Source organism: Actinosynnema sp. NPDC037264 (assembly GCF_055603705.1).
The window spans coordinates 26186-83856 of record NZ_JBVJVK010000025.1; the positions used below are offsets into that span (position 1 = coordinate 26186).

Annotated in this window: 19 protein-coding genes (1 of these 19 cut by a window edge); 8 read left to right on the plus strand and 11 right to left on the minus strand. The window is 73.8% G+C overall.

What is annotated here, in order from left to right; all coding sequences use genetic code 11:
• The coding region (locus ACZ7GX_RS25335) for an SDR family NAD(P)-dependent oxidoreductase (protein ID WP_498780074.1) at positions 1-17132 on the minus strand (17132 nt) is incomplete at its 3' end.
• A gap of 6 nt (positions 17133-17138) precedes the next feature.
• Positions 17139-39431, minus strand: coding sequence for an SDR family NAD(P)-dependent oxidoreductase (locus ACZ7GX_RS25340; protein WP_498780075.1), 22293 nt, complete (start codon positions 39429-39431; stop codon positions 17139-17141).
• 482 nt (positions 39432-39913) lie between these two features.
• Here ACZ7GX_RS25340 and ACZ7GX_RS25345 point away from each other — a divergent pair, with 482 nt between their 5' ends.
• The 3 genes from ACZ7GX_RS25345 (at position 39914) to ACZ7GX_RS25355 (ending at position 41976) form a co-directional block, all read left to right on the plus strand.
• Positions 39914-40822 carry a hypothetical protein gene (locus ACZ7GX_RS25345; protein ID WP_498780076.1) on the plus strand — a complete coding sequence of 303 codons (909 nt, stop codon included), beginning with the start codon at positions 39914-39916 and terminating at the stop codon, positions 40820-40822.
• 78 nt (positions 40823-40900) lie between these two features.
• On the plus strand, positions 40901-41302 hold the full coding sequence (locus ACZ7GX_RS25350) for a hypothetical protein (protein WP_498780078.1): 402 nt from the start codon (positions 40901-40903) through the stop codon (positions 41300-41302).
• Between the two features lie 125 nt (positions 41303-41427).
• Positions 41428-41976, plus strand: a complete 549-nt coding sequence (locus ACZ7GX_RS25355; protein WP_498780080.1) for a carboxymuconolactone decarboxylase family protein — start codon at positions 41428-41430, stop codon at positions 41974-41976.
• Here the strand turns inward: ACZ7GX_RS25355 and ACZ7GX_RS25360 are convergent.
• From ACZ7GX_RS25360 to ACZ7GX_RS25385, 6 genes are all read right to left on the minus strand, one after another.
• Positions 41958-43361 carry an amino acid permease gene (locus ACZ7GX_RS25360; RefSeq protein ID WP_498780081.1) on the minus strand — a complete coding sequence of 468 codons (1404 nt, stop codon included), beginning with the start codon at positions 43359-43361 and terminating at the stop codon, positions 41958-41960. The two genes, ACZ7GX_RS25355 and ACZ7GX_RS25360, sit on opposite strands and share 19 nt — an antisense overlap.
• 105 nt (positions 43362-43466) lie before the next feature.
• Positions 43467-44387: a hypothetical protein gene (locus ACZ7GX_RS25365; RefSeq protein WP_498780083.1), complete on the minus strand. Its 921-nt coding sequence runs from the start codon at positions 44385-44387 to the stop codon at positions 43467-43469.
• 32 nt (positions 44388-44419) lie between these two features.
• Entirely contained in the window at positions 44420-45571 is a 1152-nt protein-coding gene (locus ACZ7GX_RS25370) for an NAD(P)/FAD-dependent oxidoreductase (protein ID WP_498780085.1), read from the minus strand.
• Between the two features lie 84 nt (positions 45572-45655).
• Positions 45656-46117, minus strand: a complete 462-nt coding sequence (locus ACZ7GX_RS25375; protein ID WP_498780086.1) for an LIC_13387 family protein — start codon at positions 46115-46117, stop codon at positions 45656-45658.
• A gap of 111 nt (positions 46118-46228) precedes the next feature.
• On the minus strand, positions 46229-47248 hold the full coding sequence (locus tag ACZ7GX_RS25380) for a S66 peptidase family protein (protein WP_498780132.1): 1020 nt from the start codon (positions 47246-47248) through the stop codon (positions 46229-46231).
• 116 nt (positions 47249-47364) lie between these two features.
• A complete protein-coding gene (locus ACZ7GX_RS25385) occupies positions 47365-47940 on the minus strand; it encodes a TetR/AcrR family transcriptional regulator (protein ID WP_498780088.1) in 576 nt (191 codons plus the stop codon).
• A gap of 126 nt (positions 47941-48066) precedes the next feature.
• On the opposite strand from ACZ7GX_RS25385, the gene ACZ7GX_RS25390 reads away from it, so the two are divergent.
• The 5 genes from ACZ7GX_RS25390 (at position 48067) to ACZ7GX_RS25410 (ending at position 53715) form a co-directional block, all read left to right on the plus strand.
• A complete protein-coding gene (locus ACZ7GX_RS25390) occupies positions 48067-49311 on the plus strand; it encodes a hypothetical protein (RefSeq protein WP_498780090.1) in 1245 nt (414 codons plus the stop codon).
• A 370-nt stretch (positions 49312-49681) separates the two neighbouring features.
• Positions 49682-50842, plus strand: a complete 1161-nt coding sequence (locus ACZ7GX_RS25395) for a glycoside hydrolase family 3 N-terminal domain-containing protein (protein WP_498780134.1) — start codon at positions 49682-49684, stop codon at positions 50840-50842.
• Between the two features lie 59 nt (positions 50843-50901).
• Positions 50902-51663, plus strand: coding sequence for an SGNH/GDSL hydrolase family protein (locus ACZ7GX_RS25400; RefSeq protein ID WP_498780092.1), 762 nt, complete (start codon positions 50902-50904; stop codon positions 51661-51663).
• A gap of 85 nt (positions 51664-51748) precedes the next feature.
• On the plus strand, positions 51749-52951 hold the full coding sequence (locus tag ACZ7GX_RS25405) for a hypothetical protein (RefSeq protein ID WP_498780094.1): 1203 nt from the start codon (positions 51749-51751) through the stop codon (positions 52949-52951).
• A 47-nt stretch (positions 52952-52998) separates the two neighbouring features.
• A complete protein-coding gene (locus tag ACZ7GX_RS25410) occupies positions 52999-53715 on the plus strand; it encodes a gamma carbonic anhydrase family protein (RefSeq protein WP_498780095.1) in 717 nt (238 codons plus the stop codon).
• Positions 53716-53887: 172 nt separating this feature from the next.
• Here the strand turns inward: ACZ7GX_RS25410 and ACZ7GX_RS25415 are convergent, their stop codons facing one another.
• The 3 genes in view from ACZ7GX_RS25415 to ACZ7GX_RS25425 are tightly spaced (each overlapping or abutting the next) and all read right to left on the minus strand, a layout consistent with a single transcriptional unit that may run on beyond the window.
• Entirely contained in the window at positions 53888-54862 is a 975-nt protein-coding gene (locus ACZ7GX_RS25415; RefSeq protein ID WP_498780096.1) for a S1 family peptidase, read from the minus strand.
• On the minus strand, positions 54846-56171 hold the full coding sequence (locus ACZ7GX_RS25420) for a hypothetical protein (RefSeq protein WP_498780097.1): 1326 nt from the start codon (positions 56169-56171) through the stop codon (positions 54846-54848). The genes ACZ7GX_RS25415 and ACZ7GX_RS25420 overlap by 17 nt, the downstream gene beginning before the upstream one ends.
• Positions 56168-57671: the final stretch of a peptidoglycan-binding protein gene (locus ACZ7GX_RS25425; RefSeq protein ID WP_498780099.1), read on the minus strand. Its footprint extends 3641 nt past the window's final position; 1504 of the gene's 5145 nt are visible here — the last part of the coding sequence; its start codon lies off the right edge, out of view — the gene reads right to left on this strand; it ends in the stop codon at positions 56168-56170. The genes ACZ7GX_RS25420 and ACZ7GX_RS25425 overlap by 4 nt, the downstream gene beginning before the upstream one ends.

Consider the following 57671-nt stretch of genomic DNA (forward strand, 5'->3'; position numbering starts at 1 on the left):
CTCGCCACCCGCAGCGACCTGCCTGGCGGACCGCAGGCACCTGGCGGGACGCCGCCGAGGCGGGTGACCCCGCCCCCCCCCCCCCCCAAACCCCCCCCCCCCCCCCCCACGACCGACTCCTGCCCGGACGGTGGGCGCTCGTGCGCGGTGCCGACGTGCAGCACCGGCGCGCCGGTCGGTCCCGGCTCCCACTGCCCGGCCAGGTCGAGGTAGCGGCCCATCGCGACCAGCCGGTCGTCGTCGACGGGGTGGACCTGGTGCTCGGGGTCGAGCACGCCGTCCAGCGGAGGTCGTCCGGTCGGGGTGATCAGCACGAGGGCGGCCGGTGTCACGCCCCGGGCTTCGAGGCGACCGGCGACGGCCCGGGCGAGCCACGCCCCCACCGACCGGCCGACCAGCGCGAACTCGCCCACGGCCGCTTCCGCGACGGCGTCGGTCAGCGCGTCCACCAGGGCTTCGGCGGTGGCGGGCAGCGGGCCGCCGGTGAAGCCGGGCAGCGGCACGGCGGTCACGTCCCGCATCGCCTCCAACGCGGCGGCGAACCGCGCGTACTCCTCCACGCCGGTGAACGCCAGCGCGGACGGCAGGCAGATCAACGCCGGCGGCACGAACCCGGTGGTGAGCTTGGCCGGCGTGACGTCGACCCGGTCGGCGAGCGGGCCGAGCCGCGCCGCGGTGGCCAGCAGCTCGACGCCGTCCCGCGGGCGGTCGACGTCGATGGCCTTGCGCAGCAGGGTTTCCAGCGGGCCCGCGTCCCGGTTGGCGGTGCCGCGCAGCTGCCCGTAGAGGTGGTTGGCCAGCTGGGCGGGTGTCGGGAAGTCGAACACGGCGGTCGCGGACAGCTGCAGGCCGGTGGCCGCGTTGAGCCGGTTGCGCAGCTCGATCGCGGTCAGCGAGTCGACGCCGTGGTCGCGGAACGCCTGCTGCGGGTCGGCGGTGAGCCGCGTGGTGTGGCCGAGGACGGAGGCGCTCTGCGTGTTGATCACGTCCAGCAGCAGGGCGCGCTGCTCGGGTTCGGCCAGTGCGGCGAGCCGGCCGAGCAGGTCGGACGGCGTGACCGCGGGCGCCTTCGCCCGCCGGGACCGCGCTTGGTCGCGCAGCAACGGCGTCTTGGCCGTGGCCGGGTCGAGGTGGGCGGGCACCAGCACGGGCACGTCGGCCGCGAGACCGACGTCGAGCAGCGCCAGCGCCCGGTCGGTCGGCAGGGCGAGCAGGCCCGCTCGGGCCAGGCGCAGCCGGTCGGCCTCGCCCAGGTGACCGGTGATGCCGCTCTCCTGCGCCCAGTAGCCCCAGGCCAGCGACACGGCGGGCAGGCCGAGCGCGTGCCGGTGGCGGGCCAGCGCGTCGAGGAACGAGTTGGCCGCCGCGTAGTTGGCCTGCCCGGGACTGCCCAGCACACCCGCCACGGACGAGAACAGCACGAACGCGTCCAGGTCGTGGGTCAGCTCGTGCAGGTGCCACGCCGCGTCCACCTTGGGCCGCAGCACGGCGTCCAGCTGGTCGGGGGTGAGGGAGGCGACCACGCCGTCGTCCACGATCCCGGCGGTGTGCACGACCACGCGCAGGTCGTCGATCGTGGCGAGCAGCCCGGCCAGGGCGTCCCGGTCGGCGACGTCGCAGGCGGCCACCGCGACGGTCGCGCCGAGGTCGGCCAGCGCGGTCCGGAGCTCCTCCGCGCCGGGGGTGGCGACACCACGGCGCCCGGCCAGGACCACGTGCCGCACGCCGTGGTCGGTGACGAGGTGGCGTGCGGTCAGGCCGCCGAGGACCCCGAACCCGCCGGTGATCAGCGCGGTGCCGCGCAGCGGGCGTGGCGTGCCGGCCACGGCGGACTTGGTGAGCCTGGGCGCCGACATCGCGCCGTCGCGCAGCCGCACTTGTGGTTCCGCTTGGGCGAACGCGGTGCGCACGGCGGCCGGGAGCGCCTGTCGGGACGCCTCCGTGTCGTCGTGGTCGACCAGCAGGAACCGGCCTGGGTGCTCGGTCTGCGCGCTGCGCACCAGGCCTTGGGCCGCCGCGAGGGGCAGGTCGTCGCCACTGGTGACGATCACCAGGCGGGTGTCGTCGGCCAGGGCCCGCTGCACGTCGTGGAGCACCTGCCGGGTGAGGGCGTGGGTCCGCTCGACCGGGTCTCCCCCGGTGTGCGCGAGGTCGCGGAGCTGCGCCGGCACGTCCGGCGCCTCGGTGATCGGCAACGGCGTCCAGTCGAGGGTGAACAGGGAGTCCGGGTGGCGGGCGACGGCGAGACCGCCCAGCTCGACGGGGCGCAGCACGAGTGAGTCGACGCCGGCCACCGGCGTGCCCGCGGTGTCGGTGACGTGCACCGCGTAGGTGTCCGGCGCGGTGGGCGACAGCACGACCCGCAGGGTGGCGGCCGTGCCGGTGATCGACACGCCCGTGAACGAGAACGGCAGCCTGGCCAGGCCCTGGCCGGGGCCGTCGACCTCGGCGGTGATGCCGGTGAGCAGGGTGAGCGGCTGGATCGCCGCGTCCAGCAGGGCCGGGTGGATGCCGTAGCCGGTCAGCTGCGCGTGGTCGGCGGGGAACGCGACCTCGGCGTGCAGGTCGTCGCCGTGCCGCCAGATGGCGCGCAGGCCCTGGAACGTCGGCCCGTAGTCGTAGCCCGCGTCGGCGAGCGTGTCGTACAGGGCGGCGATGTCGACCGGGGTGGCGTCGACCGGCGGCCACGTGGCGGGCCCGGTCGGCGGGGTGGCCGGTTCGGGGCGCAGGACGCCGGTGGCGTGGCGGGTCCAGTCGTCCGGCTCGGCGGGGGTGCGCGAGTGCAGCGTGACGGGGCGCCGCCCGTTCTCGTCCGGCGCGCCGACGGTGACCTGGACGTGCGCGGTGTCGTGCAGCGGGAGTGGCGCTTCGAGCACGAGTTCGGCCAGCACCGGGCAGCCGACGTGACCGCCGGCCCGCAACGCCAGCTCCACGAACCCGGTGGCGGGCAGCAGGGCCGTGCCGAGGACGGTGTGCTCGCCCAACCAGGGGTGCGCCGACCGGGCCAGCACGCCGGTCAGCACCACGCCCTGGCCGTCGGGCAGCGTCACCGAGGCCCGCAGCAACGGGTGGTCCAGCGCGTCGAGCCCCGCACCGGCCACGTCCGCGGGGACGCTCGGCACCAGCCAGAACCGTTCGCGTTGGAACGGGTAGGCGGGCAGGTCGAGGTGGACGGGCGGCGCCGGTGGACGCCAGTCCGCCCCCTGCTCCCAGACCCGGCCGAGCGCGGCGAGTACCCGTTCGGGCTCGTCGTGACCCCGCCTCATCACCCCCGTCGACACCAACGTGGGATGCGGCCCGATCTCCAACAACGCCGTCACACCATGGGCACGCAACCACTCCACACCATCGGCAAACCTCACCGACCCCCGCACCTGACGCACCCAATACCCGGCGTCGAACACCGTGCCTGCGGAAGGGTCCCCGCCCACTTCAAACACCGTGCCTGCGGAAGGGTCCCCGCCCAGGGGATCCCTGTTTTCAACGCTACCCGAACGGTCCGACAACACAGTCGACACGATCGGGATCTGTGGATAACCGAACGTCAGCCCATCAACGACCGCCGCGAACTCGGCCAGCATGGGGTCCATGTGAGCGGAGTGGAAAGCGTGGCTCACCTTCAGCCGCCGCGTCTCACGGCCCCGTTCCCGCCACAGCTCGGCGAGCCGCAGCACCGCGTCCTCGTCACCGGAGATCACCACCGCGTCGGGCCCGTTGACGGCCGCGATCTCGACACCCTGAGTCAGCTCGATTTCCGCCTCAGAAGCCCGGATCGACACCATCGCCCCACCCGGCGGCAACTCCTGCATCAAACGACCTCGCGCCGACACCAACGTGCACGCATCGTCCAGGCTCAGCACACCGGCAACATGCGCGGCAGCGATCTCGCCCACCGAATGCCCGATCAGATAATCCGGCTTCAGCCCCAACGACTCCACCAACCGGAACAACGCCACCTCGACCGCGAACAACGCCGGCTGCGCAAACCCCGTCCGATCCACATCGACATCCCACAACGACAACCCCAGCCGCCCACACACATCATCCAACGCCTCCGCGAACACCGGATAGGCGTCATAAAGACCACGACCCATACCCCGCCACTGCGAACCCTGACCCGAGAACACGAACGCCGTCTTGCCGGCCTGGGCGGCGACGACCGGGGCATCGGCCAACGCGTCGAGGTCGGCCAGCAGCGTGGTCGGGTCGGTGAGCGCGGCGCGGTAGGCGAACCGGGTCCGCCCCGCCAGGACCGGACCCACCGCCGGGTCGCCGGCGAAGTCGCGCAGCCGTCGTGCCTGGGCGCGCAGCGCCTCCGGGGTCTTGGCCGACAGCAGCCACGGCACCGGGTCGGCCACCTCGACCGGTTCACCCGGGGGCGCCTGTTCGAGGATCAGGTGGGCGTTGGTGCCGCTGATCCCGAACGCGGAGACACCCGCCCGGCGCGGCCGGTCGGTCTCCGGCCACGGCTGCGCCTCGGTGAGCAACCGGATCTCGCCGCGCTCCCACTCGACGTGCGGGGTCGGCTCGTCCACGTGCAACGTCCGCGGCAACCGACCGTGCCGCAACGCCATCACCATCTTGATCACACCCGCGACACCCGCAGCCGCCTGGGTGTGACCGATGTTCGACTTCACCGAACCCAACCACAACGGCACCGAACGATCCTGACCATAAGTCGCCAACAACGCCTGCGCCTCGATCGGATCACCCAACGTCGTACCAGTCCCATGCGCCTCCACCACGTCCACATCGGACGGAGACAACCCCGCGTTCACCAAAGCCTGGCGGATCACCCGCTCCTGAGACGGACCATTCGGCGCCGTGAGGCCGTTCGACGCACCATCCTGATTCACCGCCGAACCCGCCACCACCGCCAACACCCGATGACCACGCCGACGCGCATCCGACAACCGCTCCAACAACACCAAACCAGCACCCTCGCCCCAACTCGTGCCGTCTGCGGCGGCGGCGAACGACTTCGAGCGGCCGTCGGCGGACAGGCCGTGCTGCCGCGAGAACTCCACGAAACTCGCCGGCGTGGCCATGACCGTCACACCGCCCGCCAACGCCAGGTCGCACTCGCCCGACCGCAGCGCCTGCGCCGCCAGGTGCATCGCCACCAACGACGACGAGCACGCGGTGTCGATCGACAGCGCCGGACCCTCCAAGCCCAGCAGGTACGACACCCGCCCGGACGTCACGCTCGTCGCCGTGCCGGTGGCCACGTAACCCTCGACGTCCCGCGAGACCTGGTCCACACCGCCCGCGTACCCGGACGCCCAGCTACCCGTGAACACCCCGGTCCGACTGCCCTGCAACGAGGTCGGGTCGATCCCCGCGTGCTCGAACGCCTCCCACGCCGTCTCCAGCACCAGGCGCTGCTGCGGGTCCATCGCCAACGCCTCACGCGGCGAGATCCCGAAGAACGCCGCGTCGAAGCCGCCCACGTCGGCCAGGAACCCGCCGGACCTGGTGTAGGTCGTGCCGGGTCCGCCGTCCGGGTCGTACAGCCCGGCCACGTCCCAGCCCCGGTCCGCGGGGAAGTCGCCGATCGCGTCCACGCCCTCGGACACGAGCCGCCACAGGTCCGCCGCCGAACCGACGCCACCGGGGAACCGACAGCCCATGCCGACCACCACGATCGGGTCGTCCGCGACCGCCGCCGCGACCGGCGCGACGGTCCGCCGTGCCGCGCCGAGCAGCACTTCCCGCAGGTAGTCGGCCAGTTTCGCCGGGGTGGGGTGGTCGAACGTCATGGTCGCCGACAACCGGGCGCCGACCGCCGCGGCCAGCCGGTTGCGCAGTTCCACGGCGGTCAGCGAGTCGAACCCGAGGTCTTTGAACGCCCGGTCGGCGGCGACACCGTCCGTGCGCCCGAGCACCGCCGCGCTGTGCGTGGTGATCAGCTCCACCAGGGCCGCGCGCTGCTCGGCTTCGGGCAACGCGCCGAGTTCCCGCGCCACCCCCGACGTCCGCGCGGGACGACGACGGGTCAGCGCACGCAGCACCGGCCGGTCGCCCAACGCGGACACCCGCAGCCCGGCGGCCACCACCGTCGGCTCGGGCGAGGTGAGGGCGGCGTCGAACAGGGCGAGGCCGTGCTCGGTGGACAGCGGCACGACCCCGGATCGCGTCAGGCGCCGCCGGTCGGCGTCGGCCAGCCGCCCGGTCAGACCGCTGTCCTGCGCCCACTGCCCCCACGCCACCGACACCGCGGCCAGGCCCTGCCGGCGGCGGTGTCCGGCCACCGCGTCCAGGTAGGCGTTGGCGGCGGCGTAGTTGCCCTGTCCCGCGCTGCCGAGCACCCCGGCGGCCGAGGAGAACAGCACGAACGCGCTCAGGTCGAGGTGCCGGGTCAGCTCGTGCAGGTGCCGGGCGGCGTCGGCCTTCGCGGCGCGCACGCCGGCGAGCCGTTCGGGGGTCAGCGACTCGATCACGCCGTCGTCCAGCACACCGGCCGCGTGCACCACGGCGGTGAGATCCCCGATCCCGTCCAGCAGCCCGGCCAACGCCTCCCGGTCGCCGACGTCGCACGCGGCCACGGTGACGTCCGCGCCGACGAGGTCGACGGGCGCGCCACCGGACCGGCTCACCAGCACGAGCTTCCGCACGCCGTGCGCGGTGACGAGGTGCCGGGCGACCAGCCGGCCGAGCGTGCCGGTGCCGCCGGTGATGAGCACCGTGCCGTCCGGGTCCAGCGGCGCCGGGACGGTCAGCACGATCTTGCCGACGTGCCCGGCCTGGCTCATGTGCCGGAACGCCTCCCGCGCCCGCCGGACGTCCCACGCGGTGATCGGCGGCACCCGCAGCTCGCCCGCCACGAGCAGCCGCACGACCTCCGCCAGCACCTCGCCGAGCCGCTCGGGGCCCGCTTCGGCCAGGTCGAACGCCCGGTAGCCGGGCACGTCGCGGACGTCGGCCTTGCCCATGTCGACGAACCGGCCGCCGTCGGCCAGCAACCGCAGCGAGGCGTCGGTGAACTCGCCGGCCAACGAGTTCAGCACCACGTCCACCCGCGGGAACCGCTGCTCGAACTCCAACGTCCGCGACGACGCGATGTGGTCGTCGGCCAAGCCCAAGCCGCGCAACACGGCCCACTTGCCGGGGCTCGCCGTCGCGAACACCTCCGCGCCGAGGCGCCGGGCGAGCTGGATCGCGGCCATGCCGACACCACCCGCGCCCGAGTGGACCAGCACCCGGTCCCCCGGGCCGACCCGGCCGAGGTCCACCAAGCCGTACCAGGCGGTCAGGAACGCCACCGGCACCGCCGCGGCCTGCGCGAACGTCCAGTCGGCGGGCATCGGCGCGAGCACCCGGTGGTCGGCGACCGCGCTCGGTCCGAACGCGCCGGAGAGCAGCCCGAGCACCCGGTCGCCGACCCGCACCCCGGTGACGGCCGAACCGACCTCGGTGACCACGCCCGCGCCCTCGCTGCCGAGAGGAGCGGCGGTCGAGCCACCGGCGGGGCCGGCGATCGGACCGTAGACGTTCAGGGCGATCAGGACGTCGCGGAAGTTCATCCCCGCTGCCCGCACGCCGACCCGCACCTCGTGCGGCCGCAACGGGGTCGCCGCGGCCTCGGCGAACACCAGGTCGTCCAGGTTGCCGGTGCCCGGTTCCACCAGCGAGCCCGTGACGGCCGCGTGCGCGGTGGCCCGGACGAGCCGGGGCGCGTGCACCACGCCGCGTCGGACGGCGAGCTGGTCTTCGTCGTCGAGGACGACCGGCGGCGAGTCGTCGGTGTCCACGAGGGTGAAGCGGCCGGGGTGTTCGGCCTGCGCGGCGCGGACCAGGCCCCAGACGGCCGCGCCGTCGAGGTCGTCCACGTGGTCGCCGGGCGCGGCCGCCACCGCGTTGCGGGTGTGCACGACCAACCGCCCGTCGCCGTCCTCGGCGAGGAACGCCTGGAGCAGTGCCAGCGCTTCCTCGACCGAACCCGGCGCCACGACCCGGTCCGGTGCGGCCGCGTCGCCGTCGCGGCGGATCCAGCCCAGCTCGAACAGGGCGTCGTCGGCCTGCCGCGCCATCGGGCGGGTGGTGACCGAGCCGATCGTGACGACCGGCGCGCCGGAGTCGTCGGCGAGCGCGACGGTGTAGCCCCCGGTGGCCGTGCCCGACACCCTGACCCGGGCGGTGGACGCGCCGGTGCGGTGGACCGTGATCCCGGTGAGGGAGAACGGCAACCGCACCTCGCCGGTCTCCCCGGCCAGCAGCGCCAACGGTTGCAGGGCCGCGTCGAGCAGGGCGGGGTGCGTGCCGTAGCGGGCGGCGTCGTCCACGGCGACCTCGGCGAACACCTCGCCGCCCGCGCGCCACACCGCCCGCACGCCTTGGAACGCGGGACCGTGCTCGTACCCCGCGCCCGCCAAGGTGTCGTAGAGGTCCTGCACGTCGACGGGCCGCGCGCCGGCCGGTGGCCAGCTCGACGGGAACGCCGGTGCGGCGACCGGTTCGGCGGCGAGGGTGCCGGTGGCGTGCCGGACCCAGTCGTCCTGCCCCTGGGACCGCACCTCCACGGGGTGGCGGCCCGTGTCGTCCGCCGCGCCGACGACGACCTGCACCCGCACGGCCCCGTCGAGCACCAGGGGCGATTCGAGGACGAGCTCCTCGACCGTCGCGCAGCCGACCACCCCGGCCGCGTGCGCGACCAGTTCCACGAACGCCGTCGCGGGCAGCATCACGGCGCCCAGCACCGCGTGGTCGGCCGCCCACGGGTGGGTGGCCGTGGACACCGCGCCGGTCAGCACCACGGCCCGGTCACCGGGCAGCTCGACGGACGCGCCGAGCAGCGGGTGGTCGACCGGGTCGAGGCCCGCGCCGGACACGTCACCGGAGCCTCGCGGCGCCAGCCAGAAGCGCTCCCGCTGGAACGGGTACGTCGGCAGGCCGGCCGCCGGCGACGGCGCACCCCAGTCGACGTCCACCCCCAGCACGAACAGCCGTGCGGCGGCGGCCAGGAAGTCGGCGCGCCCGCCCCGGTCACGGCGCAGCGTGCCGCACGTCGTGGCGTCCTGCTCCTCCAGCGCGGGCACCAGCACCGGGTGCGGGCTGATCTCCACGAACACCGGCGAGCCCTCGGCCAGCACCGCGCGGGCGGCCTGCTCGAACAGCACCGGCGCGCGCAGGTTGCGGTACCAGTAGTCGGCGTCGAGCCCGGCGGTGTCGATCACCTCGCCGGTGACCGTGGAGTGCAACGGGATCCGGGCGGACGACGGCGTGATGTCGGCGAGGTCGGCCAGCAGCCGGTCCCGGATGGCCTCGACCTGGGCGGAGTGGGCGGCGTAGTCCACCGGCAGGCGACGGGCGCGGACGTCGTCGGCCGCGGCCAGCAGCTCGTCCAGCGCGTCGGTGTCGCCGGACACGACCACCGAGCCGGGCGCGTTGACCACCGCGACGGTCAGCCGCTCGCCCCACCGGGCCAGGTGGGTGGCGGCCCGGTCGGCGGACAGGCCGAGCGACACCATGCCGCCCCGGCCCGAGATCGCGACCAGGGCCTTGCTCCGCAGCGCGACCACCCGGGCGGCGTCCTCCAGCGACAACGCGCCCGCGACGTGCGCGGCGGCGATCTCGCCCTGCGAGTGGCCGATGACGAGGTCCGGCTCGACACCGACCGACTGCCACAGCCGCGCCAGCGCCACCATCACCGCGAACAACGCGGGTTGCACCACGTCGACGCGGTCCAGCCCGCCGCCGTTCAACACCTCGACCAGCGACCAGTCGACGTGCGGGGCCAAGGCCCGCTCGCACTCGTCGACCGCGTCGCGGAACACCGGCTCCGCCGCGTACAACTCGCGGCCCATCCCGACCCACTGCGCGCCCTGGCCCGGGAACACGAACACGGTCCGGTCGGCCGCGCCCGCCACCCCGGACACGACGTCCGAGCCGAGGATCGCCGCCCGGTGCGCGAACCTCGTCCGACCGGCCAGCGCCGGGCCGATGCCCACGTCCGGGTGGTCCGCCGCGAACTCCCGCACCCGCCGGACCTGCTCCCGCAGCGCCGGTTCGCTCTTCGCCGACACCAGCCAGGGCAGTTCGACGTCGGCGGTCGCCCCGGTCGGGTCCGGCGCCTGCTCCAGCACGACGTGCGCGTTGGTGCCGCTGATCCCGAACGACGACACCGCGGCACGCCGGGGACGTCCGCTCTCCGGCCACGCGACCGGTTCGGTGAGCAGCCGGATGTCCCCGGCCTCCCAGTCCACGTGCGGCGTCGGCTCGTCCACGTGCAACGTCCGCGGCAACCGCCCGTGCCGCAACGCCATCACCATCTTGATCACACCCGCGACACCCGCAGCCGCCTGAGTGTGACCGATGTTCGACTTCACCGAACCAAGCCACAGCGGCTCTGACCGGTCCTGACCATAAGTCGCCAGTAGCGCCTGCGCCTCGATCGGATCGCCCAGCGACGTGCCCGTGCCGTGCGCCTCGACCGCGTCCACATCGGACGGTTCCAGGCGCGCGTTCGCCAGGGCCTGCCGGATCACCCGTTCCTGGGACGGCCCGTTCGGCGCGGTGAGGCCGTTCGACGCGCCGTCCTGGTTCACCGCCGTGCCGGCCAGCACCGCCAGCACCTGGTGGCCGTTGCGGCGGGCGTCCGACAGCCTTTCCAGCAACACCAGACCCGCGCCCTCACCCCAACTCGTGCCGTCGGCGGAAGCGGAGAACGGCTTGCAGCGACCGTCGGCCGCCAACCCGCGCTGCCGCGAGAACTCGGTGAAGCCGACCGGCGTCGCGATCACCGTCACGCCGCCGGCCAGCGCCAGGTCGCACTCACCCGTGCGCAGCGCCTGCGCCGCCAGGTGCATCGCCACCAACGACGACGAGCACGCCGTGTCGAGGGAGACCGCGACGCCTTCCAGCCCGAGCAGGTAGGCGATCCGACCGGACACCACGCTGGTCGCCGCGCCGGTGCCGAAGTACCCCTCGACCTCCGTGGGCGCGCCGTACCCGGAGGCCCAGATGCCGGTGAACACCCCGGTCCGGCTGCCGTGCAACGAGGTCGGGTCGATCCCGCCGTGCTCGAACGTCTCCCACGCGGTCTCCAGCAGCACCCGCTGCTGCGGGTCCATCGCCAACGCCTCGCGCGGCGAGATCCCGAAGAAGTCCGCGTCGAACCCCGCCACGTCGGTCAGGAAGCCACCGGAACGGGTGTAGCTGGTGCCTGCGTGATCGGGATCCGGGTGGTAGAGCCGGTCCAGGTCCCAGCCGCGATCGGTCGGGAAGTCCGTGATGGCGTCCACACCGTCCATCACCAACCGCCACAAGTCATCCGGCGACTCCACACCACCGGGCAACCGACACCCCATACCCACGATCACGATCGGGTCGCCGTCCACCGCACGCACCACCGGCGCGACGACCTCCGCACGCGTGCCGACCAGCTCGCCGCGCAGGTAGTCGGCCAGGCGTGCCGGCGTGGGGTGGTCGAACGTGACCGTGGCGGGCAACCGCAGGCCGGTGGCCGTGCCGAGGCGGTTGCGCAGCTCCACGGCGGTCAGCGAGTCGAACCCGAGGTCCTTGAACGGCTGCCGCGTGTCGACGGCGTCCGGCGAGGCGTGCCCGAGCACGGTGGCGGTGTTGGCCGTGACGACGTCGAGCACCACGGCGGTCTGCTCGGCCTCCGGCAGCGACCGCAGCCGGTCGGCCAGCGCACCGCGGTGCACCGGCCGCTTGCCGGGCTTGCGGCCCACCAGCCCGCGCAGGGCGGACGGCAGCAGGGGCGTGCGGGCCAGGGCGGGCAGGTTCAGCGCGACGGGCGCGACGGCGGCCCGGTCGGCGGCCAGCGCCGCGTCGAACAGGTCCAGCGCGTGCTCGGTGGTCAGCGGCACGACGCCGGCGCGGGTCAGGCGCTGCCGGTCGGCGTCGGAGAGGTGCCCGGTCATGCCGGACGCCTCGGCCCAGTACCCCCAGGCCAGCGAGACGGCGGGCAGGCCGAGGGCGCGCCGGTGCACGGCCAGGGCGTCGAGGAAGGTGTTCGCGGCCGCGTAGTTGGCCTGGCCGGGACTGCCCAGCACACCGGACGCGGACGAGAACAGCACGAACGCGGCCAGGTCGAGGTGCCGGGTCAGCTCGTGCAGGTGCCAGGCCGCCCGCGCCTTCGGCGCGAACACGTCGGCCACCTGCTGCGGCGTCAGCGCGGTGACCACGGCGTCGTCCAGCACGCCGGCCGCGTGCACCACGGCCGTCAGATCGGGGATCGACGCCACCAGGTCCGCGACCTGCTCGCGGTCCGACACGTCGCAGGCGACCACCCGCACGTCCGCGTCCAGCTCCGGGGCCTCGCCGCCGTTCCGACCGACCAGCACCAGTCGCCGCACGCCGTGCCGCGCGACCAGGTGCGCGGCCACCGCGCGACCGAGCGTGCCCAAGCCGCCGGTGATCAGCACCGTGCCGTCGAGGGCGGCGGGCAGGGTGAGCACGATCTTGCCGATGTGCCGGGCCTGGCTCATGTGCCGGAACACGGCCACCGCGTCGCGCACGCCCCGCACGTCGAGCGGCAACGGTGTCAGCACGCCGTCGGCGAAGGCCCGCAGCACCTCGTCGAGGATCTCCCCGAGCCGTCGCGGACCGGCGTCGGCGATCTCGAACGCCGTGTAGTCCACGCCGGTGTCGGCGCGGATGTCGGTCTTGCCCATCTCCACGAACCGGCCGCCGGGCGCGAGCAGGCGCAGGGACGCGTCGGTGAACTCGTCGGCCAGCGAGTTGAGCACCACGTCCACCTGCGGGAAGCGCTCCTCGAACTCCACCGTCCGCGACGACGCGATGTGGTCGTCAGCCACGCCCAAACCGCGCAGCACGTCCCACTTGCCGGGGCTCGCGGTGGCGAACACCTCCGCGCCCAGGTGCCGGGCGAGTTGGACGGCCGCCATGCCGACGCCGCCGGTGCCGGCGTGCACGAGCACGCGGTCGCCCGCGCGGAGCCGCCCCAGGTCCACCAGGCCGTGCCAGGCGGTCAGGAACACCACCGGCGTCGAGGCCGCCCGCGCGAACGTCCAGTCGTCCGGCATCCGGGCGAGCACCCGCTGGTCGGCGACCGCGATCGGCCCGAACGCGCCCGGCACCAGGCCGAACACCCGGTCGCCCGGCCGGAACCGGTCGACGTCCGGCCCGACGTCGAGCACGACGCCCGCGCCCTCGCCGCCCATCAACGCCTCGCCGGGGTAGACGTCCAGCGCGATGAGCACGTCGCGGAAGTTCAGCCCGGCGGCACGCAGGGCGATCCGGACCTGGCCCGCCGCCAACGGCCCGGTCAGCTCCGGCCGGGGCACGAGCGCGAGGTCGTCGATGCTGCCGGTGCCGACGTCCTCCAGCCGCCACGGGCCCTCCGGCGTGGTGAGCGCGCGGTCCACCCGGACGAGCCGGGGCGCGAGCAGGACTCCCTTGCGCACCACCAGCTCCGACTCGTCGGCCAGCGCGCCGTCCCACGAGTCGTCCGCGTCGACCAACACGAACCGGCCGGGGTGCTCCGCCTGCGCCGCCCGCACGAGACCCCACACCGCCGTGTGGGCCAGGTCGACCACGTCACCGGGCACGGCGGCGACCGCGTTGCGCGTGACGATCACCACCCGGTCCTGGTGGTCCTGGATGGCGGCCAAGACCTCTTGCACCGCCGCCAAGGCCGCCTCGGGGGCGTCACCGGGGTGGTTCGACACGTGGTGGCGGGTGTCGGCGGTGTCGTTCCCGGTCACCGGCGACCACTCGAGCTGGAACAGGTCGTCCGGGGTGTCGGCGAAGGCCCGGACCGCCAGGGACGCCACCGACGCGACCACGGTGCCGTCGGGGTCGGCGAGCGTGACCGTGTAGCTGTCGGGGCCGCCGGACAGCCGGACGCGCAGCACGGTCGCCTCGGTGGGGCGCAGCACCGCGCCGGAGAACGCGAACGGCAGCTTGGCCGGGCCGTCCGGGTGCAGCAGCGCCAATGGGTGCAACGCGGCGTCGAGCAGCGCCGGGTGGACGGCGAAGCGCTCCCCGGCGGGCACCTCGACCTCGGCGTGCACCTCGTCGCCGACCCGCCACGCCGCCGTGACGCCTTGGAAGGCCGGGCCGTAGTCGTAGCCGAGGGCGGCGAACGCGTCGTAGAGGTGCGTGACGTCGAGCGGTTCGCCGTTCGGCGGCCACGGGGTCGCGCGGGCGGGTTCCGGGGCGTCGCCGAGCGTGCCCGTGGCGTGCCGGACCCAGTCGTCGGCGTGGGAGTGCACGGTGACGGTGCGCAGGCCCGAGTCGTCCGGCGCTCCGACGACGACCTGGAGCCGTACCACGTCCTGGTCGAGGACGAGCGGCGTCTCCAGCACCAGCTCCCGCACCGCGGGCGCGCCGACCTTGCTCGCGGCGAACGCGGCGAGTTCCAGGAACGCCGTGCCGGGCAGCAGCACGGACCCGCGCACGGCGTGGTCGGCCAGCCACGGGTGGGTGGACAGCGACACCTTGCCGGTGAGCGCCGCGCCGCCGTCGGGCAGGTCCACCACGGTGGTGACCAGCGGGTGGTCGCCGGTCTCGGCCGCGGTCGGCCGCAGCCAGAACCGCTGCCGCTGGAACGGGTAGGCGGGCAGGGGCGCGGGGGTGATGCCCGCCGGGATGCGCCAGTCGACCTCGACGCCCCGGACGTGCAGGCGGGCCAGCGCCGCGCGGAACTCGTGCGGCTGGTCCCGGCGCAGGGTGCCGGTGACCAGGACGTCCTGCCGGTCGGCCGTCTCCTCGACCGCCGACGTCACCACCGGGTGCGGGCTGACCTCGACGAACACGCCGTGGCCGTGGTCGAGCAGGGCGCGCGTGGCGTGGTCGAACCGGACCGGCTCGCGCAGGTTGCGGTACCAGTAGTCGGCGTCGAGGTCGGTGGCGGGCGCGCCGGTGACCGTCGAGTACAGCGGGATCGCGGCGGGTCGCGGGGCGATGCCGGCCAGGTCGTGCCGGAGCCGGTCGCGGAGGGCCTCGACCTCGACCGAGTGGGCGGCGTAGTCGACCGGGAGCGCGCGGGCGCGGAGGTCGTCGGCGGCGCAGGCGGCGAGCAGCTCGGTCAGGTCCCGGGTGTTGCCGGAGACGACGACCGCGCCGGGCGCGTTGACGACGGCGACGGTGAGCCTGCCCGCCCACCGTTCGAGGTAGGAGTCGGCACGTTCCGGCGACAGCGCGACCGACACCATGCCGCCGTGGCCGGCCAGCGACACCAGGGCCTTGGCCCGCAGGGCGACGATCTTCGCGGCGTCCTCCAGCGACAGGATGCCCGCGACGTGCGCGGCGGCGATCTCGCCCTGGGAGTGGCCGACGACCGCGTCCGGGACCACGCCGTGCGCGCGCCACAGCCCGGCCAGCGCCACCATCATGGTGAACAGGGCGGGCTGGACCACGTCGACGCGGTCGAGCGCGCCGTCGCGCAGGACGTCGACCAGCGACCAGTCGACGTGCGGCGCGAGGGCTTCGGCGCAGGCGTCGAGGTGGGTGCGGAACACCTCCGACGTCTCGTACAGCTCGCGGCCCATGCCCGGCCACTGCGCGCCCTGGCCGGGGAACACGAACACCGTCTTGCCCGGGACGCCCACCTCGCCGGTGATCAGGCCGGGTGCGCCGACGCCGGCGGCCAACGCGTCCAGCCCCGCGCGGTCCAGCACGACGGCGCGGTGTTCGAAGTGGGTGCGGTTCGCGAGGGCTCGGGCCACGTTCGCGGCGGGGGCGTCGACCGCCTTGAGGCGTTCGGCTTGGACCCTCAGGGCTTGTGGGGTGCGCGCGGACACCGGCCACGGCAGGTCGACGTCCACTGTGGACGGTTCTTCGGCCGGCACGTGCTCGAGGATGACGTGGGCGTTGGTGCCGCTGATGCCGAACGAGGAGACGGCGGCGCGACGGGGGCGGTCGGCCCGCGGCCACGGCGTCGGCTCGGTGAGGAGGGAGACGTTGCCCGCCGTCCAGTCCACGTGGCCGGTGGGCCGGTCGACGTGCAGCGTGCGCGGCAAGGAGCCGTGCCGCATCGCCATGACCATCTTGATCACGCCCGCGATGCCGGCGGCGGCCTGGGTGTGGCCGATGTTCGACTTGATCGAGCCGAGGCGCAGCGGCTCGGACCGGTCCTGGCCGTAGGTGGCCAGCAGGGCCTGTGCCTCGATCGGGTCGCCGAGCGTGGTGCCGGTGCCGTGCGCCTCGACGGCGTCCACGTCCGACGGCTCCAGGAGGGCGTTCGCCAGGGCCTGGCGGATGACGCGTTCCTGGGACGGCCCGTTGGGCGCGGCCAGGCCGTTGGACGCGCCGTCCTGGTTCACCGCGCTGCCGCGCACCACGGCGAGGACGCGGTGGCCGTTGCGGCGCGCGTCGGACAGGCGTTCCAGCAGCACCAGGCCGGCGCCCTCGGACCAGCTGGTGCCGTCGGCGGCGTCGGCGAAGGACTTGATCCGCCCGTCCGGCGCGAGGCCGCGCTGCCGGGCGAACTCCACGAACCCGGCCGGGGTGGCCATGACCGTGACGCCGCCGGCCAGCGCCAGCGTGCACTCCCCGGCGCGCAGCGCCTGCGCGGCCAGGTGGATCGCGACCAGCGACGACGAGCAGGCCGTGTCCACCGACACCGCCGCGCCCTCCAGGCCGAGCAGGTAGGACACGCGGCCGGAGGTGGTGCTGGTGGCGATGCCGGTGGCGAGGAAGCCCTCCAGGTCGGGCGGCGGCTGGGCGGCGTAACCCGAGGACCACACGCCGGTGAACACGGCGGTCCGGCTGCCGCGCAGCGAGGTCGGGTCGATGCCCGCGTGGTCGAACGTCTCCCAGGCCGTCTCCAGCAGCACGCGTTGCTGCGGGTCCATCGCCAACGCCTCGCGCGGCGAGATGCCGAAGAACCCTGCGTCGAACCCGGCGCCGTCGGCGAGGAAGCCGCCGGACCGCGCGTAGGTCGCGCCGGGGGTGTCCGGGTCCGGGTCGTAGGGGACGTCCCAGCCCCGGTCGGTCGGGAAGTCGCCGATCGCGTCCACCCCGTCGGCGACCAGCCGCCACAGGTCGTCCGGCGACTCGACGCCGCCCGGGTAGCGGCAGCCGATGCCGACGATGGCGATCGGCTCGCGGGCGGCCTCCTCCACCTCGGCCAGGCGCTTGCCCATCACCCGCAGGTCGGCCGTGGCGCGCTTGAGGTAACTGCGGAGCTTGTCTTCGTCGGCCATGAACAGCTACTCCCCCGCGGTGCGGTGCTCGCCCGATCGGATGACCTGGGTCCTGCGGTGCTCGTCGTCGAGGATGCTGAACAGCTCGCTGTCGGTGGCGTCGTCCAGGTCGTCCTCGGGCTTGGTGCGTTTGGCGGTCCACGACGCCAGCAGCGCCTCCAGTCGTGCGGCGATGGCGTCGTGGTCGGCGTCCTCGGTCCGGTCCAAAGTGGACTTCAGTTGGTCGAGCTCGGCCAGCAGCGGGTCGGGCGCGCTCGCGGCCAGCCGTTCCCGCAGGTGCTCGGCGAGCCGGGCGGGCGTCGGGTGGTCGAAGGTGAGCGTGGCGGGCAGGCGCAGCCCGGTCGCCGCGTCGAGCTGGTTGCGCAGCTCCACGGCGGTCAGCGAGTCGAACCCGAGGTCCTTGAACGCCCGGTGCGGGCCGACGGCGTCGGTGGACGCGTGGCCGAGCACCTGGGCCGCGGCGCGCCGGACCAGGGCCAGCACGTCGTGCGTCGGCTCGACCCGGGGCGGGGCGGTCGGGCGGGTCCGGACCAGCGACCGGTCCGCCGCGCGGCGGTCGAGTCGGACCGGCGCCAGCACCGGTTCGCCCGCGGTGAGGGCGGCGTCGAACAGGGCCAGGGCCTCGTCGGTCGCCATCGGGAGCACGCCCGCCTTCGCCACCCGGCGCCGGTCGGCGTCGGTGAGCTTGCCCGTCATGCCGCTGGTCCGCGCCCACGGTCCCCAGGCCAGGGACACGGCGGGCAGGCCGTTGGCGTGCCGGTGGGTGGCCAGGGCGTCGAGGAAGGTGTTCGCGGCGGCGTAGTTGGCCTGCCCCGGCCCGCCCAGCACGCCCGCGGCCGAGGAGAACAGGACGAACGCCTCCAGGTCGCCGGCCAGCTCGTGCAGGTGCAGCGCGGCGGCGGCCTTGGGCTCCCAGACCGCGGCGAACCGCTCGGCGTCCAGCGACTGCACGACGGCGTCGTCCAGCACACCGGCCGTGTGCACGACCGACGTGACGGGGTGCTCGGCCAGCAGCCTCGCCACGGCGTCGCGGTCGGCCACGTCGCAGGCGACGACCGTGACGTCGGCCCCGGCGAGGTCCGCGAGCAGGTCGGCGACGCCGGGCGCGGCGGGCCCGCGTCGGCTGACCAGGACCAGCCGCGTGACGCCGTGGGCGGCGACCAGGTGACGGGCGACCGCGGCGCCGAGCACGCCCGTGCCGCCGGTGATCAGCACCGTGCCGTCCGGGCCGAGGGTGGACGGCAGCGGCGCGAACTCCGCGCGTTCCAGGCTGGGCACGTGGACGCGGCCGGCTCGGACGGCCAGCTGCGGCTCGTCGCCGGCCACGACTGCCGGCCCGTCCGTGTCGACCAGCACGAACCGCCCGGGGTGCTCGGAGGCGGCGGAGCGGACCAGGCCCCACACGGCGGCGGCCCGGAGGTCGGTCACGTCCTCGCCCCGCACCGACACCGCGCCGCGCGTCACCACGACGAGCCGGGCCGAGCCGTCGTCGTCGGCGGCGGCGGCCAGGAACTCCTGCACCACACCCAGGGTCTCGACCGGGTCGGTGGCGTGGTGGAGCCGGTCGGTTCGCCCGGCGGGTCCGGCGGCGGCGTCCGTTCCGTGCCAGGCGACCCGGTAGAGGGACTGCCGGCGAGGTGCCGACTGCGGGGCGCGCAGGGTCAGCGACTCGATGGCCGCGATCGGTTCGCCGGCCGGGCCGACCAGGCCGACCCGGTAGGTCTCGGGTCCGGTGGCGGTGAGCTTCACGCGTGCCGAGGTGCGACCGGTCGACCAGACCGTGACGCCGGTGAACGAGAACGGCACCTTGGCGCGGTCGTCGGCGATCGTGACGGCTTGCAGCGCGGCGTCCAGCAGCGCGGGGTGCAGGGTGAACCGGTCGCCGTCGGCGGCGGCGAGCCGGACGTCGGCGTAGAGGTCGTCACCGTGCCGCCGAACGGCGTGCAGGCCCTGGAACGTCGGGCCGTACTCGAAGCCGGCGTCGGCCAGGGTGTCGTAGAAGCCGGTCAGGTCGACCGGTTCGGTGTCCGGCTCCGTCCACGGCACGGGGGCCGCGCCGGCGCCGAGCACACCGGTGGCGTGCCGCAGCCAGTCGCCGTCCGACCTGGAGTGGATCGCGACCGCACGTCGTCCGGCCTCGTCGGGCGCGCCGACCGTGACCCGCACGTCGACCGCCCCGGCGAGCACCAGCGGCGCCTCCAGCGCCAACTCCTCGACCGCCGGGCAGTCGACCTGACCACCCGCCCGCAACGCCAGTTCCACGAACGCGGCACCCGGCAGCAGCGCGGAACCGAGCACGGTGTGCTCCGCGAGCCAGGGCTGGGCGGCCGGGGACAGCTGCCCGGTCACCACCACGCCCTGGTCGTCCGCCAACTCCACCACCGCGCCCAACAACGGGTGGTCGACCGCGGCGAGCCCGGCGCCCGTGACGTCCGTCGACGCCGCGGGCACCAACCAGAACCGCTCGCGCTGGAACGCGTAGGTGGGCAACTCGACGTGCGCGGTCGGCAGGGTCCATTCGGCACCGGCCACCCACAGCTTGCCGAGCGCGGCGAGCACCCGTTCGGGCTCGTCGTGACCCCGCCTCATCACCCCATTCGGCACCAACGTGGGATGCGGCCCGACCTCCAACAACGCCGTCACACCATGGGCACGCAACCACTCCACACCATCGGCAAACCTCACCGACCCCCGCACCTGACGCACCCAATACCCAGCGTCGAACACCGTGCCTGCGGAAGGGTCCCCGCCCACATCAAACACCGTGCCTGCGGAAGGGTCCCCGCCCAGGGGATCCCTGTTTTCAACGCTACCCGAACGGTCCGACAACACAGTCGACACAATCGGGATCTGTGGATAACCGAACGACAACCCCTCCACCACCCGCGCGAACTCCGCCAGCATCGGGTCCATGTGAGCCGAGTGGAACGCGTGGCTCACCGCCAGCCGCCGCGTCTCGTGACCCAAGGTCTCCCACAAGTCCGCGACCTCCAAGACCGCGTCCTCGTCACCCGAGATCACCACCGCCTCGGGCCCGTTGACGGCCGCGATCTCGACACCCTCGGGCAGCGTCTCCGCCACCTCCGCCGCGGCAGCCCGGATCGACACCATCGCCCCACCCGGCGGCAACTCCTGCATCAAACGACCCCGCGCCAACACCAACGTGCACGCATCATCCAAACTCAACACACCCGCAACATGCGCGGCAGCGATCTCACCCACCGAATGCCCGATCAGATAATCAGGCCGCACACCCAACGACTCCACCAACCGGAACAACGCCACCTCGACCGCGAACAACGCCGGCTGCGCAAACCCCGTCTGATCCACATCGACATCCCAGAACGACAACCCCAGCCGCCCACAAACGTCGTCCAACGTCGCCGCGAACACCGGATAGGCGTCATAGAGACGCCGACCCATACCCCGCCACTGCGAACCCTGACCCGAGAACACGAACGCCGTCTTGCCGGGCACGGCCTCACCGATCGGCACGTCGCCTCCGGCGAGCGCGTCGAGATCCGCCGCGAGCGTGGCCGGATCGGTGAGCGCGGCGCGGTAGGGCAGCCGAGCCCGCGTGGCCAGGGCGGCGCCGACCGCCGGGTCCTCCGCGAACCCACGCAGCCGCCGTGCCTGCGCCCGCAACGCCTCCGGCGACCTCGCCGACAACAACCACGGCACGGCCTCCGGCGCCTCGACCGGCTCGGCGGGCACGTGTTCGAGGATCAGGTGCGCGTTCGTCCCGCTGATCCCGAAGGACGACACACCCGCACGACGCGGCCGGTCGACGTCGGGCCAGGGCGTGGCCTCGGTGAGGAGCCGGACGTCACCGGTCTCCCAGTCCACGTGCGTGGTGGGCCGGTCGACGTGCAGCGTCCGGGGCAGCACGCCGTGCCGCATCGCCATGATCATCTTGATCACGCCCGCGATGCCGGCCGCCGCCTGCGTGTGACCGATGTTCGACTTCACCGAACCCAACCACAACGGCACCGAACGATCCTGACCGTAAGTCGCCAGAAGCGCCTGCGCCTCGATCGGATCACCCAACGTCGTACCAGTCCCATGCGCCTCAACAACATCCACATCGGACGCAGACAACCCCGCGTTCACCAACGCCTGCCGAATCACCCGCTCCTGAGACGGACCATTCGGCGCCGTCAACCCATTCGACGCACCATCCTGGTTCACCGCCGAACCCGCCACCACCGCCAACACCTGGTGACCACGCCGACGCGCGTCCGACAACCGCTCCAGCAGCACCAGACCGGCGCCCTCGGACCAGCTCGTGCCGTCGGCCGCGTCCGCGAACGACTTGATCCGCCCGTCCGCCGCCAGACCGCGCTGCCGGGAGAACTCCACGAACCCGGACGGCGTCGCCATCACCGTCACACCACCGGCCAGCGCCAGCGTGCACTCCCCCGACCGCAGCGCCTGCGCGGCCAGGTGCATCGCCACCAGCGACGACGAGCACGCCGTGTCCACCGACACCGCCGGACCTTCCAAGCCCAACAGGTACGACACCCGCCCGGACGTCACGCTCGTCGCCGTGCCGGTCGACAGGTAGCCCTCCAGGTCGGGCGGCTGCGCCCCGGCGCCGTACCCGGACGACCAGATGCCGGTGAACACGCCCGTCCGGCTGCCCCGCAACGACGTCGGGTCGATCCCCGCGTGCTCGAACGCCTCCCACGCCGTCTCCAGCAAGACCCGCTGCTGCGGATCCATCGCCAACGCCTCACGCGGCGAGATCCCGAAGAACCCCGCGTCGAACCCGGCCGCGTCACGGAGGAATCCACCCGAACGCGTGTAGCTGGTGCCGGGCCCGCCCGCCGGGTCGTAGAGCCGGTCGAGGTCCCACCCGCGGTCGCCCGGGAAGTCGCCGATCGCGTCGACGCCGTCGGTGACCAGCCGCCACAGGTCCGCCGCCGAACCGACACCGCCCGGGTACCGGCACGCCATCCCGACCACCACGATCGGGTCATCCGCGGCGGCCACGGCGACGGGCGCGACGGCACGCCGTTCCCGGCCGAGCAGCAGCCCCCGCAGGTGGGTGGCGAGCGCGGACGGCGTCGGGTGGTCGAACGTCAGCGTGGCGGGCAGCTTCACGCCCAGCGCGGCGGCCAGCCGGTTGCGCAGCTCCACCGCCGTCAACGAGTCGAACCCGAGATCCCGGAACGCCCGGTTCGGCGCGACCCCGTCCGTGCGGCCCAGCACCACGGCGGTGTGCGTGCCGACCAGGTCGAGCACGACGGTGTGCTGCTCGGCCTCGGGCAACGACGCGAGCCGCCGCGCCAAGTCGGTGTCGGCGATCCGCCGCGCCCGCCGCGTCAACCCGCGCAACGACGGCGCGGTGAGGTCGAGCCGAGCGGGCACCACCGCGGGCGCGCCGTCGGCCAGCGCCACGTCGAACAGCGCCAACGCGTGCTCGGTCGACATCGGCACGATCCCGGACCGCTCCAGGCGACGCTGATCGGCCTCGGTGAGGTGCCCGGTCAGGCCGCTGGCCTGCTCCCACTGCCCCCACGCCAGCGACACGGCGGGCAGGCCCAGGGCGTGCCGGTGGCCGGCGAGGGCGTCCAGGAACGCGTTGGCGGCGGCGTAGTTGCCCTGCCCCGCGCCGCCGAGCACCCCGGCCGCCGACGAGAACAGCACGAACGCCTTCAGGTCGCGGGTCAGCTCGTGCAGGTGCCACGCGGCGTCCACCTTGGGCCGCAGCACGTCGTGCACGCGTTCGGGGGTCAGCGACGTCACCACGGCGTCGTCCAGCACGCCCGCCGCGTGCACGACCGCGCACAGGTCGGGGATCGTGGCGAGCACGTCGGCGAGCGCGGCCCGATCGGTCACGTCGCACGCGACCACCGACACGTCCGCGCCCTCGATCTCCACCTCACCGCCACGACGGCCGAGCAGCACCAGCCGCCGGGCGCCGTGCCGGGCCACGAGGTGCCTGGCCACCAGGACGCCCAGCGTGCCGGTGCCGCCGGTGATCAGCACCGTGCCGTCCAGGTCGAGCGCGCCCGGTGAGCCCGGCGCCCGGTCGAGCCGGGGCGCGAGCACCGCGTCGCCGCGGACCACCACCTGGAACTCGTCGGCCGGCACCCGGACCTCGCCGTCGTGGTCCACGTCGACCAGGGCGAACCGGCCGGGGTGCTCGGCCTCGGCCGCCCGCACCAAGCCCCAGACCGCGGCGGCGGCGAGGTCGGTCACCTCGCCCGGGCCGGCCGCGCCGCGCGTGACGATCGCGAGCTTCCCGTCCTCCGAGGTGCGCAGGAAGTCCTGCAGGACGGCCACCGTCCCGGCGACCAGGGTGTGCGCGGCCGCCACCGGATCGGCGCCCGGCGCGCTGACCACGTGGTGCACGGCGGTGTCTTCGAACGCGGGCGTGACCGGAACCCAGTCGAGGCGGAACACCCGGTTGTCCCGGGTTTGGAAGTCCGCCGTCATCGGCCGCACGGTCAGCGCGTCCACCACGGCCACCGGCTCACCCGCATCGGTGGTCAGCAGGACCCGGTAGGTGTCGGGAGTGGTCGGCGTGAGGCGCACGCGCGCCGCCGTCACCCCCGTCTTCAGCACGGCGACGCCGGCGAACGAGAACGGCAGCCGACCCGCCGCGACCAGCGTGAGCGGCTGCAACGCGGCGTCCAGCAACGCGGGGTGCAGGCCGAAGCCGTCGCGGGCGTCCAGGGCGACCTCGGCGTACAGCTCGTCGCCGTGCCGCCACACCGCCCGCACGCCCTCGAACGCCGGGCCGTACTCGTAGCCCTGGGCCGCGAGGTCGTCGTAGAAGCCGGTGAGGTCGACTCGTTCGGCGTCCGGCGGCCACTCCAGCGGACGTGCCACGGGTGGGTCGACGTCGAGCGTGCCGGTGGCGTGCCGGACCCACTCGACGCCGCGCCGGGAGTGGATGGCGACCGCCGTGCCGTCGACCACGACCTGGACCGGCACGGCGTCCTGCGCGGGCAGCACCAGTGGGGCTTCCAGCAGCAGTTCGGCCAGCACGGGCCGACCGACCTGGGCGCCCGCGCGGAGAGCGAGTTCCACGAAACCGGTGCCCGGCAGCAGCACCGACCCGTGGATGGCGTGATCGGCCAGCCACGGCTGAGTGGCCGTCGACAACCGCCCGGTGAGCACGACCCCGTGCCCGGCCGCGAGGTCCACGGCCGCGCCGAGCAGCGGGTGGTCGGCAGAGTCGAGACCTGCCGCGGTCACGTCCGCGGACCCTGGCCCCGGAGCCAGCCAGTAGCGGTCGTGCTGGAACGGGTAGGTCGGCAGGTCGACGTGACCGGCGGCGGGCCGGGGCCAGTCGACGTCCACACCGGCGACGAACAGCCGTGCCGCGGCGGTGGTGAAGTCGCCCTGGTCACGGCGCAGGGTGCCGGTGGCGACCGTGACGTCGAGCGCGGGCACCAGCACCGGGTGCGGGCTGACCTCGATGAACACGTCGTGCCCGGCGTCCGTCAACGCCTGGACGGCACGGTCGAACCGCACCGGCTCGCGCAGGTTCCGGTACCAGTAGGCGGCATCGACGGTCCCGACCAGCCCTTCGGTCACGGTCGAGTAGAACGGGATCCGCGCCGGCCGCGGGCCGATGTCCGCGAGGTCGGCGAGCAACCGCTCCCGAACCGCCTCCACCTGTGCCGAGTGCGCCGCGTAGTCCACCGGGAGGGCACGGGCCCGGATGTCGTCGGCCTCGCAGGCCGCCACGAGCTCGGCGAGCGCGGCCGGATCGCCCGACACGACCACGGAGTCCGCCGCGTTGACCACCGCGACCGACAGCCGGTCACCCCACCGCGACAGCAGCTCCGAGTCCGGCGGCAGGGTCACCGACACCATCCCGCCTTGACCGCTGATGGCCACCAAAGCCTTGCTGCGCAACGCAACCACCCGCGCCGCGTCCTCCAACGACAGCGCCCCGGCCACGTACGCCGCCGCGATCTCACCCTGCGAATGCCCCACCACGGCGTCCGGCTCGACGCCGCGAGACCGCCACAACGCCGCCAACGACACCATCACCGCGAACAACGCCGGCTGCACCACGTCCACGCGATCCAACGACCCGCCGCTCAACACCTCGACCAACGACCACTCGACGTGCGGCGCCAACGCCCGCTCACACGCGTCCACCGCCTCGCGGAACACCGGCTCGGACGCGTAGAGGTCACGCCCCATCCCGACCCACTGCGCGCCTTGGCCGGGGAACACGAACACCGACTTGCCCAACACCGACGCCGAGCCCGTCACCAACCCCGGATGCTCCCGACCCTCCGCCAACGCACCCAGACCAGCCGGGTCCGACACCACCGCACGATGATCAAAACGCGCCCGACCGGCCAGCACCCGGGCCACGGCGGACTCGTCGGCCGCGCCGACGGCCCGGGACAACCGGCGGGCCTGGTCGCGCAACGCCCGCTCGGACTTGCCGGTGATCACCCACGGCGTCCGGCCGCCGTCCCCACCCGGCTCCGCGTCGGTCTCGGGCGCCTGCTCGATGATGACGTGGGCGTTCGTGCCGCTCACACCGAACGACGACACACCCGCCCGACGCGGACGACCGACCGCCGGCCACGGCACGGTGTCCGTCAGCAGCCGGATGTCCCCCGCCGTCCAGTCCACGTGCGGGGTCGGCTCGTCCACGTGCAGCGTCCGCGGCAACCGACCGTGCCGCAACGCCATCACCATCTTGATCACACCCGCGACACCCGCAGCCGCCTGGGTGTGACCGATGTTCGACTTCACCGAACCCAACCACAACGGCACCGAACGATCCTGACCGTAAGTCGCCAGAAGCGCCTGCGCCTCGATCGGATCACCCAACGTGGTGCCCGTGCCGTGCGCTTCAACGGCGTCCACTTCGGACGGACGCACGCCGGCATTCGCCAGCGCCTGCCGGATCACCCGTTCCTGGGACGGCCCGTTCGGCGCGGTGAGGCCGTTCGACGCGCCGTCCTGGTTCACCGCCGAACCGGCCAGCACCGCCAGCACGCGGTGACCGTTGCGGCGCGCGTCCGACAAGCGTTCCAACAGCACCAGACCCGCGCCCTCACCCCAACTCGTGCCGTCGGCGGAAGCGGAGAACGGCTTGCACCGACCGTCGGCCGCCAACCCGCGCTGCCGCGAGAACTCGGTGAACCCCAGCGGGTTCACGATCACCGTCACGCCACCGGCCAGCGCCAGGTCGCACTCACCCGACCGCAACGCCTGCGCGGCCAAGTGCATCGCCACCAACGACGACGAGCACGCGGAGTCCACCGACACGGCCTGGCCGCGCAACCCGAGCAGGTAGGCGACGCGACCGGACGTGACGCTCGGTGAGATGCCGGTCGCCAGGTAGCCCTCGGCGTCACGCGGGGCCTGCTCGACCACGCCCCCGTACCCCGAGGACCACAGCCCGGTGAACACCCCCGTCTGGCTGCCCCGCAACGAGGTCGGGTCGATGCCCGCGTGCTCGATGGTCTCCCACGCGGTCTCCAGCAACACCCGCTGCTGCGGGTCCATCGCCAACGCCTCACGCGGCGAGATCCCGAAGAAGTCCGCGTCGAACCCGGCCGCGTCCGTCAGAAATCCACCGGAACGGGTGTAGCTCGTCCCTGGGTGGTCAGGGTCCGGGTGGTAAAGCCGGTCCAAGTCCCAACCACGATCGGTCGGGAAGTCCGTGATGGCGTCCACACCATCCATCACCAACCGCCACAAATCATCCGGCGACTCCACACCACCCGGCAACCGACACCCCATACCCACGATCACGATCGGGTCGCCGTCCACCGCACGCACCACCGGCGCGACGACCTCCGCACGCGCGCCCGACAGCTCCAACCGCAGGTGTTCGACCAGTTCCTCGGGTGTCGGGTGGTCGAAGACGAGGGTCGCGGGCAGGCGGAGGCCGGTCGCCGTGGCGAGCCGGTTGCGCAGCTCCACGGCGGTCAGCGAGTCGAACCCGAGATCGCGGAACGCCAGCCGGGGCTTGACCGCCGACGCGTCGGTGTGCCCGAGCACGGCCGTGGTGTGGGTGGTGACGAGGGACAGCAGGTCGGTGTCGGGCGCGGTGGGAGGCGGGAGCGCGCGAGGTGCCCGGGTCGTCAACTGGGCGGTCGTCACCGCGGGCTGCCCGCCGGCGAGCGCCGCGTCGAACAGCGCCAGCGCGTGCTCCGTCGTCATCGGCGCGATGCCGGCGCGGGCGAAGCGCTCCTTGTCGGTCGCGGTGAGGTGCGCGGTCATGCCGGACGCCTCGGCCCAGTGGCCCCAGGCCATCGAGACGGCCGGCAGGCCGAGGGCGTGCCGGTGCCGGGCCAGGGCGTCCAGGTAGGAGTTGGCGGCGGCGTAGTTGGCCTGTCCGGCCGTGCCCAGGACGCCCGCGGCGGCGGAGAACAGCACGAACGCGTCCAGGTCGCCGGTCAGTTCGTGCAGGTGCCAGGCGCCGTCCACCTTGGGCCGCAGCACGCGGTCCAGCCGTTCGGGGGTGAGACCCTGCACCACCGCGTCGTCCAGCACCCCGGCCGCGTGCACCACGGCGTTCAGGTCGGGAATCGACGCCACCAGCTCCGCGACCTGCTCGCGGTCCGACACGTCACACGCGACCACGCGCACGTCGGCGTCCAGTTCCGGAGCCTCACCACCGCCGCGACTCGCCAACACCAGCCGCCGCACGCCGTGCCGGGTGACCAGGTGCCGTGCCAGCGCCCGCCCGAGCGTCCCCGTGCCGCCGGTGATCAGCACCGTGCCGTCGGCGAGCCGGGGCACGGTGAGCACCAGCTTGCCGACGTGCCCGGCCTGGCTCATCAGCCGGAACACGTCCACCGCGCGCCGGATGTCCCGGCCGGCCACGGGCGGCAACCGGAGCACGCCCGCATCGAACAGCTCCAGCACCGAGGTCAGCACGTCACCCAGGTGGGCGGGATCGGCGTCGTTGAGGTCGAACGCCCGGTAGTCCACGCCGTCGAGGACCCGGACGTCGGTCTTGCCCATCTCCACGAACCGGCCACCGGGCGCGAGCAGGCGCAACGACGCGTCGGTGAACTCGCCGGCCAACGAGTTCAGCACCACGTCCACCCGCGGGAACCGCTGCTCGAACTCCAACGTCCGCGACGACGCGATGTGGTCATCGGCCACACCCAAGCCACGCAACACGTCCCACTTGCCCGGACTCGCCGTCGCGAACACCTCCGCGCCCAGGTGCCGCGCCAGCTGGATCGCGGCCGTGCCGACACCACCCGCGCCGGAGTGGATCAACACCCGATCACCCGGCCGGACGCGACCGAGGTCCACCAGCCCGTGCCACGCGGTCAGGAACGCCACCGGCACCGCTGCGGCCTGCGCGAAGGACCAGCCGTCCGGGACCGGCGCGAGCACCCGCCCGTCGGCGACCGCCCGCGGCCCGAACGTGCCGGACGCGAGACCGAGCACCCGGTCGCCCACCCGCCACCGCGTGACGCCCGGCCCGACTTCGAGGACCGTCCCGGCCGCCTCGCCGCCCAACAGCGCCGGGTCCGGGTACATCCCCAACGCGACGAGCACGTCCCGGAAGTTCACCCCCGCCGCACGCACCCCGAGCCGCACCTGGCCCGGCTCCAACGGCACCTCGGCCACCTCGGCGAACGTGAGGTCGTCCAGGCTGCCGGTACCCGACTCGACCAGCCGCCACGGACCGTCGACCGACGCCGGCCGCGACGTGGACGACACCTGGCGGGGCGCCAGGACCGCGTCACCGCGGATCGCCAGCTCCACCTCGTCGCCCGCCACGGCCGCCGCCTCCGCCGCCCGCGCCACCGTCGCGTCGCCGTCCAGCTCCACCGCCACGAACCGGCCGGGGTGCTCGGCCGCGGCGCTGCGGACCAACCCCCGGACCGCCGCCCCCGCCGGGTCGTCCGCCCGGGTCGGCACCACCAGGCGCGTCCGGTCGTCGGTCGCCAGGAACTCCTGCACCAGGCCGAGCGCCCGTCGGGTGAGGTCGTGCACGGACTCGGGGTCGGCCGAACCGGTGAGCAGCGGCGCGAGGCGGACGGGCACGGGGGCGGACTCCACCACCGGCACCCATTCGGTGCGCAGCAGCGTGGTCGCCGGTGCGGCTGCGGGTCGCACGGTCAGCGCGTCGATCGTGGCCACCGGTGCGCCCGCGAGGTCGGTCACCCTGACCGCGTAGGTGTCGGAGCCGGTGCGGGACAGGTGGACGCGGGCGGCCGAGACGCCCGTCGTGTGCACGGCGATGCCGGTGAACGAGAAGGGCAGGCGGAGGCGGTCGTCCGGGTGCAGCAGGATCACCGGTTGCAGCGCGGCGTCGAGCAGTGCCGGGTGCAGGCCGAACCTGGCGCCGTCCGGCACCTGGACCTCGGCGAACAGCTCGTCGTCACCGCGCCACAACGCCCGCACGCCTCGGAACGCCGGGCCGTACGCGTAACCGAGGTCGGCGAGGTAGTCGTAGAAGCCGTCCGGGTCGACCTGTTCTCCCGTGGGCTCCCACGCCGAAGTGGACGCGGCCTGCGCGCGGTCGAGCGTGCCGGAGGCGTGGCGGACCCACTCGCCGTCGACGCGGGAGTGCACGGTGACCGGTCGGCGATCCGCGTGGTCGGGCGCGCCCACGGACACCTGGACGTGCGCCGGGCGTTCGGTCACGGTGAGCGGCACGTGCAGCACGAGGTCCGCGACGACCGGGCAGCCCAGCGCCCGTCCCGCTTCGCCGGCCAGTTCCGCGAACGCCGTGCCGGGCAGCAGCACCGCCCCGTTGACGGCGTGGTCGGCCAGCCACGGGTGCGTCCGGGTCGAGAGGCGGCCGGTGAGCACCGCGCCCTGGTCGTCCGGCAGGTCCACGGACGCGTCCAGCAAGGGGTGGCCCAGCGTGGGCCCGCCGGTGCCCGGCAGGAGCCAGTAGCGCGTGCGCTGGAACGGGTAGGTCGGCAGCGCGATCCGCCCCGCGGTCGGCTTGGGCAGCGGGTAGCCGTGCACGACCAGGGTGGCCAGGGCGCCGCGGAAGTCGCTGCGGTCGCGCCGGAGCGTGCCGGTGGCGACCCTGACGTCCAACGTGGGCACCAGCACCGGATGCGGGCTCACCTCGATGAACACGTCATGCCCGGCCTGCGTCAGCGCATCGACCGCCCGGTCGAACCGCACCGGTTCACGCAGGTTCCGGTACCAGTAGGCGGCATCGACGGTCTCCACCAAGCCGTCCGCCACCGTGGAGTAGAACGGGATCCGGGCCGGTGCGGGGTCGATGACGGCCAGGTCGGCGAGCAGTCGTTCCCGGACCGCCTCGACCTGGGCCGAGTGCGCCGCGTAGTCCACCGGGATCCGCCGGGCGTGCACGCCCTCCCGCTCGCACAGCTCCAGCAGCTCGTCCAACGCACCGGGCTCGCCCGACACCACCACCGCGGACGCCGAGTTCACCACCGCGACGCTCAGCCTGGCACCCCACCCCGACAACAGCTCCGAGTCCGGCGGCAACGACACCGACACCATCCCGCCCCGACCGCTGATCGCGACCAAAGCCTTGCTGCGCAACGCAACCACCCGCGCCGCGTCCTCCAACGACAGCGCCCCGGCCACGTACGCCGCCGCGATCTCACCCTGCGAATGCCCCACCACCGCATCCGGCTCGACGCCACGAGACCGCCACAACGCCGCCAACGACACCATCATCGCGAACAACGCGGGCTGCACCACGTCCACGCGATCCAACGCACCACCGCTCAACACCTCGACCAACGACCAGTCCACGTGCGGGGCCAACGCCCGCTCACACGCGTCCACCGCCTCCCGGAACACCGGCTCGGACGCGTAGAGGTCACGCCCCATCCCGACCCACTGCGCACCCTGACCCGGGAACACGAACACCGACTTGCCCAACACCGACGCCGAGCCCGTCACCAACCCGGGATGCTCACGACCCTCCGCCAAGGCGCCCAGGGCCGCCGGGTCCGACACCACCGCACGATGATCAAAACGCGCCCGACCAGCCAGGACGCGTCCGATCTCGTCGTGGTCCCCGGGGTGTTCGGCGACGAAGTCCCGCAGCCGCCGAGCCTGGTCGCGCAGCGCGTCCGGCGTCTTGGCCGACAGCAGCCACAGCTGCTCGGCCTCCACCGGCCGCGCGTCCTCCGGAGCCTGCTCGATGATCGTGTGCGCGTTCGTGCCGCTGATGCCGAACGCGGACACCGCCGCCCGCCGAGGGCGTTCGGCGTCGGGCCAGGCGACGGACTCGGTCAGCAGCCGGACGTTCCCGGCCTCCCAGTCCACGTGCGGCGTCGGCTCGTCCACGTGCAGCGTCTTCGGCAGCACGCCGTGCCGCAGAGCCATCACCATCTTGATCAAGCCGGCCGCGCCCGCCGCCGCCTGCGTGTGACCGATGTTCGACTTCACCGACCCCAGCCACAAGGGTTCGGACCGATCCCGGCCGTAGGTCGCCAGGAGCGCCTGCGCCTCGATCGGATCACCCAGCGTGGTGCCCGTGCCGTGCGCTTCCACCGCGTCCACATCGGACGGTGACAGCCCGGCGTTCGCCAAGGCCTGCCGGATCACCTGCTCCTGGGACGGCCCGTTCGGCGCGGTCAACCCGTTCGACGCGCCGTCCTGGTTGACGGCGGTCCCCCGCACGACGGCCAGCACGTGGTGGCCGTTGCGCCGGGCGTCGGACAGTCGTTCCACCAGCAGCAGGCCCGCGCCCTCGGCCCACCCGGCGCCGTCGGCGGCGGCGGCGAAGGACTTGCTGCGGCCGTCCGGCGCGCTCGCGCCCTGCCGGGACATCTCGGTGAACAACGACGGCGTGGCGTTGACCGTGACCCCGCCGGCCAGCGCGAGATCGCACTCGCCCGACCGCAGCGCCTGCGCGGCCAGGTGCAGCGCGACCAGCGACGACGAGCACCCGGTGTCCAGCGACAGCGCCGGGCCGACCAGGCCGAGCAGGTAGGAGAGCCGGCCGGAGCCGATGCTGGTCGCCGTCCCGGTGACCTGGTAGCCCTCCAGGTCGTCCGGGATCGACCCGGCGGCGTACCCGGTGGACCAGATGCCGGTGAACACGCCCGTCCGACTGCCCTGCAACGACGTCGGGTCGATCCCAGCGTGCTCGATGGTCTCCCACGCGGTCTCCAGCAACACCCGCTGCTGCGGGTCCATCGCCAACGCCTCACGCGGCGAGATCCCGAAGAACCCCGCGTCGAACCCGCCCGCGTCGGTCAGGAACCCGCCGTGCCGGGTGGACGACGTGCGCGGCCGGGCCGACGTGGGGTCGAACAGGCCGTCCAGGTCCCAGCCCCGGTTCTCGGGGAACCCGCCGATGGCGTCGACGCCCTCGGACACCAACCGCCACAGGTCGTCCGGCGACTCGACGCCACCGGGGAACCGGCAGCCCATGCCGACGATCGCGATCGGCTCGTCGGTCGCCGCCGCGGCCGTGGTGGCACGAGCCGCGCGCTCACCGCGCAGGTGTGCGGCGAGCCGTTCGGGCGTGGGGTGGTCGAAGACCACGGTGGACGGCAGCCGCCTGCCCAGGGCGGTGGTGAGGCGGTTGCGCAGTTCGACGGCGGTCAGCGAGTCGAAGCCGAGTTCCCGGAACGCCCGCCGGGTGTCGACGGCCTCCGGCGAGGCGTGGCCCAGCACGGCCGCCGTGTGGGTGGTGACCACGTCGAGCACGTCGACGTCGGACGTCACGCCCGGCTCGACCGGTTCCTCCCGGCCCTGGGCCTCGGGCAGGTCGGCGAGCAGCCTGCTCGGCCGCGCGCGGGTGTAGGCGGGGGCGAACTCCGCCCAGTCGACCGGGGTGACCACGGCGTGCGGCACGTCCTGGTCGAGCACGTCGCGCAACGCCGCCAGCGCACGCCCGGACGGCATCTCGCCCAGGCCGAGCAGCCGCCGCTGCCGCTGCACGGACTCCAGCGAGGCCATGCCGCCCTCGGCCCAGATGCCCCAGGCCACCGACGTGGTCGCCCGGCCCTCGGCGCGGTGCCGGGCGGCGAGGGCGTCGAGGAACGCGTTGCCCGCCGCGTAGGCCGCGCCGTGCCCGTCGCCCCAGACGCCGGCCGTCGACGAGAACAGCACGAACGCGTCGAGGTCGGGCAGCAGGTCGGCCAGGTGCGTCGCACCGGCGACCTTGGCGGTGATCACGTCGGCGAAACCGGCCACGTCGTCGTCGGCCAGCCGACCGGACCTGATCACGCCTGCCGCGTGGAACACCGACCGCACGTCGCCGACCTCGTCCAGCAACGCCGCCAGCGCCGCCCGGTCCGCCACGTCGCACGCGGCCACCGTGACCCGCGTGCCGGCGGCGGCCAGCTCGTCGCGCAGCCCGGTCGCGCCGGGGGCGTCCGGCCCGCCGCGGCTGACCAGCACCACGTGCTCGGCGCCCTGGCCGGCGAGCCAGCGGGCCACCTGAGCGCCGAGCGCGCCCGTGCCGCCGGTGATCAGGGTGGTGCCCTCGGGCCGCCACGCCCGGACCGCCGGGGTGGGCCGGGCCCGGCGCAGCCTGCGCGCGAAGACGCCCTCGGCGCGGATCGACACCTGGTCTTCCCGTCCGACGATCGCGGCGAGCAGGCGGCGCACGCCCGACGCGTCCGGGGTCGCCGGGACGTCGACGAGCCCGCCCCACCGGTCGGGGAACTCCAGCGCGGCCGACGTGCCCAGTCCCCACACCAGCGCCTGTCGCGGGCGATCGTCGAACGCGCCGCTCGTCACGCACCACAGCGGGGCGTCGAGGTCCCGCACGGCGGCCAACGTCCGCGCCAGGCCGACCGGCACGGCCGGGTGGTCCGGGTGCGGCGACTCGTCCAGCGCCAGGAACGACAGCACGCCGTCGACCCGCTGCGCCGTCTCGACCACCTCGACGCCGCTGTCCCGCAACGCCTCCACCGCCGCGTCGACCCACGGGTGCCCGCCGTCGGGCCGCAGCACCAGCCACCGCCCGGCCGGAGCCGAGGTGGGCGTGACGGGCGTCCACGTGACCTCGTACCGCCACGGGTCCGCGGTGGGCGCGGTGGACGTGAGCCAGTACGGCTCGTGCTGGAAGGCGTAGGTCGGCACGTCCGCGCGACCGGCCGGCGGCAGCGCGGGAGTCCAGTCGACGTCCACGCCCGCGACGAACAGCCGGCCGGCCGCCGCGAGGAACTCCCCGGGCCCGCCCCGGTCTCGGCGCAGCGTGCCGGTGGCGACCGTGACGTCCAGGGTGGGCACCAGCACCGGGTGCGGGCTGACCTCCACGAACACGTCGTGCCCGGCGTCCGTCAACGCCTGGACGGCACGGTCGAACCGCACCGGCTCCCGCAGGTTCCGGTACCAGTACCCGGCATCGACGGTCCCGACCAGCCCCTCGGTCACCGTGGAGTAGAACGGGATCCGCGCCGGCCGCGGGCCGATGTCCGCGAGGTCGGCGAGCAACCGCTCCCGAACCGCCTCCACCTGTGTCGAGTGCGCCGCGTAGTCCACCGGGATCCGCCGGGCGTGCACGCCCTCCCGTTCACACAGCTCCAGCAGCTCGTCCAACGCGCCCGGTTCACCCGACACGACCACCGTGGACGCCGAGTTCACCACGGCGACCGTCAGCCGATCACCCCAGTGTGACAACAACCCGGAATCCGGCGGCAACGACACCGACACCATGCCGCCGAGACCGGAGATCGCGACCAAAGCCTTGCTGCGCAACGCAACCACCCGCGCCGCGTCCTCCAACGACAGCGCCCCGGCGACCTGCGCCGCCGCGATCTCACCCTGCGAGTGCCCCACCACCGCGGCCGGCTCGACACCGAACGACCGCCACAGCGCGGCCAACGACACCATCACCGCGAACAACGCGGGCTGCACCACATCCACCCGGTCCAGCGCCCCGCCGTTCAACACCTCGACCAACGACCAGTCGACGTGCGGCGCGAGCGCCCTCTCGCACGCGTCGACCGCATCCCGGAACACCGGCTCCGACGCATACAGGTCACGGCCCATGCCGACCCACTGCGCGCCCTGACCCGGGAACACGAACACCAGGTCGCCGGTGGTGGCCGGCGTGGCGGGCGGTGGCGGGGCAGCGAGCAGTTCGGCCCGATCCGCGCCGACCAGCACGGCGCGGTGGCGGAACCGGGCACGGGTGGCCAGCTCACCGGCGATCGCGGCGACCGGCACGTCCGGGTGCGTGAGCGCGTGCTCGCGCAGCCGTTCGACCTGGGCGTGCAGTGCCGCCTCGGTCTTCGCGCTCACCAGCCACGGCACCGTCCGGACTTCGCCGACCCGCGGCACGACGGCGTCCGGCGCCTGCTGGAGCACGAGGTGGGCGTTCGTGCCGCTGATCCCGAACGCCGAGACGGCCGCGCGCCGGGGACGTTCGGTGTCGGGCCAGGTGGCGGACTCGGTGAGGAGCCGGATGTCGCCGGCCGTCCAGTCCACGTGCGGCGTCGGCTCGTCCACGTGCAACGTCCGCGGCAGCACACCGTGCCGCAAGGCCATCACCATCTTGATCACACCCGCGACACCCGCCGCGGCTTGCGTGTGGCCGATGTTCGACTTCACCGAACCCAACCACAACGGCACCGAACGATCCTGACCATAAGTCGCCAGAAGCGCCTGCGCCTCGATCGGATCACCCAACGTCGTACCAGTCCCGTGCGCCTCCACCGCGTCCACATCGGACGGTGCCAGCCCGGCGTTCGCCAGTGCCTGCCGGATCACGCGTTCCTGAGACGGCCCGTTCGGCGCGGTCAACCCGTTCGACGCACCGTCCTGGTTCACCGCCGAACCGGCCACCACCGCCAACACCCGATGACCACGCCGACGCGCGTCCGACAACCGCTCCATCAGCACCAGACCCGCGCCCTCGCCCCAGCTCGTGCCGTCGGCGGAAGCGGAGAACGGCTTGCTGCGGCCGTCCGGCGCGAGCCCGCGCTGCCGCGAGAACTCGGTGAAGATGACCGGCGTCGCCATCACCGTCACGCCACCGGCCAACGCCAGGTCGCACTCGCCGGCCCGCAGCGCCTGCGCCGCCAGGTGGATCGCCACCAGGGACGACGAGCACGCGGTGTCGATCGACAGCGCCGGTCCGCGCAGACCCAGGTGGTAGGCGACGCGGCCGGACGTCACGCTCGTCGCCGTGCCGGTGACCAGGTAGCCCTCGACGTCCTCGGGCACCGGCGCGCCGACCGCGTACCCGGAGGACCAGATGCCGGTGAACACGCCGGTGCGGCTGCCGTGCAACGAGGTCGGGTCGATGCCCGCGTGCTCGAACGTCTCCCACGCCGTCTCCAGCACCAGGCGCTGCTGCGGGTCCATCGCCACGGCCTCGCGCGGCGAGATCCCGAAGAACGCGGCGTCGAACCCGCCCGCGTCGGCCAGGAACCCGCCCTTGGCCACGGCGCTCGTGCCGCCGCTGCGCAGCTCCGGGTCGTGCAGCCGGGCGAGGTCCCAGCCGCGGTCGGCCGGGAAGTCGCCGATCGCGTCCACCTCGGCGGTGACCAGGCGCCACAGGTCGTCCGGCGACGCCACGCCGCCGGGGAACCGGCACCCCATCCCCACGATGACGATCGGGTCGTCGTCCACCGCCGCCACGACGTCCGGCACGTCCGCGACACCGTCACCCAGGTGCGCCACCAGTTCCGCGGGCGTCGGGTAGTCGTAGATCAGGCCGGACGGCAGCCGCAGGCCGAGCGCGCTGTTGATGCGGTCGCGCAGCGCGACACCCATCACGGAGTCGAAACCCAGGTCCTTGAACGTCAGCGTCGGGTCGATCTCGGCCGCGTCGGCGTGCCCGAGGACCGCGGCGATGGCGGCGGTGACCTGGTCGGCCGGATCGGCGGTCGGTCCGGCCGGCGCTTCGGGCGTGACGTCGCCGAGCCAGTGCCGCCGGCGTTGGAACGCGTAGGTCGGCAGGTCGGCAGGCTCCACCCCCGCCGGGAACGCGGGCGTGAAGTCGACGTGCCCGCCCGCCACGAACACCCGGCCCAACGCGGCCAGGAACTCCGCCCGGCCGCCCTCGTCGCGGCGGAGGGTGCCGGTGGCCACCGGGACGTCCAGGGTCGGCGCCAGCACCGGGTGCGGGCTCACCTCGACGAGCACGTCGTGGCCGTCGGCGGCCAGCGCGGCGGTGGCCAGGTCGAAGCGGACCGGCTCGCGCAGGTTGCGGTACCAGTAGTCGGCGTCGAGGCCGGCGGTGTCGAGCGGCCCGCCGGTGACCGCCGAGTAGAACGGCACGTCGCCGCGCCGCGGTCGCACGTCGGCGAGGTCGTCCAGCAGCCGTCGCCGAATGGCGGACACCTGCGCCGAATGGGCGGCGTAATCCACCGGAATGGCGCGCGCCCGAATGCCGGCCGCCTCGCACGCCGCCGACAACTCGGCCAGCGCGGCGGGCGTGCCGGACACCACGACCGAGCCGGGCGCATTTACCACCGCAACTGTCAACTGACCATTCCACCGCGCCACGAATTGCTCGGCCTCATCGACCGGAAGTGTGACGGAAATCATTCCGCCCTGTCCGGCCAATGAGACCAGCGCGCGGCTGCGCAATGCCACGACGCGCGCCGCGTCGGCCAACGACAATGCGCCGGCCACGTGCGCGGCGGCGATTTCGCCTTGGGAATGGCCGACCACCGCGTCCGGTTCCACGCCGTGGGAGCGCCACAGCGCGGCCAGCGACACCATCGCCGAGAAGAGCGCCGGCTGCACCACGTCGACCCGGTCCAGCGCGTCGCCGTGCAGGACGTCCACCAGCGACCAGTCGGTGTGGGGCGCGAGCGCGGCGGCGCAGGCGTCGATGCGCTCGCGGAACACCGGCTCGGTCGCGTACAGCTCGCGGCCCATGCCGACCCACTGCGCGCCCTGACCGGGGAAGACGAACGCGGTCCGGCCCAGGTCGGCGGCCCGGCCGGTGACCAGGTCCGGCGCCGGGCGGCCCTCGGCGAGCGCATTGAGCGGTGCTCGGCCGAGGAGCACGGCGCGGTGCGCGAAATGCGTGCGGGTGGTCGCCAACGCGTGGCCGACCTCGGCGGACGTCAGGTCGGGGTGGGCGGCGAGGTGGTCGCGCAGTCGCCCGGCCTGCGCCCGCAGCGCCTGCTCGGTGCGGCCCGACAGCACCCACGGCACCACGCCCGACGCCGGTCCGGACTCGGCCCGCTCCCGGTCCGGGGGTTGGGCGAGGACCACGTGCGCGTTCGTGCCGCCCATGCCGAAGGCCGACACGCCCGCGATCAACGGCCGGTCGGCGCGCGGCCACGGGGTCAGCTCGGTCTGGACCCGCAGCTTCAGCGCGTCGAACGGGATGTCGGGGTTGGGCGTGACGTGGTTCAGGCTTGCGGGCAGGGCGCGGTGGCGGATGCTCAGCACGGTCTTGAGCAGGCCGACGATGCCCGCCGCCCCCTCCAGGTGGCCGACGTTGGTCTTCGCCGAGCCGACGAGCAGCTCGGTGGTGCGCCCGGCGTGCGCGGCGCCGAGGCCCGCGGCTTCGACCGGGTCGCCGACCGGGGTGCCGGTGCCGTGCAGCTCGACGTACTGCACGTCGTCGGGGCGGACGTCCGCGCCGGCCAGGGCGTCGGCGATGACCTGGGCCTGGGCGTCGGCGCTCGGCGTGGTCAGGCTGCGGGTCGGTCCGTCGTTGTTCACCGCGCTGCCGAGGATCACCGCGTGCACCGGGTCGCCGTCCGCGAGCGCCCTGGCCAGCGGCTTGAGCACGACCACGCCGCCGCCCTCGCCGCGGGCGAACCCGTTGGCGCGGGCGTCGAAGGTGTGGCTGCGACCGTCCGGTGACAGCCCGCCGAACTCGATCCCGCTCGTCTCGCGACCGGCGGCGAGGTTGAGGTTCACCCCGCCCGCCAGGGCGAGCGCCGTCTCGCCGCGCCGCAGGCTCTCGGCCGCCAGGTGCACCGCGACCAGCGCGGACGACTGCGCCGCGTCCACGGTCAGGCTCGGCCCGCGCACGCCGAGGAAGTGCGACACGCGGTTGGCGATGACGCCCCGGTTCGTGCCGGTCATCGTGTGCGGGGTGACGTGGGCCGGGTAGCTCAGCGTGGTGTAGTCGTCCCAGGTCGCGCCGATGAACACGCCCGTGCGGCCACCGGTGAGCGTGCCGGGGACGATCCGCGCGTCCTCCAGGGCTTCCCACGCCAGCTCCAGGGCCAGCCGCTGCTGCGGGTCCATCGCGGCGGCCTCGCGGGGCGAGACGCCGAAGAAGGCCGCGTCGAAGGCGTCGACCCGGTCCAGGAAGCCCGCGGGCAGGTCGCCCGCCCGGCCGGGCGGCGGCGGGGTGATCGCGTCCAGGCCGTCGCGCAGCAGCCGCCAGAACGCCGCGGTGTCCGGCGCGCCGGGCAACCGGCAGGACATTCCGACGATCGCGATCCGGTCGTCCCCACGAGACATTTCCCCACCCATCGGGTCACCCTGTTCCGCTCGCGAGAATTCGAGACGGTTCCCGGACGAAAGCAATGCGGCCCGCGACCACCGCAACGTCGCGCAGTTGTTCCCCGGCGGCGGAGAAAGGACGACCCGAACGTACCTCGGTTCCGCACGGCCCGGCTACCGGCGCATAGCGCTTCCGTCGACCACGCATCGGGTTTCCGATCGTGCCACTGGCACCGGCGACGCGATTCGGCTTCAATGCCGCCGCGCTCGCCGACAAGGCGCGCGCCATCACTCATCCTGGTATCAGCGGTACTGGCATTCGCGATGACCCGGTGGTTCCGCCGGGTGTTTCCCGCCCGCCGGACGGCCCCGTCGCGCCGCGGTCGCCCGCCGCGCGACGGCGGCGCAGGACAGCAGCATGGAAGTTGTCGGACCGGCGCGCGGCCAAGGACATTGAGTCGACCGAAGAGAGCTCCGCCACCGCAGCGAGGTGAACGCCCATGGCCCACCGGCCCGTCATCGGGACCGACCGGATCACCAGACCGGGACGGCTGATCGTCGGCAGCGTCATCGCCGGCGTGCTGCTGTCCGTGCTGTGGTCCTACGAGTTCGTCGACCACGTGATCGGCGCGAACGTCGCCAACGCGCTGCTCGGCGAGGACGCCGCGAGCGCCTCGATCGCGGGCACCGCCGCCGGCCTGGTGTTCGCGTTCGTCTCAGGGCTCGCGGGCACGTTCACCGCGTGCAACATCGCCATGGCGGCGTCGATCGGACCGATGAGCGAAGCCGGCGGGGCCTCCCAGGGCACGCTGCGGTCACTGCTGCGGCCGTTGGGCTTCTTCACCGCGGGCATGGTCGGCGTGTCGGCGGTCTACGGCGCGGTCGGCGTGCTCATCGGGCCGGGCCTGCCGCAGCTGTCGGGCGCGATGATCGGCGACATGCCCGTGCGGCTGGTGCAGTCGGCCGTGGTGTTCGGTCTCGTCGGCCTGGCGATGGCCTACCTCGGGCTCGCCGCCCTCGGCGTGCTGCCCGACGTGTTCCGCGACCGGCCGGTGGCCCGGGTGGTGGTGCTCGGCGCGCTGGTCGGCGCGTTCCTCATCGGCCGGCCCTACCCGATGTTCATCAAGCTGTTCCGCTCCGCCGTCGACTCCGGCAACCCGCTCTTCGGCGCGGGCACGTTCGTGCTCCAGTCCGTCGGCAACGTCCTGCTCGTCACCATCGTGTTCGCGGCGCTCGCCCTCGGCACCAAGGGCCGGTTCCTGCGGTGGTTCGGCTCCAACAGCCGCCGCTCGACCGTGGTCAGCGCGGCGCTGCTCATCTCGCTCGGTGTGTTCCTGCTCGTGTACTGGGACGTCCGCGTCCCGTCGATCTTCGGGATCGGCTGGTTCCCGACCATGCCCTACAACTGACAAAAGGAGCTGATCGTGTCCGCGACAATCGCTGCCTCGACGACCACGAGGTCTGAGTCCCCCATCCGGAACGGGGCGATGGCCGGACTCGCCGGCGGCCTCGTGTTCGGGCTGTTGATGGCCGGTCTGGGCTCCCTGCCGATGGTCGGCATGCTGATCGGCGTCGAGAACGCCTTCGTCGGCTTCATCGTCCACATGGTGATCTCCGCGATCGCCGGCGCCGGCTTCGGCGTCCTGACCCGCAACCTGGGCATGATGCCGCCCGTCTACATCGCGAGCATGCTCTACGGCGCGGTGCTCTGGATCCTCGGCGCCCTGATCATCATGCCGCTGTGGTTGAGCGTGACCGCCGACCCGATGATGAGCGAGATGGTGTTCGTCGTCGAAGGTCCCCAGTGGGTCAGCCTGTTCGGCCACACGGTCGGCTACGGCCTGACGACGGGCGCCGTGCTGCTCGCGCTGCGCGGCCACGCCAAGTAGTGCCACCGCGCCCGGGTCCCGTCGCACCCATCGCGGCGGGCTCGGGCCGTCCACTGCGGGATCACGCAGTGCCGCCGTTCACCGACCGCCCCCCGAGCGGTCGGTGAACGGCTAGCGTGAACACCATGGCGCACATCGATCTCGGCATGGACGAGACCCTGTTCCCCGGCATCCGGGGCCTGATGCGATTCCGCCCCGAGACGGCCAAGCCGCTCAACGAGTTGGCCGAAGTCCTGCTGCGCTCGCCGAACTCGCTGCCCGCCGGCGAGCGCGAGCTGATCGCGGCCTACGTGTCGAGGTTGAACTCGTGCCGGTTCTGCGGTGACTCGCACTCGGCGTTCGCCGCCGCGCAACTCGACGAGGGCATGGCCCTGGTGGAGCAGGTGCGGGACGACCTCGACACCGCGCCGGTGTCGGAGAAGCTGCGGGCGCTGCTGCGGATCGCGGGCGCGACGCAGCAGTCGGGCCTCAAGGTCACCATCGACCTGGTCGACGCGGCCCGGGCGCACGGCGCCACCGACGTGGAGATCCACGACACCGTGCTGATCGCGGCGGCGTTCTGCATGTTCAACCGGTACGTCGACGGCCTCGGCACGCTCGCGCTGGACGACCCGGAGGGGTACGGCGAAGCGGCCCGGCGGATCGTGGCGCACGGCTACATCGACTCGGTGTAGTCCTCGGCCGGTCGGTCGCGGGCCGACCGGCGCCACCGCACCAGCGGGTAGGACAGCAGCACCAGGGCCACGAACGGCACGCCGACCTGCCACGCCGGGCCGAACGCCTCGGTGAACGCCGTCGCCACCACCACCAGCACCACGTACAGCAGGCTCAGCACCGAGGTCACCGGCGCGCCCGGCAACCGGACCGACGCGGGCGGCAGGCCGCGGCGGGCGCGCCGGAACGCCAGGTGGCTCACGAAGATCAGCATCCACGCCACCATGCCGCTGAACAGCGCGATGCCGAGCAGCACCGGGAACGCCGCGTCCGGCGACAGGGCGGCGGCCACCGCCGCGGCGGCCAGGCCGGCGGTCGACGCGAGCACCGCGTTCACCGGGCTGCCCCGATCGGTCACGGCGGCGAGTGCCCTCGGCGCGTAGCGGTCCAGTGCGAGCGAGTGCATCGTCCTCGACGCCAGGTAGAGCGTGGTGTTCGCGGCGGACAGCGCGGCCGTGAGGATGACGAGGTTCATCAGGCCGGCGGCGGCCGGGACGCCGATCGAGGCGAACAGCGCCACGAACGGGCTCTCCGCCACCCCGTCGACCGCCGCCGCCTCCGTCCACGGCACGATCGCCACGATGATCCCGGTGGCCAGCACGTAGAACAACCCCAGCCGCAGCACCACCCGCCGGGCCGCGCGCGGGATGTCACGGACCGGGCTGCGCGACTCGGCGGCCGTCATCGCCACCGACTCCACCCCGCCGTAGCTGAACGTCGCCACGCTGACCGCCAGCAGCACGCCCGTCAGCCCGTTGGGCATGAACCCGCCGTGGTCCGTCCACGCCGACAGCCCGGCCGCGTCCTGCCCCGGCAGCCCGAACACCACGTAGAGCACGCCGAGCACGAGGAAGACGACCAGCGCCGTCACCTTGACCATCGCGAACCAGTACTCGACCTCGCCGAACAGCCGCACGGCCGCGAAGTTGACGCCCAGGATCGCCACCGAGAACAGGCAGACCGACGCCCACAAGGGCACCTGCGGCCACCAGTACCGGACGTAGAGCCCGGCCGCGACCACCTCGCCGCCGACCGTGATCACCTGGGTCGCCCAGTAGCACCACCGCTGGACGTACCCGACCAACGGCCCGGCGTACCGCGCGCCGACCGCGCCGAACCCGCCCGCCTGCGGGTGCACCACGACCATCTCGGCCACCGCGTAAGCCACCGCGACGGCGGCGAGCGCCCCCACCAGGTAGACCAGCACGACCGCCGGGCCGGCCATCGAGATGGCGAGGCTGGAACCGAGGAACAACCCCGTGCCGATGGTGCCGCCGAGTGAGATCATGCCGATCTGGCGGCTGGTCAGCTGCCGGAGCAGCCCGCCGTTCGCGTGGTCCGCCAAGACGTCCTCCGCCGGTCGCACGGTCCGCGGGCAGCGCGACAGTGCCACCGAACCGGAGGCCGCGCCATCGACCGCGGCATCGCCGCTACGGCTGACCGAAGACCCTCAGCGGGTGTGACGTCGTGGCCGGCCGTCGTCGTCCGTGCTGAGCCACGACCCGTCGCCGCGCGGCTCGACGTCGTAGGCGTCGCGGGACGGGGTGTCGAGCGTGCCGCGCACCTCTCCGGTGCGCACGTCCACGAGGTGGTGCCGGTGCCACTCCTCCTCGTCCTCGGTCTCACCGCCGAGGACGACGATCGCGGTGTCCGCGTCGAGGTAGCCGCCGGCCCACTCCACGTACACCTCCTCGGGGTCGTGGCCGAACGACTCCACCGGCACCCGGACGACGACCTCGCCGTCGGGGTGGGTGTGGAAGGCGACGTCCTCCTGCTCGTGGTGGACGGTCATGAAGTGGCCGCCGTCGGGAGCCAGGTCCACCAGGCTGCGGTCGGACCAGGGGTAGGCGGCCACGTCGAGGCCGTCCGGCACGAGACGACCGCGGTACACCTGAGAACCGTCCTGCCCCTCGCCGACGTCGAGCAGCACGTGCACGCCGTCCGGGTGGGCGAACTGGCTCCCGCCGTGCCCGGCGCAGGCAAGCTCCGCCGCGGCGGTCAGGTCACCCGTCGCGGCGGAGAGGACGACCCACCGGTCCGGCCCGCGTCCCGCCATGGCGTCGGGCAGGTAGAGCCACACCTCCGTGCCGTCGGCCGAGAACCGGCAGTTCGCCGCCGACGCGGCCCGCCGCGCGGAACCGGGGCCGAAACCCCACCGCCACAACGCCTTGCCGGCCCGGTCGACGCACACCACCTCGTCACCGGTCGCGTACACCGCGCGGCCCAGGTCCGGCGCCACGTCGTGGCCGTCCGGCTCGACCCCGGTCGGGAGCTCGAACACGGCGACCGAGTCCGCCACCGCGCCATCGGGGAAGTCGAACGCGTGGATGGCGCCGTCCAGGAATCGGGTCACCACATCGGTCATGGTCACGTTGCGGAGCCTAGTCAACGCCGCGCCGGTCCTCACTGGAGGGTGGCGGGCCGTTCGGCGGCAGCGGATCGTTCGGCGGCAGCGGATCGTTCGAACCGGAACGGGGCCAGGGCGTCGTCGCGGTCCTCGCCCAGGACCTCGGCCGCCACCAGGTCGCCCGCGTGCAGGCACAGCGTCGCGCCGCTGTGCGAGACCGCGAAGTGGAAGTTCGGCAGTTCGAGCACCCGGCCCAGCACCGGCAGGCCGTCGAACGGGATGGGCCGCTCCCCTACCCGGACGCTCTCCACGGACGCCGCGCGGACGCCGGGGTAGAGCGCACGGCCCGCCTCTACCACCTCCTCCACCGCCGACGGTTCCACGCTGATCTCGCCGGTGTCGGACGCGCGGGCCGCGTCGTCGACCTCGGGGGTGTGCAGCAAGAGCCGCCCACCGCCGTCCGGGCGCAGGTGGACGTGCGGCGCGTGGACGACCCGTGCCACCGCCACCGCGACCGGCGAGGTGTAGACGAGCACACCGCGGGTGTTGCGCATCGGCAGCGCCAACCCGGCCAGTTCCGCGATCCGCGCGGCTTGCGGCCCGGCGCAGTCCACCACCGCGTCGGCGCGCAGCCGCCGCCCCGAGGCGAGCCCGACCGAGCGCACCGAGTCCGCCACCACCTCCAGGTCCGTCACCGCGTCGTCGCGCACGACCTCCGCGCCGGCGGCCCTCGACAGCAGGTGCCCGATCAGCCGGGTCGGCTCGACCCAGCCCTCGCGCGGGAAGTACGCGATCCCGTCGTCGGGCAGCGCGGCCGGGTCCAGGTCGGGTTCGAGGTCCAACGCCTCGGCCCGGTCGAGCCACCGCGCCTCGTAGCCGTAGTCGAGGACACCGGCGACCTTCCGGCTCAGCTCCGCCCGGTCGGCGGCGGTGGCGGCCCACTCCAGGTTGCCGGTCTCGTGGTACCAGTCGCCGTGCGGCACGTCGGCCGCCAACCGCCGGTGGGCTTGCATGCCCGTCACGCTGAAGTCGTGGTACGAGCGGGGTTGCTTGCCGCAGGAGTTCGTCCACGAGAACGTCGCGCCGGACGTGCCGCCGCCGGGCGCGCCCGCGTCGACCACGGTGACCCGGGCGCCTCTCCTCGTCAGCGAGGCGGCCACCGCCGCGCCGTAGACACCCGCGCCGACGACGACCACGTGCGCGACCATGACGTCCTGCCTCCCGTGCTCAGCCGGAGCTGTTCCCCTTGTGGCACTTCAGGTATAGCACGCGGTCGCGACGCGTTCGGGTGGTCATGCGGGCCGCGCGGAAACTTCCGGCCGGGCCGTGGCGAGGACTCGGCCGAACGCCGCGCAGGCGATCGCGAACAGGACGATGGGCGGCGCGGGCAGCAGCCACGCGGACAGGCCGAGCACGACCAGGGACGCCGCCAGGCACAGGCCGCTCAGCGATCGCGACCGCGTGACCAGGTCCGGCGCCGACCGCGCGACGAGCACGCACACCAGGCCACCGAAGACCAGCGCGGCGGCCATGACGAGCGACATGCCCCGGTCGAGGTCGAGCAGGCTGCGCCGGACACCGGCGATCTCCGTGCCGTACTCGCGCATCGCCACGAGGGCGGAACTCGCGGCGGGGTCCTCGGGGCGTGACGCCAGCAGCGCCGCGGTGGCCAGGTGGCCCACACCCGTGACGACCCACGCCCACGCGCCGATCCGGAACACCTTCAACGCCCGGTGCGCCATGGCTCCGACCACCCTCCCCGTTGTCCATACACGACTGTATGTTTTATCCATACAGTCCTGTATGTCAATAGACCACAGCGCGAGTCGGGCCCCGGGGGTGGTCGGTTCACCGCTCCGCAGCGCTCAGCCGACCAGTCCCGTCGTCGCGTGCGGCCCTACCGCCGGTTCGAGCAGCGACAACGTCCGCTGCCGCGCGTCGAGACCGACGCGGATGCCGACCGGCATCGGCAGGTTCGGGCCGGCATGCCCGAACTCGACGTTGCCCAGGACCGGGATGTCACGGTCGCCGAGGACGTCGAGGACTATCTCGGGCAGGGTCGGTGACGCGCCGGGTTCCAGTCCGCTGATCTCGCGCGGAACCCCGATGACCATGCCGGAGATCCGATCGAGGATGCCGCAGTGTCGCATCACCTGCAGGTAGCTCCAGACATGCGAGGCCAGGCCGCCCATCTCCTCCCAGAACAGCACCGCGCCCTCGAACCACTCGAGCGGCAGCGCGAAACGCGTCGCCTGCGCCAGCACGATGCGATTGATCACCCCGCCGATCAGCCGACCTTCGGCACGGCCAGGACGCCAGCACTCCCACGACGGGCTCGCGGGCAGCGCACCGATCGCCGCGGTACCGGTCAGCAACCTGGAGTAGAGCTCCTCCAGCTCTGCTCGGCGCGCCACGGGCGCGGACTGCCAGTGCCCGCCGAAGCCGGGGACCGCCATGTCGGCGTGGAACCCGACCAGACCCGTGCGCGCGTAGAGCACCAGGTGCAGCAGCGAGAGGTCGCTGTAGCCCAGGATCGGCTTGGGGTCGGCCCTGATCGCCTCGACGTCGATCAGGTCGAGGTAGCCGAGCGCCGTCTGGCCACCGTCACTCGCGATGATCGCGCGCACCTCGGGATCACGCAGAAGCCCGTTGAGCTCCCCGGCGATCTCCGCCGGCGTGGCCGCGCTCCACCAATGGCGCCGCCCTGCTTCGAGCAGAGGTGCCCGGCGCACGCGGAATCCCATCCGTTCGAGCACGACCACCGTCCGCTCGACGTTGGGCTCGTGAGCGGCCGGCAGCGGACCGGACAGCGATGCGATGACCACGAGATCCCCGGGCCTCAGGGCACGCGGTCGAAGCAGTCGGGGCAGTGCGGAACCGGTCATGGCGTGAGTGTCACCAGTGCCCTTGGGACGGTCACGCGATTTTCGCGGGCCGGTAGCGCACCGGGCCTGTACTGCCGCGGTGAGCACCCACCCGGTGAACCATCCCGCTCAGAGCACTAGCGGACGGCGGCCAGCCGGTCGATGAGGTGCTTCAGGCCCGCCCGCCCGCGCGGACCTTCCACCGCGACCTCGGGCACCACCCCGGCGGCGACGCGGCGCAGCTCCGCCCAGCCGAGGTACGCCGCGTAGGCCAGGACCGCCTGTCGACGTGCCACCGCGGGCGTGAGGCCGAGTTCGGCGTAGATCTCGGCGAGGAACGCGATCCGCCGCTCGATCACCCTGGTCAGCACCGGCGCGATCACGGGGTCGTCGGCGTGCGCCACGAGCGCGGGCTCCAGGCCGGGGACGACCTCCGCGCCGAGCGCCGTCCGCAGCCCTTCGCGGAGCTTGTCCTCCGGGTCGTCGAGCGACGCGAGCCGGGCGATGAAGTCGGCGGTGGTGCGCTGTTCCCACAGCTCCACCGCCGCCACGAGCAGGGCCTCGCGGTCCTTGAAGTGCCAGTAGAAGCTGCCGCGCGTGATGCCGAGCTCCCCGGCGAGCACGTCGACGGCCACCGCCGCCACCCCGCCCCGGGCCAGGGCGCGCAGCGCCGCCATCGTCCAGTCCTCGCGGGTGACGCGTCCTCTCGCCATGGCCCGAACAGTAGTGTCCGGGCGGTTCGCGGCGCGCAAAAGTTTCACTACAGCGCGGCGAAATTGTCCGACCACCATTCCCGCGCGCCCGGTCGTGGTCCGAATCACACCCGCTAGCATGCGCTGGTGAGCGATTCCGGTTTCGTCCTGCGTCGACGTGACCTGGCGTTGCCCGAGAGGACCGTCCCGCTCACCGAGATAACCGCGCGCACCGGCCGGACACCCCGGTTCGAGTTGTTCCGACTGCTGGTGCGACTGCTGGTCGACCGGGACGGCGTGGTCCTGCTGTCCGGTCCGGTCGACTGGCGTGAGCTGCGTGAACGGCACCCGGACGCGGCCCGGTGGCACGAGGCGTCCCGACCGGCGGACCTGGCCTGCTCGCTGGGACCGCGGTTCTCCTGCGTCCCCTTGGACGACCTGTTCCGCGACCCGCACGAGGATTTCGTCACGATGGACGAGCACGGCGTGGTGGTCACCGCCGCCCGACGCCCGCGACGATTACCCGCGGGACGGCCGCTGTTCATCCGGTTCCCCGCGCACTTCCCGCTTCTCATCGGATCCGACGAAGCCATTCGCCGCCTGGTGCCCGCCGAACTGTCGTCGAACGTGCACCGGGCCCGCGACACCCGCGTCGACTACGCCGCATTCCACCACTTGTGGCACGGCCCACCGCCTGCGGAGTACTTCGACGTCGACAACCTCCTCCGAATCCGCGAGGAGTGGAACAGCCTCTTCCTCGCTTGCGGAATCGGGAAAGCGCTCGGCCGCGCGCACGCGAAAGCCGTCCTCAACGGCGGCGCGCGCGACTTCGTCGGCACGCTGCTCGACGACGCCACACCCGTCGACGACGAGCACACGATCACCCTCGTGCCGGAACCCACGGACGCGCAGTGCGCCGCCGACATGGCGCCGCTATTGGCGACGATGAACCGCGCGCGGTGGCTGGCCTTCCGCGCCGGCTACCTCTACCGCAGACCCGAGGGCCACTCCGTCCTCGACCTCATGGAGCACGGCGACGCCACCGGATGGGCTCGGGCCGCCAGGGAGCAGGACTGGGCCTCGGCACGGGCCCTCGCCGAGGCCCAGCTCGCCGACGGCCCGCCGGACGCCCGGCTCGGCGAGGCGTGCGACCGAATCACCCGCGAGGCCCTGGTCGACCCGCCGACCACCCGCGAGGACGACCTGGCGCTGACCGTGGCCCGCGCCCTGGCCCGCACCGGGCGGGACGCGGAGGCAGCCGCCCTGTGCCGCCGCGTGGTGGCCGAGCGCACGGCACGCCTCGGCCCCGACCACCCCGGCACCAGGGACGCGGCCAACGCGCTCGTGCCCGATCACGCGCCGCGATCGAAACGGCGGTGGTGGCCCCTCTGACCGGCGGAAGCCGACGGCCATAATCATCACCGCGATCCACCGGCCCCGACGAAGATTCATATTCCACCATCACCGCGAAATCGCGGTCGATCTCCCGCGCTGACAAAACGCGGCCCTTCAGGCACGATCCGAGCAACGGATACGATGGCCGTGATGCCTCGTGACGCGGAATGTGACGGCGGCCTCGGTCGCGCCGGGGTTGCGGGCCCGGATGGCCCGCCGCACGATGGGCAACTCACCGCCGAGCGGGCGAGGACGTGGGAGTGAGCACTGTGCACGCGGTAACGCGCCGACCGGGTCGGCGCCCGTCGGACGACGGAGGCGACCGCCGGTGAGGCGCACCGGTGGCCGCGGGCTCGGCACGTCGGCGATGCTGGTGGTCGTGGCGGTCGGCGCGGTGGTCGCCGGGTCGCTCGCCGTGGTGACCTCCGCGCTCAGCGACCGGCCGACGCGACCCGCGGCCCTGTCGACGTCGTCCTCGACCGCGCCGCCGTCACCGTCGCCGTCGTCCACGACGGTCGAGCCGCCGCCCCCGGTGGTGGACCCGTGCGCCGAGAAGATCGCCGCGCTGCCGCTGCGGGCCCGGCTGGCGCAGTCCCTCGTCGTCGGAGTGGACCCGCGCGGGCCCGCCGACGCCCTCACCGTCGTGCGGAACGAGCAGGTGGGCGGGATCTTCATCGGCGGTGACGACGTCGGCCTGCTCAGCGCCGGCGCGCTCGCGCCCGTGCACGCCGCGTCCGCCCTCCCGCTGACGGTCGCCGTGGACGACGAGGGCGGGCGGGTGCAGCGGCTGGAAGCGCTGGACGGCTCGATGCCCAGCGCCCGGCGGATGGCGGCCGACCTGTCGCCGGACGAGGTCCGCGCGGTGGCCCGGGACCGGGGCCTCGCGCTGCGCGAGCGCGGCGTGACCACCGACCTGGCGCCCGTGCTGGACACCAGCGGCCAACCCGACCGCACGGTCATCGGCGACCGCTCGTTCAGCCCCGACCCGAACACCGCGCTGGGGTACGCGCTGGCGTTCGCCGAGGGGTTGCACAACGCGGGCGTCACGCCGGTGGTCAAGCACTTCCCCGGCCACGGCAACACGACGGGCGACTCGCACCTCGGCGCGGTCACCTCGCCCCCGCTGGCCGCGCTGCGCGACACCGACCTCGTCCCGTACCGGCACCTGCCGCGGTTCGGCGACGTGGTGGTGATGCTGGGCCACATCGACGTGCCCGGCCTGACCGGCGGCGTGCCCGCCACCCTCAGCCCGGAGGCGTACGCGCTGCTGCGCGGCGAGTTCGGCTTCACGGGTCCCGCGATGACAGACGACCTGGGCGCGATGCGCGCGGTGACCGACCGGGTCGGCCTGCCCGACGCGGTCACGCAGGCGCTCGCGGCCGGCGCGGACATCGCGCTGTGGTCGTCGGGCGGCCGCGTGGGCGAGGTGCTCGACCACCTGGAAGGCGCGGTCGCCTCGGGCGCCCTGCCGCAGGCCCGCGTGGACGAGGCCTTGCGCCGGGTGCTCGCCGCCAAGCAGGTGTGCTAAGTCACGCCGGGGCGCCTCATATGCTGGCGGTGACGTTCCAGCAGGGGGAGGCACCGGCAGTGCGATACGTGGCCATCGGCGACAGCTTCACCGAAGGGGTCGGCGACGAGCGCCCCGACGGCACGCCAAGGGGTTGGGCCGACCTGGTGGCGGAGGGGCTGGCCGTCGCGCTCGGCGAGACGGTCCACTACGCCAACCTCGCCGTCCGGGGCCGCCTGCTGGAGCCGATCGTCACCGGCCAGCTCGACGCGGCGCTGGCCCTCACGCCCGCGCCCACGCTGATCACCCTCAACGGCGGCGGCAACGACATGATGCGGCCCGGGGTCGACCTGGCCCGGCTGGTCCGGCTGACCGGGCAGGCGGTCGAGCGGTGCGCGTCGGCCGGAGTGCGGTTGGTGCTGCTCAGCGGGGCCGACCCGTCGCAGCGGCTGCCGTTCGGCCGCACCGTCCACCGCCGGGGCGTGCTGCTGACGGCGGCGATCAAGGAGCTGGCCGCGCGGCGCGGCGTGCTGCTCGTGGACGCGTTCAACGACGTCGAGGTCCGCCGGGCCGAGTACTGGTCGCCGGACCGGCTGCACCTCAACGCCGCCGGGCACCGACGGGTCGCGTCCCTGGTGCTCAAGGCCCTCGGGCACGTCACGGAGGCGCACGCGGTCGACCCGGGCCCCGCCGCCCGCCGCAGCCTGCTCGCCGAGACCCGGTACTACCGCGAGCACGTCCTGCCCTGGGTGAACCGCCGGATCCGGGGCATCTCGTCCGGTGACGACGTGCCCGGCAAGCACACCGACTGGGTGCCCGTCGAGGCCAGGCCGCTCGTCTGACCTGCCGTGCGGCCGTGATCCCACCACGAGGTCACGGCCGCCACGTGGGCCGACCCGTTGCGACGAGCGCCCGACTCCCGCCATGATGACGGTTCGTCAGTACTCGACCAACAATGGTGGTGGTCTGGTGAACAAGTACCGGATGGTGGTCGCCGGGCTCGCGGCGGCACTGGTCGCGAGCATCGCGCCGGCCGCGCCCGCGCAGGCGGCGACGACCCTGCCCGCGACGAACTTCCGCCTCAAGGCCACCGCCTACTCGGGGCTGATCGACGACCTGGACGCCGCGCTGCCCAACGTCAGCGTGCCGACCGTCGTCGGCGACGGCAACCGCGCCGCCACCTCGTGCTCCCCCGCCGCGGCCAACCGCGTGGCCGCGTTCTGCTGGAACAGCGGTGACGACGACGTCGCGTACTGGATGCCGCAGGGCATCACGACGACCGCGGACGCGTACGGCGAGGCGACCTACGAGGGTTCCACCGCGGTCCTGGTCAGCTGGTACGACAACGGCACGGACGGGATCGACCGGGGCATCCGGGTCTCCTTCGTCGACTACGCCACGCCGTCCGCGCCGACCTACCGCCACGTGCTGCTGGTCGAGCCGTACGCCACGAGCGCGGGCCAGGCGTCGTTCCGGCCGATCAACCTGCACGCCGGCGGCATGTTCTGGTACGGCCACTACCTGTACGTGGCGTCCACGAGCAGCGGCTTCCGGGTGTTCGACCTGCGGCACCTCTGGCAGACCAGCACCAGCGACGGCTCGGCGATCGGACGTCAGGCCGACGGCAGCTACCAGGCCTACGGCTACAAGTACGTGCTGCCGCAGGTCTTCGCCTACAACCAGTCGACCACCAACGGGCACGCGCCCATCCGGTTCTCGTTCGCCTCGCTGGACCGCACCAGCACCCCGGACAGCGTAGTCGTCGGCGAGTACGCCAACCCCGGCGCGGGCAGCCGCCTGTTCCGCTTCCCCATCGACTACACCACCCGGATGCTCACCACGGCGTCCGACGGCTACGCGCGAGCGAGCGAGGCCTACGAGGTGTCGGTGCAGAGCATGCAGGGCGCGACCGCGGTCAACGGCAAGTTCTACCTCTCCACCAGCGACGGCAGCGGCAACGCGGGCGACCTGGCCACGTTCAAGCCCGGCGGCTCGGTCGTGATGCACTACGACGTGCTGCCGATCGGGCCGGAGGACCTCTCCTACTGGCCCGCCAAGGGACAGCTCTGGTCGCTGACCGAGTACGCCGGCAGCCGTTCGGTGTTCGCCGTCCGCGCCTCCGCGTATTAGTGCCGCGTCAGGCAACGTTCGCCCTGTAGTAGTGCCTCCGATGGCGGATGGCACAGGTCTCGACGAACGCGACGTCTGAAATCCGCCGGCTTGCTCGCGGTCGGTCGGTCGAGGATCCGCTCATGATCGCTGAAGCGCGAGGGATCCGCATCCGGCATCGCGGGCATGAACCGCAGGTCCATCCCACCGCCTACGTCGCCCCGACGGCCACGCTGGTCGGCGATGTCCGCGTGGGGCCGAGGGCGCGGGTGATGTACGGTGCCGTGCTCGATGCCGAGGGGTCCCGGATCGAGGTCGGGGAGGCGGCGGTGATCTGCGAGAACGCGGTGCTGCGCGGGTCTGCGGTCGCCGGCGATCAGCCGGTGCTCGTCGGCGACCACGTCTTCGTGGGGCCGCATGCCACGCTGCTGGGCTGCGAGGTCGGCAGGTGTGCCTACGTGGCGACCGCGGCGACGGTCCTCCAGAGCGCACGGTTGGGCGCCGGCTCGGTTGTCGCCGTCGGCGCGCTCGTCCACGCGCGCACTGTCCTGCCGGACGAGTACTTCGTGCCGCCGCACACCGTGGCGCTCGACGCGCCGGTGCGGCTGCTGGCCCCTGGAGATCCGGGCCTGGCCGAGGCCGTCGGCCGGGTGGGCTTCGCGCAGGTGGCGTTCGGTGTCGACGTGGAGTGGACCGACCGGATCAGCCGGTACGAGCGCATCGCGGAGGTGCGCGTCGCCGAGTTCGGCACGCACGCGGACGACGAGGTTCTGGATCTCGGCTAGGCATCGGCGACCGCGAGCTGTGCCGAGGTGACGCACCGGTGCGGGCCACCGCTCCTGGACGGGTGCGGTGGCCGACGGGTCGGGCCGGGAACCCGGATCCGGTCGAGCACCGTCCGGAACCGCGGGCTGGCCGCGGTTCTACCAGCCCGACAAGACACCGAACCTCGAACAGCTACTGGGGCCGACGGGCTCCGGGCACGGTCCACAGCCACTTCTCGTAGGAGGCCACCCGGGTGTAGATGCCGCCGTCGCCGCACGGGCGCAGCGACGAGGCGGTGGCCCGGGACGTCGCGCCTGCCAGGAACCACTGGTCACCCGCCTGCACGTACGCGGGGCCGCCGCTGTCGCCGTTGCAGCTGTCCCGGTCGAGGAACGGCGCGCCGGCCACGAACTCCGTGGCGGCGTCCGCGCCGTGCCGGGGGTGGTCGCTCGCGATCGGCACGTCCACCATCCGCCGCCGGCCGTAGCCGCCGCTGCTGTGCACGTCGGTGTTGCCGTAACCCGCGAGCCGCACGAACTTCGCGGCGGCGACCTGGTCCGGCGTCGCGATCGGGCGCGGCGTGACCGGGGCGGGGCGCGCGAGCACCAGGACCGCGATGTCCCCGGTCGGCCGGGGCGGGCGGTAGTCGGGGTGCGCGAGCGCGGTCTCGACCTCGATCACCTCGCCGTCCTCGGGGAACTCCACGTCCTTGCCGATGAACACGCGGGCCGCGCACCCGCCGTCCACGCAGTGCCCGGCGGTGACGACGACGTTCGGCGAGACGAGCGTGCCCGAGCAGCACCACGCGTCGGGGCCGCCGATGGCGACGCACTCCGGGAAGTCGGCCGTGGGCACGCCGCCGATGATGTGGGCGTGGTCGTCGACCAGGGCGCGCATGTTGGCCAGGTACACCGGGTCGGTGAAGATGCTGTCGGACGGCGGTTCCGCGGCGACGGCCGACCTGGTCAGGGGCGACACGCCGCGGCGCAGCAGCGAGCGGGCCAGGCGGTAGCCCTCGGCGCGGTCGCCGTTGACGAAGCCGTCGACCTGGTTGGCGAGCGCGTGGTACACCAGCACGAACCGCTGCTCGTCCTCGCCCGCGACCAGCCGGGCGAGCTGCGCCACGGCGGCCATGGGGTCCTGCGGTCGTTCAGTCGTGGTGGTCATCGTGGGCCTTTCGGATCATCGTGTCGATCAGGTCGTAGAGCTCCGCGCCGGCGGCCCGGTCGTCCACCACCGGTCCCCCCTCGCCGACGTCGGCGCGCGAGCCGTCCCCGACGGCCTTCGCGACCTTGTCGAGGATCAGGTCCTGGGCGTTGACGCGGTCGGGCGGCGGCGGGGCGAACAGGGCGGGTTCGCGGTCGAACGCCAGCCGGGCGGCCGCGATCAGGCACCGGACGTCGCTGGTCTCCGGCCGTTGGTGGTCCACCAGACCGTCGGCGGCGGTGACGGCGTGCCGCTGCTGGTCGGCGGTGAACGCGATCACCTCGTGCAGCGGGCGGTCGCCCAGCCCCGGGTACGGCCCGTCCAGCAGTGCCGTCGTCATCGGGGCGACGTCGTCCTCGAACGGCCCGCACGGCGTCCCCGCCGCCGGGAAACCCGTCTCCGCCAACGCCCGCGCGGTCAACGCGAGCCGCACGGCCGCGGGCGGGTGGACCAGGACCGGTCCGTCGATCTCGGCGGCCGTCCGGGCGTCGTCCACGACGAGCAGGTCGGCCAGCGCGGACGCGAACGCCGGTCCGGCCGCCAGCACCCCGTACAGGTCGGCGAAGACCTCCGGCAGCCACGTGTCCCAGGCGTCGCGCCGGGCTTCGGGCAGGGTCCGCAACACCGGCCTGGTCAGCGCGCGGACCGTGCCGAGCAGGCCGAAGTCGCGTTCCACCGCGTGCCCGACCTCGTGCCCGATCACCACCGCGTCCGGCAGGTGCACGAGCTGGTACCACGGCAGGCCGATGATCGGGATCGGCAGCCGCGTGACCACGCCGAGGAAGTCCGCGGTGTCCAAGGCGTCCGGCACGTCCTCGACCACGAACGGCGTCTCCCGCAGGTGCGTGAACGGGCTGAACTCGCCGCTGAGGTGCACCAGCGGGGCCTCCCGGTCGCGGCCGGCCGCCGCCGGCTCGTAGCACCGCCAGGCGAACTCGTCCACGGCGGTCAGGAACGGCCGGTACCACTCCACGTACCGCAGGTTCAGCTTCGAGCGGTAGAAGTCCCACAGCCGGTGCACCTCCAGCATCCGCAGCTGGAGCCGGCGGCACTCCCGCAGGACGTCGGCGCCATCGGCCGCGACCGCGTCCAGCTCCGCGCCGATCCGCTCGACGACACCGCCGAGCCGGTCGGTGAGCCGGACCACCTGGGTGTGGTGCTTGCGCAGGACCCGGCCCGACGCGGTCTCGGCGCGCCACCGGGCGAAGTCCGCGTCGATGCCCGCGAGCTTGTGCCTGAGCTCGGCGACCTTGCGGTCGGTCGTGGTCATGGCCGTCCTCCCGGTCGTGGCACGAGCCGCAACCACGGCAGGTGCGTGTGCAGGGCGACGCCGGCCGTGGGCAGCACCCGGTCGAGGCCGGTGGCGTGCCGTGCGGGCGAACGCAGCCCGCCCGCCACGTCCGCCAACGACCGGCCCGCCGCGATCGCGCCGATCACGGCGTCGCACAGGTCGTGCTCGCCGTCGCCGGCCAGGCCGGCGCCCAGCACGCCCGCGCACCGGCCGAGGGCGAACAGGTCAGTCGCGAACGCGTTGCGCAGCACCAGGTACGAGATCGCGTCGTCCGAGCCCCACGGCCGGTTCACGTCGAGCACCACGAGCGGCCGGAACTCGTCGCGCGGCACGGCGGCGAGCACTCGGTTGAGCGCCGTCACCGGGATCTCCTCGGCGGTCGGCGTGGCGTTGAACGCCTCCGTCGCCCAGCCACCGGCGAGGAACGTGAGCGCGACGCCGCCGCCGGACTCGCGCAGCCCGCCCGCCAGGTGCACCACCGCCGGCGTCCGTCCACTGTGGACCGCACGGGTCACGGCCCCGGCGAGCAGGTCCAGCGTGGGGTTCTCGACCGACTCCACGTCGAACCCGTGACTGCCGTACAGGTGGGCCAGGTCGACGCCCGAGTTCAGGTGCCCGCGCGCGGAGTTGATCTGCGACGACCGGCTCGGCTGGGCCAGCACCGCCAGCGGCTTGACCGGCTCGGCGAGGTCGCGCTGCAACCGGTCCAGCAGCTCGGCGCCGAGGTCGGCGTCCGGGGTGAGGCCCCGGGCCTCCTGGTACCGCCGCAACGCGCTCCTGGTGTGCGGGCCGAGGTCGCCGTCGGCCGCCAGGTCCGCGTCGGCCACCCGGTTGAGGCCGACCTGGACGAACCTGATCTCGTCGCGGTACGCGGCCTCCCGCGACACGGCCCGGTGGAAGGTGGCGACGGCGCGGTCGAGCACGAGCAGCCGCCGCACGTCCGGCCGCAGCGCCAGTTCCCACGGCACCGCGCCGAGCCTGCGGTCCTCGACGTCGCACCTGAGGTCGAACGGGCCGGCCGGCGCCCGCAGCGCCGGACCGGGCAGGAGCAGCGACCCGAGCCCGGCGCAGGTGGCCTGCCAGTCCTCCCGGAGCCGTTCGACGAGCGGCCCGGAGCCGGCCCGGCCCGCGCCGAGGATCGCGTCCACCAAGGCGTTGTCGTGGCGGATGGTGGTGTCCACGTCGGGTGGGACGGACGTCTGCACGACCAGCGCCCGGTCCTCGACGGCCAGCCGCACGCGCCCGCGCGCGTTGCGCAACGTCGTGCTGATCCGCCCGCGCGTGAAGCGGGACGCGACCGCCGCACGGCGCGCGTCACCGAGCGCGGCGAACGCCGCACCGGCGCGGACCAGCTCCGGTTCCGGCGCCCGGCTGGACTTCTCCGCGATCACGCTGCCCGCGTAGTGCGACCTCGCGTGCCACTGCGTCTCCCGCTCGTCGGCGGAGGCCAGCAGCGGCGCGGCCCGGCGCAACGCCGCC

Bases quoted from the DNA above. Each gene is read 5' to 3' on its own strand.
- ACZ7GX_RS25370 (WP_498780085.1), bottom strand. From the start codon at position 45,571: ATGGTCGCGCACGTGGTCGTCGTCGGCGCGGGTGTCTACGGCGCGGCG.
- ACZ7GX_RS25385 (WP_498780088.1), bottom strand. From the start codon at position 47,940: ATGGCGAGAGGACGCGTCACCCGCGAGGACTGGACGATGGCGGCGCTG.
- ACZ7GX_RS25420 (WP_498780097.1), bottom strand. From the start codon at position 56,171: ATGACCACGACCGACCGCAAGGTCGCCGAGCTCAGGCACAAGCTCGCG.
- ACZ7GX_RS25340 (WP_498780075.1), bottom strand. From the start codon at position 39,431: ATGTCTCGTGGGGACGACCGGATCGCGATCGTCGGAATGTCCTGCCGG.
- ACZ7GX_RS25345 (WP_498780076.1), top strand. From the start codon at position 39,914: ATGGCCCACCGGCCCGTCATCGGGACCGACCGGATCACCAGACCGGGA.
- ACZ7GX_RS25355 (WP_498780080.1), top strand. From the start codon at position 41,428: ATGGCGCACATCGATCTCGGCATGGACGAGACCCTGTTCCCCGGCATC.
- ACZ7GX_RS25350 (WP_498780078.1), top strand. From the start codon at position 40,901: ATGGCCGGACTCGCCGGCGGCCTCGTGTTCGGGCTGTTGATGGCCGGT.
- ACZ7GX_RS25410 (WP_498780095.1), top strand. From the start codon at position 52,999: ATGGCACAGGTCTCGACGAACGCGACGTCTGAAATCCGCCGGCTTGCT.
- ACZ7GX_RS25395 (WP_498780134.1), top strand. From the start codon at position 49,682: ATGCTGGTGGTCGTGGCGGTCGGCGCGGTGGTCGCCGGGTCGCTCGCC.
- ACZ7GX_RS25405 (WP_498780094.1), top strand. From the start codon at position 51,749: ATGACGGTTCGTCAGTACTCGACCAACAATGGTGGTGGTCTGGTGAAC.
- ACZ7GX_RS25380 (WP_498780132.1), bottom strand. From the start codon at position 47,248: ATGACCGGTTCCGCACTGCCCCGACTGCTTCGACCGCGTGCCCTGAGG.
- ACZ7GX_RS25415 (WP_498780096.1), bottom strand. From the start codon at position 54,862: ATGACCACCACGACTGAACGACCGCAGGACCCCATGGCCGCCGTGGCG.